General features: G+C 41.6%; 47 protein-coding genes and 2 pseudogenes (1 of these 49 running past the window's edge). 19 read left to right on the top strand and 30 right to left on the bottom strand.

Features of this window, described 5'->3' with window-relative positions; all coding sequences use genetic code 11:
• The 4 genes in view from hemG to pepQ are tightly spaced (at most 37 nt apart) and all read right to left on the bottom strand, a layout consistent with a single transcriptional unit that may run on beyond the window.
• Positions 1-255: the start of a menaquinone-dependent protoporphyrinogen IX dehydrogenase gene (gene hemG, locus AACQ38_RS18820; protein ID WP_058588506.1), read on the bottom strand. Its footprint begins 282 nt before the window's first position; 255 of the gene's 537 nt are visible here — the first part of the coding sequence; the start codon lies at positions 253-255; its stop codon lies off the left edge, out of view.
• Positions 256-278: 23 nt separating this feature from the next.
• Positions 279-1730 carry a Trk system potassium transporter TrkH gene (gene trkH / locus AACQ38_RS18815; RefSeq protein ID WP_011148489.1) on the bottom strand — a complete coding sequence of 484 codons (1452 nt, stop codon included), beginning with the start codon at positions 1728-1730 and terminating at the stop codon, positions 279-281.
• Positions 1731-1767: 37 nt separating this feature from the next.
• Positions 1768-2379 (bottom strand): IMPACT family protein, encoded by a 612-nt coding sequence (locus tag AACQ38_RS18810; RefSeq protein WP_011148490.1) that lies wholly within the window; start codon positions 2377-2379, stop codon positions 1768-1770.
• Positions 2379-3713 (bottom strand): Xaa-Pro dipeptidase, encoded by a 1335-nt coding sequence (gene pepQ / locus AACQ38_RS18805; protein ID WP_165578804.1) that lies wholly within the window; start codon positions 3711-3713, stop codon positions 2379-2381. Before pepQ ends, AACQ38_RS18810 begins: the two co-directional genes overlap by 1 nt.
• 273 nt (positions 3714-3986) lie before the next feature.
• On the opposite strand from pepQ, the gene fadB reads away from it, so the two are divergent.
• Both fadB and fadA read left to right on the top strand, forming a co-directional pair.
• The gene (gene fadB, locus AACQ38_RS18800; RefSeq protein WP_165578803.1) at positions 3987-6173 is read left to right on the top strand and encodes a fatty acid oxidation complex subunit alpha FadB; all 2187 of its coding nucleotides are present in this window, start codon (positions 3987-3989) and stop codon (positions 6171-6173) included.
• A gap of 11 nt (positions 6174-6184) precedes the next feature.
• Positions 6185-7351 (top strand): acetyl-CoA C-acyltransferase FadA, encoded by a 1167-nt coding sequence (gene fadA / locus AACQ38_RS18795; protein ID WP_011148493.1) that lies wholly within the window; start codon positions 6185-6187, stop codon positions 7349-7351.
• A gap of 83 nt (positions 7352-7434) precedes the next feature.
• Here the strand turns inward: fadA and fre are convergent, their stop codons facing one another.
• The 3 genes from fre to AACQ38_RS18780 form a co-directional block, all read right to left on the bottom strand.
• The gene (gene fre, locus AACQ38_RS18790) at positions 7435-8136 is read right to left on the bottom strand and encodes an NAD(P)H-flavin reductase (RefSeq protein ID WP_011148494.1); all 702 of its coding nucleotides are present in this window, start codon (positions 8134-8136) and stop codon (positions 7435-7437) included.
• Between the two features lie 10 nt (positions 8137-8146).
• Positions 8147-9619 (bottom strand): 4-hydroxy-3-polyprenylbenzoate decarboxylase, encoded by a 1473-nt coding sequence (ubiD, locus tag AACQ38_RS18785; protein WP_165578802.1) that lies wholly within the window; start codon positions 9617-9619, stop codon positions 8147-8149.
• Positions 9620-9827: 208 nt separating this feature from the next.
• Positions 9828-9962, bottom strand: coding sequence for a hypothetical protein (locus tag AACQ38_RS18780; protein ID WP_274383014.1), 135 nt, complete (start codon positions 9960-9962; stop codon positions 9828-9830).
• A gap of 408 nt (positions 9963-10370) precedes the next feature.
• Between AACQ38_RS18780 and rfaH the strand changes: the two genes are divergently transcribed.
• On the top strand, positions 10371-10859 hold the full coding sequence (gene rfaH / locus AACQ38_RS18775) for a transcription/translation regulatory transformer protein RfaH (protein ID WP_011148496.1): 489 nt from the start codon (positions 10371-10373) through the stop codon (positions 10857-10859).
• 49 nt (positions 10860-10908) lie between these two features.
• Here the strand turns inward: rfaH and hemB are convergent, their stop codons facing one another.
• The 11 genes from hemB to udp form a co-directional block, all read right to left on the bottom strand.
• Positions 10909-11922 carry a porphobilinogen synthase gene (gene hemB / locus AACQ38_RS18770; RefSeq protein WP_011148497.1) on the bottom strand — a complete coding sequence of 338 codons (1014 nt, stop codon included), beginning with the start codon at positions 11920-11922 and terminating at the stop codon, positions 10909-10911.
• A 109-nt stretch (positions 11923-12031) separates the two neighbouring features.
• Positions 12032-12814, bottom strand: a complete 783-nt coding sequence (tatC, locus tag AACQ38_RS18765) for a Sec-independent protein translocase subunit TatC (protein WP_011148498.1) — start codon at positions 12812-12814, stop codon at positions 12032-12034.
• 21 nt (positions 12815-12835) lie between these two features.
• On the bottom strand, positions 12836-13279 hold the full coding sequence (gene tatB, locus AACQ38_RS18760) for a Sec-independent protein translocase protein TatB (RefSeq protein ID WP_011148499.1): 444 nt from the start codon (positions 13277-13279) through the stop codon (positions 12836-12838).
• 3 nt (positions 13280-13282) lie between these two features.
• Complete coding sequence (gene tatA, locus AACQ38_RS18755) at positions 13283-13543, bottom strand: Sec-independent protein translocase subunit TatA (RefSeq protein WP_011148500.1); 261 nt, start codon at positions 13541-13543, stop codon at positions 13283-13285.
• Positions 13544-13644: 101 nt separating this feature from the next.
• Positions 13645-15282, bottom strand: a complete 1638-nt coding sequence (ubiB, locus tag AACQ38_RS18750) for a ubiquinone biosynthesis regulatory protein kinase UbiB (RefSeq protein WP_165578801.1) — start codon at positions 15280-15282, stop codon at positions 13645-13647.
• Positions 15269-15919, bottom strand: coding sequence for a ubiquinone biosynthesis protein UbiJ (gene ubiJ / locus AACQ38_RS18745; protein WP_041380407.1), 651 nt, complete (start codon positions 15917-15919; stop codon positions 15269-15271). The genes ubiB and ubiJ overlap by 14 nt, the downstream gene beginning before the upstream one ends.
• A gap of 1 nt (position 15920) precedes the next feature.
• Positions 15921-16676 (bottom strand): bifunctional demethylmenaquinone methyltransferase/2-methoxy-6-polyprenyl-1,4-benzoquinol methylase UbiE, encoded by a 756-nt coding sequence (gene ubiE / locus AACQ38_RS18740; protein ID WP_011148503.1) that lies wholly within the window; start codon positions 16674-16676, stop codon positions 15921-15923.
• Positions 16677-16748: 72 nt separating this feature from the next.
• Complete coding sequence (gene rmuC / locus AACQ38_RS18735; RefSeq protein WP_242685626.1) at positions 16749-18080, bottom strand: DNA recombination protein RmuC; 1332 nt, start codon at positions 18078-18080, stop codon at positions 16749-16751.
• 129 nt (positions 18081-18209) lie between these two features.
• The gene (locus tag AACQ38_RS18730) at positions 18210-18746 is read right to left on the bottom strand and encodes a DedA family protein (protein ID WP_109791876.1); all 537 of its coding nucleotides are present in this window, start codon (positions 18744-18746) and stop codon (positions 18210-18212) included.
• A gap of 192 nt (positions 18747-18938) precedes the next feature.
• The gene (locus tag AACQ38_RS18725) at positions 18939-19721 is read right to left on the bottom strand and encodes a tyrosine-protein phosphatase (RefSeq protein ID WP_011148506.1); all 783 of its coding nucleotides are present in this window, start codon (positions 19719-19721) and stop codon (positions 18939-18941) included.
• A gap of 94 nt (positions 19722-19815) precedes the next feature.
• The gene (udp, locus tag AACQ38_RS18720; protein ID WP_165578799.1) at positions 19816-20571 is read right to left on the bottom strand and encodes a uridine phosphorylase; all 756 of its coding nucleotides are present in this window, start codon (positions 20569-20571) and stop codon (positions 19816-19818) included.
• Positions 20572-21412: 841 nt separating this feature from the next.
• Here udp and pcp point away from each other — a divergent pair.
• Positions 21413-22069 (top strand): pyroglutamyl-peptidase I, encoded by a 657-nt coding sequence (gene pcp / locus AACQ38_RS18715; protein ID WP_165578806.1) that lies wholly within the window; start codon positions 21413-21415, stop codon positions 22067-22069.
• A gap of 244 nt (positions 22070-22313) precedes the next feature.
• Here pcp and AACQ38_RS18710 read toward each other — a convergent pair whose 3' ends face one another.
• Both AACQ38_RS18710 and metE read right to left on the bottom strand, forming a co-directional pair.
• Positions 22314-23147 carry a dioxygenase family protein gene (locus tag AACQ38_RS18710; protein WP_058589767.1) on the bottom strand — a complete coding sequence of 278 codons (834 nt, stop codon included), beginning with the start codon at positions 23145-23147 and terminating at the stop codon, positions 22314-22316.
• Between the two features lie 242 nt (positions 23148-23389).
• Positions 23390-25666: a 5-methyltetrahydropteroyltriglutamate--homocysteine S-methyltransferase gene (metE, locus tag AACQ38_RS18705; protein WP_058589766.1), complete on the bottom strand. Its 2277-nt coding sequence runs from the start codon at positions 25664-25666 to the stop codon at positions 23390-23392.
• Positions 25667-25774: 108 nt separating this feature from the next.
• On the opposite strand from metE, the gene metR reads away from it, so the two are divergent.
• Together metR and AACQ38_RS18695 are read left to right on the top strand one after the other, a co-directional pair.
• Positions 25775-26710 carry an HTH-type transcriptional regulator MetR gene (metR, locus tag AACQ38_RS18700; protein WP_011148511.1) on the top strand — a complete coding sequence of 312 codons (936 nt, stop codon included), beginning with the start codon at positions 25775-25777 and terminating at the stop codon, positions 26708-26710.
• A 14-nt stretch (positions 26711-26724) separates the two neighbouring features.
• Positions 26725-26997 (top strand): hypothetical protein, encoded by a 273-nt coding sequence (locus AACQ38_RS18695; RefSeq protein WP_165578798.1) that lies wholly within the window; start codon positions 26725-26727, stop codon positions 26995-26997.
• On the opposite strand, the gene AACQ38_RS18690 is transcribed toward AACQ38_RS18695, so the two are convergent.
• From AACQ38_RS18690 to AACQ38_RS18680, 3 genes are all read right to left on the bottom strand, one after another.
• Entirely contained in the window at positions 26937-28586 is a 1650-nt protein-coding gene (locus tag AACQ38_RS18690; RefSeq protein WP_165578797.1) for a Na+/H+ antiporter, read from the bottom strand. The two genes, AACQ38_RS18695 and AACQ38_RS18690, sit on opposite strands and share 61 nt — an antisense overlap.
• A 272-nt stretch (positions 28587-28858) precedes the next feature.
• On the bottom strand, positions 28859-30205 hold the full coding sequence (locus AACQ38_RS18685) for an NCS2 family permease (protein WP_109791877.1): 1347 nt from the start codon (positions 30203-30205) through the stop codon (positions 28859-28861).
• Between the two features lie 381 nt (positions 30206-30586).
• Positions 30587-31783: an MFS transporter gene (locus AACQ38_RS18680; protein ID WP_165578796.1), complete on the bottom strand. Its 1197-nt coding sequence runs from the start codon at positions 31781-31783 to the stop codon at positions 30587-30589.
• Positions 31784-31860: 77 nt separating this feature from the next.
• Between AACQ38_RS18680 and AACQ38_RS18675 the strand changes: the two genes are divergently transcribed.
• Positions 31861-32052, top strand: coding sequence for a hypothetical protein (locus AACQ38_RS18675; protein ID WP_165578795.1), 192 nt, complete (start codon positions 31861-31863; stop codon positions 32050-32052).
• Here the strand turns inward: AACQ38_RS18675 and AACQ38_RS18670 are convergent.
• Positions 32017-32769, bottom strand: a complete 753-nt coding sequence (locus AACQ38_RS18670) for a sulfite exporter TauE/SafE family protein (protein WP_113049794.1) — start codon at positions 32767-32769, stop codon at positions 32017-32019. The two genes, AACQ38_RS18675 and AACQ38_RS18670, sit on opposite strands and share 36 nt — an antisense overlap.
• Before the next feature lie 127 nt (positions 32770-32896).
• On the opposite strand from AACQ38_RS18670, the gene AACQ38_RS18665 reads away from it, so the two are divergent.
• The 11 genes from AACQ38_RS18665 (at position 32897) to AACQ38_RS18615 (ending at position 48550) form a co-directional block, all read left to right on the top strand.
• Entirely contained in the window at positions 32897-33046 is a 150-nt protein-coding gene (locus tag AACQ38_RS18665) for a hypothetical protein (protein WP_165578794.1), read from the top strand.
• Between the two features lie 2516 nt (positions 33047-35562).
• Positions 35563-36084, top strand: a complete 522-nt coding sequence (gene fecI, locus AACQ38_RS18660; protein ID WP_011148527.1) for a ferric citrate uptake sigma factor FecI — start codon at positions 35563-35565, stop codon at positions 36082-36084.
• A 1-nt stretch (position 36085) separates the two neighbouring features.
• The gene (gene fecR / locus AACQ38_RS18655) at positions 36086-37051 is read left to right on the top strand and encodes a ferric citrate uptake sigma factor regulator FecR (protein WP_165578793.1); all 966 of its coding nucleotides are present in this window, start codon (positions 36086-36088) and stop codon (positions 37049-37051) included.
• A gap of 84 nt (positions 37052-37135) precedes the next feature.
• The gene (gene fecA / locus AACQ38_RS18650; protein WP_165578792.1) at positions 37136-39496 is read left to right on the top strand and encodes a TonB-dependent Fe(3+) dicitrate receptor FecA; all 2361 of its coding nucleotides are present in this window, start codon (positions 37136-37138) and stop codon (positions 39494-39496) included.
• A gap of 59 nt (positions 39497-39555) precedes the next feature.
• Complete coding sequence (locus AACQ38_RS18645) at positions 39556-40464, top strand: Fe(3+) dicitrate ABC transporter substrate-binding protein FecB (protein ID WP_011148530.1); 909 nt, start codon at positions 39556-39558, stop codon at positions 40462-40464.
• A complete protein-coding gene (gene fecC, locus AACQ38_RS18640; RefSeq protein ID WP_011148531.1) occupies positions 40461-41459 on the top strand; it encodes an iron-dicitrate ABC transporter permease FecC in 999 nt (332 codons plus the stop codon). The genes AACQ38_RS18645 and fecC overlap by 4 nt, the downstream gene beginning before the upstream one ends.
• Entirely contained in the window at positions 41456-42412 is a 957-nt protein-coding gene (gene fecD / locus AACQ38_RS18635) for a Fe(3+) dicitrate ABC transporter permease subunit FecD (RefSeq protein WP_011148532.1), read from the top strand. The genes fecC and fecD overlap by 4 nt, the downstream gene beginning before the upstream one ends.
• Positions 42413-43180, top strand: a complete 768-nt coding sequence (gene fecE, locus AACQ38_RS18630; RefSeq protein ID WP_011148533.1) for a Fe(3+) dicitrate ABC transporter ATP-binding protein FecE — start codon at positions 42413-42415, stop codon at positions 43178-43180.
• Between the two features lie 1086 nt (positions 43181-44266).
• Complete coding sequence (locus AACQ38_RS18625) at positions 44267-45412, top strand: SIR2 family protein (RefSeq protein ID WP_165578791.1); 1146 nt, start codon at positions 44267-44269, stop codon at positions 45410-45412.
• Positions 45413-45426: 14 nt separating this feature from the next.
• Positions 45427-47211, top strand: a complete 1785-nt coding sequence (locus AACQ38_RS18620) for an ATP-binding protein (RefSeq protein WP_165578790.1) — start codon at positions 45427-45429, stop codon at positions 47209-47211.
• 145 nt (positions 47212-47356) lie between these two features.
• Positions 47357-48550, top strand: coding sequence for a hypothetical protein (locus AACQ38_RS18615; protein WP_165578789.1), 1194 nt, complete (start codon positions 47357-47359; stop codon positions 48548-48550).
• Between the two features lie 215 nt (positions 48551-48765).
• On the opposite strand, the gene ptuB is transcribed toward AACQ38_RS18615, so the two are convergent.
• From ptuB to AACQ38_RS18595, 4 genes and pseudogenes are all read right to left on the bottom strand, one after another.
• On the bottom strand, positions 48766-49416 hold the full coding sequence (gene ptuB / locus AACQ38_RS18610; protein ID WP_065824840.1) for a retron Ec78 anti-phage system effector HNH endonuclease PtuB: 651 nt from the start codon (positions 49414-49416) through the stop codon (positions 48766-48768).
• Positions 49413-51074, bottom strand: coding sequence for a retron Ec78 anti-phage system effector ATPase PtuA (gene ptuA, locus AACQ38_RS18605; RefSeq protein WP_165578788.1), 1662 nt, complete (start codon positions 51072-51074; stop codon positions 49413-49415). The genes ptuB and ptuA overlap by 4 nt, the downstream gene beginning before the upstream one ends.
• Positions 51071-52123 (bottom strand): retron St85 family RNA-directed DNA polymerase, encoded by a 1053-nt coding sequence (locus tag AACQ38_RS18600; RefSeq protein ID WP_339367070.1) that lies wholly within the window; start codon positions 52121-52123, stop codon positions 51071-51073. Before AACQ38_RS18600 ends, ptuA begins: the two co-directional genes overlap by 4 nt.
• Positions 52124-52349: 226 nt before the next feature.
• Positions 52350-53313: pseudogene (locus AACQ38_RS18595) on the bottom strand (tyrosine-type recombinase/integrase); the annotation flags it as partial.
• Positions 53314-53835: 522 nt separating this feature from the next.
• On the opposite strand from AACQ38_RS18595, the gene AACQ38_RS18590 reads away from it, so the two are divergent.
• On the top strand, positions 53836-55281 hold the full coding sequence (locus AACQ38_RS18590; protein WP_165578787.1) for a hypothetical protein: 1446 nt from the start codon (positions 53836-53838) through the stop codon (positions 55279-55281).
• A gap of 438 nt (positions 55282-55719) precedes the next feature.
• On the opposite strand, the gene AACQ38_RS18585 is transcribed toward AACQ38_RS18590, so the two are convergent.
• Both AACQ38_RS18585 and AACQ38_RS18580 read right to left on the bottom strand, forming a co-directional pair.
• On the bottom strand, positions 55720-57126 hold the full coding sequence (locus tag AACQ38_RS18585; RefSeq protein ID WP_165578786.1) for a hypothetical protein: 1407 nt from the start codon (positions 57124-57126) through the stop codon (positions 55720-55722).
• Between the two features lie 395 nt (positions 57127-57521).
• A pseudogene (locus AACQ38_RS18580) lies at positions 57522-57671 on the bottom strand (IS630 family transposase); the annotation flags it as partial.

The following is a 57671-nucleotide window of genomic DNA, read 5'->3' as shown; positions in this document are numbered from 1 at the left end:
AAAAAATGCGGTTGGCATTTTATTAAGTTGCTGTTGATGACAGATTGCAAACTTTTTCAGTGCCGAATTGAAATGACCATATCTGATCGAAGCTCCAATCATAATCTTGTCATAAGATTCCAAATTGATCGTTTTTACTGTTGCTAAATCTCTGAGCTCACATAACTCCCCTGATCTGCGTAGATTTTCAGCAATGCGGGTGATAATTTTCTTAGTCTGTCCATCCCGACTGGAATAAAGTAATAAACAATTCATAGCTATATCCCTCTCCCAGTAGACTATTCACGCCAGAAGGTTGGTGTAAATAAAACTAATAAAGTGAATACTTCCAAGCGACCAAACAACATTGTTATAACTAATATCCATTTGGCTGCTGGATTCATTGCAGTGAAGTTATCCGCAACAACACCCAATCCTGGCCCTAGATTATTTAGTGTAGCGGCTATTGCCGAAAACGCAGAAAGTTCATCTACACCAGTTGCGATAAGTAATAATAAACTAATGATAAATACCAAAGCATAAGCAGAGAAGAATCCCCAAACAGCTTCAATAATCCTTTCAGGTAATGCTCTTCGCCCTAACTTGAGGGTATAAACCGCATTTGGATGAACCAATCTCTTCAATTCACGGGACCCTTGCAGGAATAGCAGTAAGATACGAATCACCTTCAGTCCTCCTCCCGTCGAGCCTGCACAGCCCCCAATAAAAGCGGAACACAACAGCAATATTGGCAAAAATGATGGCCAACGAGCAAAACTATCTGTGCTAAACCCTGCCGTTGTCGCCATTGAAACAACCTGGAAAAAAGCTTGGTTTAGTGTCTCTATCCCCGACTTATAAACAGCGTGATGCCATAAGATCAGAGTGCAAATAATAACAAGCACCAATTGAATGGAGATAAACATACGGAATTCAGGGTCCCGCCAATATACTGTCAGGCTACGTCCCGTTAATACCGCGAAGTGCAAACCAAAGTTACAACCAGAAATCAGCAGAAAAATCGCAATAATGGTATTTATCGCGGGGCTATTGAAATAACCAATACTCGCGTCATGTGTAGAAAATCCACCAATTGCGATAGTTGAAAAACTGTGAGAAATGGCATCAAAAACTGACATACCCGCAGCCCATAACGCTAAAGCGCAGGCGATTGTTAGTAACACATAAATCAACCATAAAGTTTTTGCCGTTTCAGCAATTCGCGGGCGCATTTTATTGTCTTTCAAGGGACCAGGCATTTCAGCCCGATAGAGCTGCATTCCCCCAACCCCAAGTAGAGGCAGTATTGCAACAGCCAGCACTATAATCCCCATACCACCTAACCATTGCAGCATCTGCCGGTAGAAAAGAATCGCTTTAGGCAAGGAATCAAGCCCAATTAGTGTCGTAGCACCCGTTGTTGTTAAACCGGAGAAAGATTCAAAAAATGCATCTGTAATAGAAAGATTTGGCTGTTCAGAAAAAATGAAAGGCAAAGCCCCAACACTGCCAAGGACTGTCCAAAACAAAGCAACGATAAGAAACCCTTCCCGAGGCTTTAGCTCGTGTTTTTGCTCCCGATTTGGTATCCAAAGCATTAAACCGATAATTAAGGCAAAAATAAATGTCTGACTAAATGCACGCCCAGCACCATCACGATAGATAAGTGCTACCAATCCTGGAATTATCATGGTGACAGAGAAAAGAATGACAAGCAGCCCGACAATACGGGTTATGGCACGAAAATGCATTTAGCTGGTTCCTTAGAAATCCAGTTACAGAGAATATTTACAGATCAGGTGTTAAATACAGTACACCGCGACTTAGATCACGTAATTTATCACCGACTTCCCCCACTAAGGTAGCTGGAAGTGAAATTCGCAAAGTAACATTCTCTGCATACTCACTGGAAATAATTTGCCCTGATGATTTCTGTAATAACTGTTCAATCATAGAGATATGGGCATATTCACACTGCAAGGAACAGAGTTTCTGTGGAACCTTATATTTTGTCTCCAGCAATTTCAGCGCCTGTTGGGCACCACTTCCATATGCCCTTACCAACCCACCGGTCCCTAATTTTATTCCACCAAAATAGCGGACAACAACCACAGTTATTTCACCGATATTATTTCCCATAAGTTGGGACAGTATCGGCTTACCTGCGGTTCCTGAAGGTTCCCCATCATCTGAAAAACCCAACTGTTGTGAATCATCCGGTGCACCAGCAACAAATGCCCAGCAGTGATGGCGGGCATCAGGGTACTGAGCTTTGATTTGCTGGATAAACGCTTTAGCCTCATCCACCCCGTCAGTATGCTCCAGCAAGGTAATAAAGCGACTTTTTTTAATCTCTTCAGTAAAACTCACTGAAGCTGCGGGTATCAAATAAGGCTTCATTATGACAATTGAAGATCCCGAGTCATGTTTTCCACTTTATTTTCATGGATCACAATATTGTCTTCAATACGAATACCACCGAAAAGTTTAAGCGTCCCAATTTTATTCCAGTCAAAATGTTTGCTGAACTCACTTTCACGCCAAGGTGCAAGCAGCGATTCGATGAAATAAAGACCTGGCTCGATAGTCAGCACCATGCGAGGTTCTAGAATACGGGTACAACGCAGATAAGGATACATATCCGGAGCGGCTAAATGTGTACCTGTATCATCCTGCATAAACCCTGCCACATCATGGACCTGTAATCCAAGAGGGTGACCAATGCCATGTGGAAAGAATGGCGTTGTCAGCCCTTCTTCAACCATGACTTCTTCACTGACATCTTTCACGATACCATATTTTTTCAACAACTTAGCAATCCGATGATGCATCTGAATATGATATTCGGTATAGCGAGTTCCCACTTTAATTGTACTAATTAACGCTTTTTGTTCAGCATCCATATCTTTAATTAAAGAAGCAAATTCATTATTACTTTTTGCTGAATAAGTGCGGGTGATATCTGCTGCATAGCCATTATATTCAGCACCAGCATCAATCAGGAAACTACGAATATCCGAAGGTGCATTGTGCTGCAATGCAGTGTAATGCAAAACAGCCGCATTCTCATTCATAGCAATAATATTGTTATAAGGCACATCTGTATCACGATGACCTGTTGCCATAAGATAAGAGATATTAATATCAAATTCACTCATCCCAGCCTGAAATGCTTCATAAGCTGCCAAATGCCCGACAATAGCCGTTTTTTGTGCTTCACGCATACAGACTAGTTCATAATCTGTTTTGTATGAACGATGGAAATGCAAATAATCAAGAACAGACTTTGGATTAATATTGCGTTCAGAGAAACCAATCTCTTTTGCTCTTTGCGGTGAACAACCGATGTAAGCAACATTCTGTTTTACATAAGTGCTTAACGCTGAATTAATATCTCCTGCATTTGCCAGATGAATCATTTCAACTTCTTTAGTCCAGTAGCTAGTCGGCAGCGGTTCTACGCTGTGCCAATAATCTACCGGCGAGTAAAACCATAATTTAGGTTTATTAATACCATCTACCCACAACCAGCAATTAGGCACTTTAGTTACTGGTACCCAAGCTTTGAAGCAAGCATTAACTTTGAAAGGGTAATCTCTATCATCAAGAAAAATATGCTGTAACTCACCAGAGTGAATAAGCAAAGCATCAAATTGATTACGGGCCAATGCTTCACAGGTACGTTGCTGCAATGTAGAGATATGTTCGTGGTACAGAGATGCCAACTTTTCCATTTCAATTGACCTTTTTTATTTTATGACTAAACCATTAGCTTATCACAGCCGTTGATATTTGCAGGTATCACGCAAAAACTCACTCAATTTATCCGTTCCCGCTAACACCTTATTTATCAAGATATAAAAACAATCATTGTCAGTGAGATACAAATCTCACTTGTGATCACCCTTGCAAAAAACTAATCACTCATTTGCATTTGCTTAACATAATAACCACAATCAAACCCATCTGGTCATACCAGATGGTATGCGCTCATTTAGGAGAACGACATGCTCTATCAAAGTGAAACAATTCAAGTAAGCTGGCTGAAAGATGGCATTGCTGAACTGGTTTTCAATGCCCCAGCCGCGATTAATAAACTAGATACCAAAACCGTTGCATCTCTCGACAAGGCTATTGCCAGCCTAGAGCAACAAACTGGATTGAAAGGCGTTTTATTACGTTCTGAAAAAACCGCATTTATTGTTGGTGCAGATATTACTGAATTCCTCTCTTTATTCGATTCACCTGTAGAAAAACTGCAAGAATGGCTTAACTTTTCAAATAGCATTTTTAACCGGATAGAAGATTTACCTGTACCAACCATTTCAGCAATAAACGGTTATGCTCTTGGTGGTGGTTGTGAATGCGTTCTATCTACAGATTTCCGTGTGGCCTCCCCGGATATACGCATTGGGTTACCAGAAACCAAACTTGGTATTATGCCTGGTTTCGGTGGCTCAGTTCGCCTTCCACGCCTGATCGGGACTGATAATGCATTGGATATCATTGCCGCAGGTAAAGACATTGGTGCAGAAGAAGCATTGAAAAACGGTTTGATTGATGCTGTTGTTCCCAAAGAAAAACTGGTTGATTCCGCAGTATCAATGCTGGAACAAGCAATTGCAGGGAACCTCGACTGGAAAGCCGCACGCCAGCCAAAATTAGAGCCTTTGAAACTCAATGAAACTGAACGAGGCATGAGTTTTAGTGTGGCAAAAGGTATGGTGATGAAAGTCGCCGGCCCTCATTATCCAGCTCCTATCACCGCAGTTAAATCTATAGAAAAAGCCGCTACATTTGGTCGCGATGAAGCATTGAAACAAGAAACCGCCAGCTTCATTCCTTTAGCACAGACAAATGTTGCCCGTGCCTTAGTGGGTATTTTTCTTAATGACCAGTACGTAAAAGGACTGGCAAAAAAACATCTGAAAGAAGTCACAACACCTGAATATGCCGCAGTTCTAGGTGCTGGAATTATGGGTGGTGGTATAGCCTATCAATCCGCCCGCAAAGGGATTCCTGTCATGATGAAAGACATCAGCCAGCAATCCCTTGAATTAGGTATGAATGAAGCCGCGAAACTTCTAAACAAGCAATTTGAACGTGGCCGTCTAGATGCTATAAAAATGGCGAGAACCCTCTCTTCTATTCAACCTACCTTAAATTATGCCGGTATCGAACAGGCCCAAATCGTGGTTGAAGCTGTAGTAGAGAATCCTAAGATCAAAGCGGCTGTACTATCAGAAACTGAAACTCTGGTTAATGAAGATTGTGTCCTAGCTTCCAACACATCAACAATTCCAATTTCAGAATTAGCTAAGTCCCTAAAACGCCCGGAAAACTTCTGTGGTATGCATTTCTTCAACCCGGTACACCGCATGCCGTTGGTTGAAGTCATTCGCGGTGAAAAAACGTCTGAAAAGACAATTTCAACCGTAGTCGCCTATGCCAGCAAAATGGGTAAAACTCCGATCGTCGTTAACGACTGTCCAGGGTTCTTTGTAAACCGAGTACTGCTTCCTTATCTCCTTGGCTTCGGTCTGCTATTGCGTGATGGTGGTGATTTCCGCCAAATAGACAAAATCATGGAGAAAGAATTTGGTTGGCCAATGGGCCCTGCTTACCTTATCGATGTTATTGGTCTTGATACTGCACATCATTCTCAATCCGTCATGGCCCAAGGGTTCCCAGATCGTATGCATCGTGATTATAAAGATGCCATTCATGTTTTATATGACAATCAACGTTATGGGCAGAAAAACGGCCTTGGCTTCTATAAATATACGCAAGATAAGAAAGGTAAACCTAAGAAAGAGCAAGACGAGCAAACAGACCAATTGCTGGCAACTATCTGCCAACAGAAGAGTAATTTCTCCGGTGAAGAGATCATTGCTCGTACTATGATCCCGATGATCAACGAAGTTGTCCGTTGTCTGGAAGAAGGTGTCATTGCCAGCCCAGCAGAAGCAGATATGGCTCTGGTTTATGGCCTTGGCTTCCCTCCATTCCACGGTGGTGTTTTCCGTTATCTGGAAACAATGGGAACTGCGGCTTACGTAAAAATGGCTGAAAATTATGCTCACCTAGGTGCTCTTTATCAGGTACCGCCTGGTCTGAAAGCCAAAGCTGAACGTAATGAAAGTTACTACTCTACAGCAGCAACGATTGCTGTCAGCACCGGAAAAACAGCGTGAGGTCTGGAAACATGGAAAATGTAGTCATTATTGATGGCATCCGCACCCCAATGGGGCGCTCAAAAGGTGGTGCATTCCGTCAGGTCCGGGCTGAAGATCTCTCCGCTCACCTGATGAAAAAGCTATTTAAACGTAATCCGGCAATACAGCAACACGAAATCGATGATATCTATTGGGGCTGTGTCCAACAAACTCTAGAACAAGGTTTCAACATTGCCCGTAATGCAGCTTTACTGGCTGATATTCCTCACTCTGTACCAGCCGTGACGGTTAACCGGCTGTGCGGTTCATCAATGCAAGCGCTGCATGATGGCGCTCGTATGATCATGACCGGAGAAGCCAATGTCACACTGATTGGTGGTGTAGAGCACATGGGTCATGTTCCAATGACACATGGCGTGGATTTCCATCCTAAAATGAGTCTGAGTGTTGCCAAAGCCGCAGGAGTCATGGGCTTAACCGCTGAAATGTTGGCAAAGATTCACCATATCAGCCGTGAAATGCAAGATGAATTTGCGCTTCGTTCGCACCAACGTGCAACACAAGCAACGCAATCAGGTGCATTCGCCAATGAGATATCACCAATTTATGGTCACGATGCCGATGGCATATTGAAACGGTTTGATTACGATGAGGTAATCCGTTCAGATGCTAATCTGAAAGATCTAGCCGCCCTGCGCCCCGTATTCGATCCGGTAACAGGCTCAGTCACAGCAGGCAGCTCTTCTGCTTTATCCGATGGTGCGTCTGCAATGTTGATAACCAGTGAAAGTTATGCCAAGAATCTGGGGCTGAAACCTCGTGCCCGTATCCGTTCTATGGCAGCGGTTGGTTGCGATCCTTCCATTATGGGATATGGCCCGGTCCCTGCTACACAAATGGCGCTCAAAAAAGCAGGTTTAGTACTAGGTGATATTGGCGTGATTGAATTAAACGAAGCATTTGCCGCTCAATCACTTGCCTGCCTGAAGGGCCTAAATTTGTTGGACAGTATGGATGACAAAGTTAACCTGAATGGTGGTGCAATTGCTCTCGGTCACCCACTAGGCTGCTCAGGTGCTCGCATCACAACAACATTGTTGAACCTAATGGAACGCCGCGATGTTCAGTTTGGCCTGGCAACCATGTGTATCGGTTTAGGCCAAGGTATCGCCACCATTATAGAAAGAATGGATTAAGAACTTATCTGTAAGAATTATTATAACTGAGTCGTTGTTGCCGTAATTCCCGCCTGTCAGGGGCGGGTTTTTTTATTATTATTTTAAATGAATTCGAAAGCATCACCATACATGTTGTCAGTAGAAGCATCACGCTCACCACAAAAGCGCTCGCGAGCAATTTTTGCCATTTCAAATCGCCCCGCAATGTAGATATCATAATTGGCCAAACTACCAAAATCCTCTAGTACCGCTTTAAGCACTGTTCCTGTACGTCCACACCAACCATTCTCTGACTGTTCAACAACCGGAACAACCGTCAAATTAGGGTAGCGCTCTGTAAGTAACTGTAATTCAGCAAGATCATATAAATGTTGTGGTTCTCTGCCCCCCCAATACATAGAGATCTGGCGTTCAGGTTGTTCTTCCAACGCTGTCAGTAATATAGAACGGGTATAAGAAAACCCCGTACCGCCTGCAATTAATAACAGCGGATTAATGCTGCTTTGACGAAACCAGGCTTTACCATGAGGGATATCAATATCGATCACTTTCTGATCCAGAATTCTATCCATCACAGCCATTGCATATAAATTCAGTTCAGAAGCACCAATATGTAATTCAATAAACGCCTTTTCTGAAGGCGTTGATGCCATTGAAAATGGACGTTTATCTCTCTCACCCATTACCACCATCAGATACTGACCGGCGCGGAATGAGAACGGAGAATCGGGAAGTAACCGTACCCGATAAACCGTATCAGTAATAGCCTCTACAGAGGTTACTTTACAGCTCAGTGTTGTCATGCGTTCCCTCTTATGGTCCTAAAATATCTAATTCATCCCAGATTTTGTCGACGCGGGTACGCACTTCTTCACTCATCACAATAGGACGTCCCCATTCCCTCTGCGTCTCTCCCAGCCATTTGTTCGTTGCATCCATTCCCATTTTCGAACCCAATCCTGAAACGGGTGATGCAAAATCGAGATAATCTATCGGAGTATTCTCCATTAATACGGTATCTCTTACCGGGTCCATTCGCGTAGTGATTGCCCAAATGACATCGTTCCAGTCTCTGGCATTGATATCATCATCACAAACGATAACAAACTTCGTATACATAAATTGCCGTAGATATGACCAAACCCCCATCATGACCCGCTTGGCATGACCCGGATATTGTTTCTTCATCGTCACGACGGCAAGGCGATAGGAACAACCTTCAGGAGGCAGATAAAAATCGACAATTTCAGGAAACTGTTTTTGTAAAATCGGTACCAGCACCTCATTCAATGCAACCCCCAACACAGCAGGTTCATCCGGCGGGCGGCCAGTATAAGTCGAGTGATAAATAGCATCATGGCGCTGAGTAATATGTGTCACAGTGAACACCGGGAACATATCGATTTCATTATAATAGCCCGTATGGTCACCATATGGCCCTTCTGGAGCTAACTCGCTAGGCTCAATATACCCCTCCAATACGATCTCAGCACTTGCTGGTACCTCCAAGTTATTTGAAAGACATTTCACAACTTCTGTTTTATATCCTCTTAATAACCCGGCAAATGCATATTCCGATAATGTATCAGGAATTGGCGTCACAGCCCCCAATATTGTCGCTGGATCAGCCCCCAAGGCAACAGCCACTGGGAAACGTTCTCCTGGATGTGCCTGACACCATTCCTGAAAATCAAGCGCACCGCCACGATGAGATAGCCAGCGCATAATGAGCTTATTTTTACCTAATACTTGCTGGCGATAAATACCGAGATTCTGCCGCTCTTTATTCGGGCCACGAGTTACTGTCAGTCCCCAAGTAATCAATGGCGCAGCATCCTCTGGCCAACAGTGCATGATAGGAATACGGGTTAAATCTACATCGTCACCAACCGAAACATGTTCCTGACAAGGCGCAGTATTAAGCCGTTTAGTTGGCATATTAAGGACTTGCTTAAATTTCGGTAGCTTATCCAGTAAATCACGAAAACCTTTCGGAGGATCGGGTTCTTTCAAAAAAGCTAGCAGCTTACCTACATCATGCAAAGCTTTAACATCTTTCTGCCCCATCCCCATAGCAACACGTTCAGCAGTACCAAACAAATTACACAATACAGGCATCGAATAACCTTTGGGATTTTCAAACAACAAGGCAGGCCCACCAGCGCGAAGGGTACGATCTGCAATCTCAGTCATCTCCAAATAAGGATCAACTTCAAAACTGATGCGTTTCAACTCACCTTTATGCTCCAATAAGGTTAGAAAATCTCTTAAGTCACGGTATTTCATACTATTCATTTATGCCGGTTTTTAAGGGGGAAAACATTATAAGCCATCCCACTCAGCTTTTTTGTGTTTTTTTCAGAAGACTACAAAGTAAACCAATAAGTTACTAAAAAGCAATGGGGTTAATTCAACCTTGCGACCTTAAAGTCAAATACAACGAAATGGAAGCTAATGAGTTAATATTTGAGCATTAAATTACCCAGCAAGATGTTTAGTTGGAACATATTGCATTGGAACATATTGCATTGGAACATCTCGATACCTTTACTCTTACCACAGAAATAATGCTATACCCGTCATCTTTCAAGTTGCTTCTTTGTTGGCTGCACTCGCTCACCCCGGTCACATAGTTATCTATGCTCCCGGGGATTCTCTCCCTTGCCGCCGCGATGCATCTTGAAATCCATAGGGTATATCACTATCTCCTCTGGGTTCACTGCACAAGATGCAGCCAATTGATCACCACGGATTTCCCATATGCCTGCTCAATGACTATCAAATTTTGCAATTACTCAACAGAAATACTGATATTTTTCTTTTATTAATATTTTCTGCACAAATAACAGCCAAATTTATATTAATTATCTTATCTGTTACTTACCAAAATATTACCCATCGCTTTTTTACTGAAAAACATAAGACCCACTCATAACAATAAATATGCATCATTAAACAATTATCACTAAGATAATGCCTGTAATGCCCTTTTCTATTTTGCTATGCTTAATAGTCATTGGATTAAGGTTAAATAAAGATGGAAAACTGGTACCTCATTTACTGTAAACGTGGGCAAATTTCACGAGCAATAGAAAATCTTGAACGACAGGATGTTGCTTGCCTGACTCCTACCGCGAGAATTGAAAAAATAACCCGTGGTAAACGTACTGTGAATATAGAACCACTTTTTCCTCATTATCTGTTTGTTCAGTTTGACCCTGAAATTATTCATACTACCACTATCCATTCAACACGCGGTGTTAGCCATTTTGTCCGTTTTGGTGTACACCCTGCCATCGTACCGGAAACGCTGATTAAAGAGATCGTATCAGCCACTGAGCAAGAATATGTATCACCAGATACACCTGTGGCTGGTGATACCGTATTAATCACCGCAGGAATTTTTGAAGGATTGCAAGCTATCTACAATGAGCCAGATGGAGAAACCCGTTCTATTCTGTTACTTAATATTCTGAATAAACAATTACCTAAGGCACTTGATAATAAGCAGTTTGTAAAAATTTAACCAAACAAAAAACGGGCAGAATTTGCATTCGCCCGTTTTTAATCAAATATTAACGTTTCTGTTCATATAACTGTTGAGCAACCTGTTTCGCAAAATAGGTCAGTACACCATCGGCTCCTGCACGCTTGAAGCATAACAGAGACTCCACAATTACCTGTTCCTGTAACCAACCATTCTGAATAGCAGCCATGTGCATGGCATATTCGCCAGAGACTTGATAAGCAAAGGTTGGTACACCAAATGTATCTTTTACCCTGCGAATAACATCCAGGTAGGGCATACCTGGTTTTACCATTACAGTGTCAGCGCCTTCCTGCAAATCCTGTGCAATCTCCTGCAATGCTTCATCACTATTCGCAGGGTCCATCTGATAGGTTTTTTTATTGCCCCCTTTCAGATTACGATTTGAACCGATTGCATCACGGAATGGGCCGTAATACCCAGAAGCATACTTAGCGGAGTAAGCCATAATTTGAGTATTTACATGTCCTTCCGTTTCAAATAGTTCACGGATTGCACCAATACGCCCATCCATCATGTCGCTCGGTGCCACAATCTCAGCACCAGCTTCTGCATGTGACAATGCCTGTTTGACCAAGATCTCTTTGGTTATATCATTCATCACATAACCATCTTGATCGATGATCCCATCCTGACCATGTGTAGTGAATGGATCTAATGCCACATCAGTCAGCAATCCTAGCTCAGGAATGGCATCTTTCAACGCACGAACCGTACGCTGAACCAACCCATCAGGGTTATAAGCTTCTTCCGCATCCAGAGATTTTTTATCTGCTTCAATAACGGGGAACAGAGACAATACAGGAATCCCCAGCCGGGCAATCTCTTCAGCTTCTTTCAGCAACAGATCCATCGTCAGACGATACACTCCTGGCATAGAGGGCACTTCTTGACGACGATTAATGCCCTCCATCACAAATACAGGATAGATTAAATCATTAACAGTTAATTGGTTTTCAGCAACCAGACGGCGGGAAAAATCATGGCAGCGCAACCGGCGCATACGTCGACCAGGGAAAGTTCCTGGAAATGCATAGCTCATATAGCTCTCCTAACGCAAACCCAGCGCACTCGCGCTGGGTTAATTAATATGCTATCGCTTCGTGCTAATTATCTTAGCACTACAGAACAGCATGTTAAGATTACTATTATCACTTTTCCGTATTCACTTCTGGCGCTTCCTGCTCATCTTCCTCTGAACGATCCCCCAATTTCCGCTGCCCGGTATAAAAACGGGAGAGCAAAATCCCCAGTTCAAACAGCAAATACATAGGAATCGCCAGCAAGGTTTGCGAGAAAACATCCGGCGGCGTTAACAACATGCCAACAACAAAGGCCCCGACCAAAATATACGGACGCTTTTTCTTCAAAGATTCGGGTGTAACTACCCCACTCCAACATAATAAAATAATGGCAACGGGTACTTCAAAAGAGACACCAAAGGCCATAAACAGTGCCATGACAAAGCTTAAGTAGTTACTGATATCCGTTGCAATCAGCACTCCTTCAGGTGCCGTTTTAGCAAAGAATCCAAAAGCTATCGGAAATACAACAAAATAAGCAAACGCCATCCCCAAATAAAATAGCAGGCTACTGGAAACAAGCAGAGGGATCATCAAGCGGCGTTCATGCTTATATAACGCAGGTGCAATAAATGCCCACACTTGATAGAGAACCATAGGTGCAGATACGAATATTGACACCATAATGGTCAGTTTTATTGGCGTAAAAAAGGGGGAAGCAACATCTGTCGCTATCATACTGGCACCTTGAGGCAACTGCTTAATCAAAGGTGCAGAAATCATCTGATAGATGTCGTTAGAAAAATAAACCAACGCTAAAAAAACCACTAATACAGTAAGTAAACTGTTTAGAATTCGCTTACGCAGTTCAATAAGGTGACTGATAAGTGGTTGAGTATCATCAACAGCCATGTTTTAGTGTTCACCATTAACTTAATCGGAAGTTTTTTTCTTCGTTGCAGAAGCCGCTTGATCATCCACTAGAGCAGAAGGTCCAGATGAAGCCACAACCTGAGACGCTGCCGGCTTTTGTGCCACCTCATTTATTTCTGATGCTTTCATGCTCCCTGCATCAGGTTCATTTTGGTATGCTTTTTTCAAAGACTCAGCAGCTTCTTTTAGTTCATCCATCGAAGCTTTTAGTTCCGGGGATAAATTCTGCAACCCCGCTTCTTCTTGAACTTTTTTCAGGCTTTCCTGGAGCTCCTGCAATTTCAGCTCTTGGACCAACTCATTTTGGACGTTAGCAGCTAAAGAGCGCAGTGCCCTGATCCAACCAGCAACCGTTTTTACAGCCACCGGTAGCCGCTCTGGCCCCAAAACCACCAAGCCAATGACCATAACCAGCAGCAACTCACCAAAACCAATGTCAAACACGGTTTATACCTGCTCTTTGTTTTTGCTCTCAGATGTTTCAGATTGAGCTACAGATTGTTTTTCAGTAATGTTTTTAGTCTCAAAATCGGCATCACTACTGGTTTTTTGAGCCTGTTGAGGCTGATTATCATCCCCTATCGCCTTTTTAAAACCTTTAATAGATGCCCCAAGATCAGAACCTAAAGTACGGAGTTTATTCGTGCCGAACAACAGCACCACAATGACCGCAATGATGAGTAACTGCCAAATGCTTATACCGCCCATTCTGATTTACCTCTATTTAACAGGAATTATTTTTTTAGGGTATATATACACGACGAACTATAACCGACCTTCAAAGAAAATGTACCCTAAGACAAATTTTACTAAATTTTACGCAGCCGACACCAGCCAAACAACCATGAAACGGTACCCGCGCCTATAAACAACCAGGGAATATTTGCTAAGCCAGATAGCAAAAACAAGCTGCCACAGAGAAACAATGTCGCACCAACACCAAGTAAATACTGTGACTGCCGCTGTTTTATCTGTTGCCCTCTCAAATGACCTGATAACTTCTCAATACTCACCTGCAAATGTTTATGCTGCTGAAGACTGTCATACACTAATTCAGGTAGCTCTGGCAACTTTTCTGCCCAATAAGGCACCTTTTCTTTCAACGCCCGGATAACAGCGGGCAATCCAACCTGGCTATGCAACCACTCCTCCAGAAACGGTTTTGCTGTTTTCCACAAATCAAGCTGTGGATAAAGTTGCCGTCCTAAGCCTTCTACATACAAAAGTGTCTTTTGTAGAAGAACTAACTGAGGCTGCACTGCCATATTAAAACGGCGTGCAGTATTAAATAGATTCAGAAGTACATGACCAAATGAAATTTCAGCAAGTGGTTTCTCAAATATTGGCTCACAAACCGTACGGATTGCAAATTCAAAATCTTCAACATTGGTATCACTAGGCACCCAGCCTGAATCCACATGAAGCTCAGCAACTTTCCGGTAATCACGATTAAAGAAAGCAATAAAATTCTCAGCCAGATAACGTTTATCATCTTTATTAAGAGAACCAACAATACCGTAATCAATACCAATATAAAACGGATCTTCAGGATGTTCATAGCTGACAAAAATATTTCCCGGATGCATATCCGCATGGAAGAAGCTATCGCGAAAAACCTGTGTAAAAAAGACCTGCACGCCCCGTTCAGCCAGCAATCTCATATTGGTATTCTGCGCTTCCAATGCTTCAATATCAGAAACAGGGATACCATAAACCCGCTCCATTACTAGAACATTTTCACGGCAATAATCAGAATAAATTTCCGGTACATAAAGCGTTGAGCTATTTTCGAAATTACGGCGTAGTTGAATTGCATTAGCCGCTTCACGCAGCAAATTCAGTTCATCAATTAATGTCTTTTCGTATTCCCGCACGACTTCACGAGGACGTAAACGGCGTCCATCGGGTAATAACATTGGTACCCAATTAGCCAGACGGTACATTAACCGGATATCCGCTTTGATAATCGGCAAAATATCAGGGCGGATGACTTTGATAACAATTTCCTGTCCATTCTCTTTTAACCGAGCAGTATGGACCTGAGCAATTGAAGCAGAGGCCAGAGCAATAGGTTCAAAATCATCAAACCAAGTTTCCAATGCCCCTCCTAAAGCGGTTTCAATATATTGACGCGCCAGAGCACCATCAAAAGAGGCAACTCGGTCTTGCAACAATGCCAGTTGATCCGCTATTGCTGGAGGAAACAGATCACGCCGCGTTGAAAGCATCTGTCCAAATTTAATCCAAACAGGCCCTAATTCCTGTAAGGCAAGCCGTAGTCTCTCCCCAAGTGATTTATCTTTATGTCTATTTGGGATCCAGAACAATAAATAACGACCAAAACGAAGAGGCCAGGTTAAGCGAATCCGAGGAATTAGCTCATCTAATCCGTAAGAAAGAAAAACCCGTATGATCAAATAAAGACGCCTTAATTCACCTGGAGTCATATTTTCCCTCTAATACTGCCAATCGTTGTTCTATTTGCTCGATATCTTTGGCCAACATGCTAACTTCTTCACTGAAATAAGCCACTTCAAGCTGATTTGGGGCCAGTTTCCATTCTTCCGTTAACGCTTCCGCCAGATAATTTTTCTGGCATTCCATTGAACTGGAAACACACTGAAATCCTTTTTTAAGGACTTGACTAATACTTTCGGCAGCGATATCCCCGAAATAAGGAGAAAGATAATGGGCCAAATCCCACTCAACCATATCTAACAAAGCAGACCATTGCTGAACAACCTGCATATCCCCTTCAATAACCATTTCACCGCTATTGAGCAATTTGGAAATTTGTTGGCGATCCCGTAATTTAAGCAAAGCAGAAAAGTGAGTTTTAACCGTACAATCGGCAGATCCGCTCCATTGGCTTAATACGTCCACCTGTTTTTCACTGAATACCAACGTGAGTGGTGTATTCATTTCTTTTAATTCGATCGACAAAACTTTGTCCACCAGCCGCATACGGGCTGGCCTTAACACAGGTTCACGGTACAACAGGTAATTCAACGATGTTTCCATCACTGCGGTTAAAACCGGCGTAAGTGTGGAATTAATAACTGTACTCAGTGATGGTCTTTCCATCTCAAAATTTAAAACCTCTGTGTAGTGCAACAATGCCGCCAGTCATATTGGTATAAGTCACCTGTTCAAAGCCAGCCTCTTCCATCATCGTTTTAAGCGTATCCTGATCAGGATGCATACGGATGGATTCCGCCAAATAACGATAACTGCCAGCATCCTGCACAAAAACCTGACCAATTTTTGGCAGCACATGGAAAGAATAAGCATCATACGCTTTGCTTAATGGCGCGAACAAAGGTTTAGAAAATTCAAGTACCAATAAACGCCCACCCGGCTTCAACACCCGAAACATAGAACGCAGGGCTTTTTCTTTTTCAGTAACATTACGCAAACCAAAAGAGATAGTGATGCAATTAAAATAGTTATCAGGGAAAGGCAACGCTTCCGCATTAGCCTGCACATAGCTAACATTACCAACAATACCAACATCACGTAATTTCTCACGCCCAACCTTCAGCATAGATTCATTGATATCAGCAAGAACAACTTCGCCTTTTTCACCAACTATACGAGAAAATTTGGCGGTCAAATCTCCGGTACCACCAGCTAAATCAAGTATCCTCTGACCTCGGCGCACCCCACTGGCATCAATAGCCACACGTTTCCATATACGATGGATACCAAACGACATTAAATCATTCATTAAATCGTATTTCGCTGCAACAGAATGAAACACTTCGGCCACCATGCCTGCTTTTTCATCCTTTGCTACAGTACGGAAACCAAAATGTGTGGTTTGTTTCGTTTGGTCTACCATGTTATTTGCCCATTTTTTATTCAAAGCATTATAAAAGTGTATCAGCCTTTCAGATAAAACCCTATCCTAGTATTAATCATTAGCACAGAATGGTTGGCTGGCCTTATCAACCAATTCGGGATCAATCGGACGTTTCACCTCAACACCTAAATTACGAAAACTCTCTGCCTGACTTATCAGGTTGCCACGCCCCTCAGTCAGCTTTTTCATTGCCAGTCGATAACTAAGTTGAGCTTTATCCAGACCTTGCCCCAAACCTTGCATGTCATCGACAAACAAGCGCATTTTATCGTACATGCGAGCAGCTTTATCGGCGATTAAGCGCGTATTTTGACTTTGATACTCATAGCGCCACAAGTTATTAATAGTACGCACAGCAACCAACAATGTTGATGGACTAACTAGCATAATATTGTGTTTAAGTGCTTCATCAAGCAGCTCAGGTGCCTTGTTCAGCGCAACCAGATAAGCGGGTTCAACCGGAATAAACATCAATACATAGTCCAACGATTTCAGCCCAGGCAACTGTTGGTAATCTTTGCGGCTCAAACCACGAATATGGCCTTTAATTGAATCGATATGTTCTTGAAGGGCTAACTCCTGCTGATGCCGATCGCCACTGTTAAAATAACGCTCATAAGCGACCAGCGACATTTTGGCATCAATGACCACATCCTTCCCTTGTGGCAAATGAACAATAACATCGGGTTGGAAACGGCGGTTACCCTCTACCTTGATACTTACCTGAGTACAAAACTCATGCCCTTCTCGTAAACCAGAGGCTTCCAGAATACGGGATAATACAACTTCTCCCCAATCTCCCTGAATTTTATTATTACCTTTAAGGGCATTTGTCAGATTAATCGCTTCCTGCGCCATCTGGGCATTCAGTTGCTGTAAGTTACGGATTTCATGTGCAAGAGTATGACGTTCACGGGCTTCCTGACCAAAACTCTCCTGTACCTGCCGATGAAGACCATCAAGCTGTTCACGAAATGGCGCTAAAAGCGTATTGAGACTCTGCTGATTTTGTTCACCAGTACGGCGACCCGTTTGTTCAAAAATACGATTAGCCAAATTCTCAAATTGCGTATTCAAACGTAGTTCACTGTTGATCAGCAACCGCTGTTTCTCTTCAGCCGCAAGGCGACTCTCTTCCAAGCGTGTCGTCACTTCACGCAGTTCGGATTCTTGTACGCTATTGACTTCTCTCTGAGCCCGCAACTCTTGGTTTAACTGTTCGCATTCAACCCGCCAATAAGCGGATTGTTCAATTTTCTCATTAGCAACGGCAAGCTGGCTGTCCAATTTCCGTAATTCCAGCTCTTGCTGTTGAATACGTTGATGAACGGAGAACCAAACGAGAATACCACCGCCCAATAGGCCACCAAGAGCACCTATCAACGCATATAACAACTGGATACCCACCGGTATTTCCTCTATCTCATGCTTTGACCAGATAAACTAAATTGCTACTGTATAGATGTCCAGAATGATTTATACAGATGGCTCAGTCTGCGAAGCCGCTCCCAATTAGCTCACCCATTTCACTAACCATTGCAAACCAAACGCGCCTGGAGCTAATACGCCAAAAGACCAGATAAGTGCGGAACAGATATTCGCTATCTGAAAATAACGCAATGGCATAGTACAAATACCCGCGACTAATGGCACAATTGCACGGAATGGCCCAAAGAATCGACCAAAGAAAATACTCCAAATACCCCAACGCTCAAAGAAATGGTGCACTCGTGTCAGTAGTTGTGGTTTACGGGAAATCGGCCAAATTTTACCAACATCACCTTTAAAATAAGCACCTACAATATAAGATACCCAATCGCCCAAAAAAGCCCCTGCTGCGGCCGCCAACCAAATCGGCCAGAAATTAAGACCACTTTCACCTATTAATGCCCCCAATCCAAGCAATATGATTGTTGCCGGTAATAACAAGGAGAAAAAAGCCAGAGATTCACCAAAAGCAAGCAAGAAAACAATCGGCATGATCCAGGTATCATGAGCTTTAACAAAAGCGATTACCAGATCAACTATTTCATGAAGACTCAAATTCATATTCCTATATTGATCAATATCCCCTATGGATTTCAAGATGCATCGCGACGGCAAGGGCGCGAATCCTCGGGAGCATAGTTAACTATGTCACCGGGGGTGAGCGAGTGCAGCCAACAAAGAGGCAACTGAAAGATAACGGGTATACACATTCAATTTAACCACCGCTGTATTAACCAGAATTAAACCAACTTTTTATTCAAGGAAATAATCTTGTAATTTCTTACGAGCAGTAAAATCAAGACCAAGATCTTTCTCCAGCCATATATCTACACTGCCATAATGCTGGTTAATACTGTTTAATGCCGTCATTAAAAACTCTTCTCTCACGGAATAAACATAAGCGAATTTATCAACCACATCGTCACTCATAGTTTTCGCATGCTCATTTAACAAATATTCACGATAAGGAGCCAGAGTGCAATTAGTCACTAAATAATCTTCCATTACCGTATCCAAATCAGCCCCCAATGCAAATAATACCAGCGCAGAACCTACACCGGTTCTGTCTTTACCTACCGCACAATGCTGGACTATCCCACCTTTTTCCGGTTGTTGCAGTAAGTTAACTAATGTCTTATAGGCTGAATTTTTTAGCGGCAATAATTCATAAAGACGAAACATAAATGCCTGAGGATTAAATTGCTCCAACATCTCTGACGCCAATTTTTCCAGATTTGCATTCACTTCATCAGATAAGGGATTGGCCGGAGCATGATGATAATTAGCACCATTCCATACCAAATCGGGTTTATCCTCTATTTCACTGGTATCACGATAATCTATAATTTGAAAGAGATTTTTATTTGCCAGGAAAGATTGGTCTTTTTCTGTTAAGCGATCCAGAGAACCAGAACGGAAAAGTAAACCTGATTTGATTTTTCCACCACTCGCGACTTTTTTACCGCCTAAATCACGAAAATTAATCCCTCCATTGAGAGGAAGCACTGATGGATGCAATAAAGATGTTGTGATCATGATGACTCTTAATCAATTGTGAGGTGTTAAGACATTAACAGATTTCTATTTAAAATAAGAGTGAGCCGGAATACTCCGGCCCAAAAAGTATGATTTACAGCAAACGGCGAGCAGCTTCTACGACAATCCCCAATGCATTACTTTCTGTTTTCTCAAGTAATTTAACATTAGGAATCTCCTGCTGAGTACGGTTAACAATAACACCGGCAACCATACCCGCACGTAGACCTTGGCTTGCACACATCGTTAATAAAGTTGCCGATTCCATTTCATAATTCATGACCCCCATTGCCTGCCATTCAGCCATTGAGCCCTTGAAACGGCTCACAACACGGCCAGAATAGGTATCGTAACGCTCCTGACCGGGATAAAAAGTATCGGAAGAGGCCGTTACCCCCACATGTACTGTTGCACCTAAATCTTTTGCTGCTTCGTACAGAGCCGTCGTACACTCAAAATCGGCAACCGCCGGGAATTCCATCGGAGCAAAATGCAGGCTGGCACCATCCAAACGAACAGCCGCGGTAGTCACCAACACATCACCAACATTGATATTTTCCTGAATTGCGCCTGTTGTGCCGATACGTAAAAAAGTACGTACCCCCAATTGCGCTAATTCTTCAACCGCGATAGAGGTTGACGGGCCACCAATACCCGTAGAGCATACAATGACTGCTGTACCATCAATTTCTGCCCGCCATGACGTAAATTCACGTAAAGAAGCGAGATGAACTGGGTTATCCATCAATCTTGCGATTTTTTCCACACGTTTCGGATCACCCGGAACAATAGCTAAAGTTGCGCCTTGCAGATCGTTTTTGGTCAGACCTAAGTGAAATACATCAGACATATCAGACTCCTCAGCAAGAAGAATTTATAATGAAATTAGTTGAGATCTACTGTATTAGGCATTTATACCCGTTATCCTTCAAGTTGCCTCTTTGTTGGCTGCACTCTCTCACCCCGGTCACATCGTTATCTATGCTCCCGGGGATTCGCTCCCTTGCCGTCGCGAAGCATCTTGAAATCCATAGGGTATAGACATCTTTTAGTGATAAATGTCACTTCAAAGTAATATAAAAAAGAAAAACATACATTATTTTGAGACATAAATCACAAAATAACCATGAAACAGGTAAAAAAACAGGGCGTTTTCTTCCGTCCATAAACTAACTTGAATGAGTTCATATTATGGAAAAACAATCCATTGTTTAGCTATATTTATGTTTCATAACGTATCGAGAAAAATATATCACAGATTATCTCATCGAAATATTTTCTCCTTGAGAGTTAATAGAGGTTAATATCCATCCCATCACAAAGAAAAAATTATCATTTCATAACCCGGTCATAAAACAAAATATTTCCAATAAACTATCAACTTAATCAAATATAAATCACCGTCGTTATTAAAATACTCTCATAACATTTATAAATCAACAACGCAATAAACTGGACTATTTTTAAAATAACTTTTTCTTATGATGAACATATTAAAAAATTAACTGTATTTTACTTCTATAGCTAATAAATAATTTTTCTTGCTTATTTACCAACATATTACAATTATATTTTCAACAAAAATAAAACAATTACCAAATATAAATATCACAGTTGTCTTTTTATAGGATGCATATTGTTTAGATATTAGACTCTTTCCACCATATAAGGGCACTATTACTATGACTACTATGACGACACAAAAAACAGTTTTAATTACAGGTTTCGAACCTTTCGGTAAAGAAACGATTAATCCATCCTGGGAAGCTGCTAAGCAATTACAGGGGCGAGAATTATGCGGGGCCCGCGTTGAAGCGCGTCAGCTTCCATGTGTGTTCGACGTCTCTCTGGCTTGTCTGTATGCTGCTATTGATGATGTACAACCTGATCTGGTCATTGCCGTGGGACAGGCAGGCGGCAGACCAAATATTACTGTGGAACGCGTGGCAATTAATATCAATGATGCTAGCATCCCTGATAATCAAGGTAATCAGCCTATCAATACCCCCGTCGTCGCAACAGGCCCTGCCGCCTACTTCGCCACGTTACCGATCAATGCTATAGTCAAGGGTTTGCGTGATGCAGGAGTGCCAGCCTCCATTTCACAAACCGCAGGCACTTTCGTCTGTAACCACGTCATGTATGGCCTGTTGCATCATTTGGCATGCATCTATCCTGAAATACGCGGTGGAGTTCTCCATATCCCTTATCTGCCTGAGCAAGCAGCTCGGTATTCAGGAACGCCAAGTATGGCCCTAGAAACAGTTATAACAGCGCTGGAAATTGCTATCGATAAAGCATTAAAAAACAGTGAAGATATCGCCAATAATGGAGACACAGCTCATTAATTTGACATTCTGCTTGCGGGACTGAAAGCTTTCCTCTGAGAAAATGACAGGCACAGACAGTATGCTCTACTGATAGTATCAATCAAACAGTAAAGATAATTCTCTCTATGCCTGCATAATATCCGTATATAAATATCAAATGTCTGATACTTTATTAAATTATTAATCAGCACATTATTTACATAGGTTATTTTATAATTTCAACTGTTATTACATTGAAATTTAGTTTATTCAACAAAACTGCTTATACCGTATGGGAATATAAGTCATCTTTAGTTATGAAATTAGATATATTTTCCAAGTCTATTGATAGAACTATTTCACCTAGTATCCCACGGTTAATATCATATTCATCTATTTTTGTTACTTTTATTTCTGAAAGATGACCATTCATATTTTTAAAATATTCATCCTCATTATTTTTAGTTCTGATTACCCTCCGCTTTGAATACAGATCATATTTATAAACCTCTGTATTGATTCCTTCTGGAAAATACATTTGACCAACAAAAGCAAAGTGCTCTTTGTCATCCACATTTGTGCTTAATTTTCTGATTGCAATATGAATATGAGTCGCTCTACCCGCATAAAACCCAGGATAAATAGTCGTAAAATTAACTATCCCATTTTTATCCGATGGTTGAGCTCCTCTTAGAAAATTTTTATCATCAGTTCTATTGATAGAAGCTACTCCAGCAACGTTAGGGACTACATCGGGGCTAATATAACTCCAACCAGAATATTTCCCCCGACTATTACAATGCCAAATATCAACAAATAAATTATCAACGGGTTTACATGTTTTTTCATCTATGACAGTAATCTTCAATAAAAAAGGTATTCCTAATTCTGAATCAGTAATATCCCTTCTTACAATTTTGTCATTTCGGAAATATGGCCCTGATATCTGCTCTGGCGCAAGCGTACATACGCCTATTCCATGTTGTGGGGATAACTTTTCTTCCGCACGAGCTAAATTCATCGGAGCAAGTGCAGCTGTCGCCGTAATAACAGCACTACTTTTTAAAAAATTTCTTCGAGAGCTACTTTTCTTACCTTGCAACTTATTAACATCCATATAATCCTCTCTTTAATTATTAAGTTTCTATTACAATGCTTCCATCTTGTTACTACCCGGGTTATTTTGTTAATAAAATGTATTTTTTCAAATACCAATATGGCATATATAAGTTACTAAAAGTTTGGTAATAGAAAAGATCCCAGCCAAACCGCACCGTTACATGCTATTGCAAAAAGAAAGATTATTTTATGAAAAATGCCCATCACCAGTTAAAGATGACAGGCAAATTATTGGATGAGTTATTTCACTGATTCACGGAGGCGTTTCGCCGCTTGTACCATGTTTGCCAGTGACTGGCGAGTTTCAGTCCAACCACGGGTTTTCAGACCACAATCCGGGTTAACCCACAAACGTTCGACCGGAATACGATCAGCCGCTTTACGTAACAGTGCTTCAATCCATTCAACACTCGGTACGTTAGGTGAATGAATGTCATAAACACCCGGCCCAATCTCATTCGGATAAGAGAAGTTTTCAAATGAATCCAGCAGCTCCATATCTGAACGGGAAGTTTCAATGGTAATCACGTCCGCATCTAATGCTGCAATGGAAGGCATGATGTCATTGAACTCGCAATAACACATATGAGTGTGAATCTGTGTGTCATCTTTGGCAATTGCAGCATTCAATTTAAATGCTTCTACCGCCCAATCAAGATAGGATTGCCACTCTTCCCGGCGCAGTGGTAAACCTTCCCGCAATGCTGGCTCATCAATCTGGATGATACCAATACCCGCTTCTTGCAAATCGTCCACTTCATCACGCAATGCCAATGCAATCTGTTTAGCAATCGTCTCACGGCTGACATCTTCCCTTGGGAATGACCAACAGAGAATTGTCACCGGCCCAGTTAACATCCCTTTGACAGGTTTCTCCGTCAACGATTGAGCATATTTAGCCCATTCTACCGTGATAGCTTCAGGACGGCTGACGTCACCAATAATCACTGGTGGCTTAACGCAACGGGAACCATAGCTCTGAACCCAACCATTCTGCGTAAAGACAAAACCGTCGAGGTGTTCACCGAAGTACTCCACCATGTCGTTACGTTCAGCTTCGCCATGAACCAATACATCTAATCCTAAACGTTCTTGTTCGTTAATTGCCTGCTTAATATGTTCACAGATATTGGTACGATAACTGGCGCCATCTACCCGACCTTTTTTGAAATCCAAACGCAAGCCACGAATTTCCGTCGTTTGCGGGAATGATCCAATGGTTGTTGTCGGCCACAATGGCAAGTTATAGCGCTGACGCTGTATTTCCGCCCGCTGTAGGTATGGCTGATTACGCTCACTGTCCTGTGGATTAATTGCCGCAAGGCGCTCAGTAACAGCCTGATTATTCACCCGTTTAGATTCACGACGAGCACGGATTGGCGCACTGTAAGCATCCAATTCTGCTTGTTTACTGCCATCTGGCTGATTCAATGCCGCAGTCAGCAAAGCTAACTCCTCACATTTCTGCAATGCGAACGCAAACCAGCTTTTCACCTCTGCATCAAGCGCAGTCTCATCACTCAGATCAATAGGGCTATGCAGAAGAGAACAGGAAGAACCGATCCACAGTGTGCGGCTACCTACCAATGGCTTAATTAGCTGATGCTTAGCGGTTAAATCAGCACGCCATACATTACGACCATTAATCACACCAAGGGAAAGCACCCACTCTTTCGGCAATGATTCATGCAGTTGCGCGATATCATCCTGACCAGCAACCAGATCCACATGTAGCCCTTGTACCGGCAAGGATTTAATCGTTTCTAGATTGTGACCAATGCTATCGAAATAGGTAGTCAGCAATAATTTAACCTGTCCTTGAAGTGCCTGATAAGCAATCGGATAAGCTGCCAACCACTCTGCTGGCAGTTCCAGTACCAGCGCAGGTTCATCAATCTGAACCCATTCGATACCACGTTTAGCTAACTCAGCTAATACTTGCTGATAAACAGGAAGAATATCTTGCAATAAAGAGAGGCGATCAAATACCTGACCTTTCACTTTACCCAACCACAGATAAGTTATCGGCCCCAGTAAAACGGGTTTCACTTGATGGCCCAGAGATAAGGCTTCATCCACTTCTTCTAGTAACTGAGTCCAACTCAGCTTAAATTCCTGCCCTTGCTGAAATTCCGGCACGATATAATGGTAGTTAGTATTAAACCATTTAGTCATTTCGGCAGCAGCAGCAGGTTCACCCGTTGGCGCACGACCGCGAGCAATACGGAACAGTGTATCTAGATCAATCGTGCCATCTGGATTCTGGTGACGCGGTGGCACATTACCGAGTAGTAAACTGGTGGTTAGAACATGATCATACCAAGCGAAATCACCAACCGGCACTAAATCAACACCAGCCTGCTTTTGTTGTTCCCAGTGACGGGCACGTAACTCACGGCCAGTTTCCAATAATTCTTGCTGAGAAATTTTCCCTGCCCAATAATTTTCCTGAGCCTTTTTGAGTTCTCTTTTCAAACCGATACGTGGAAAGCCAAGTGTGTGATTAATAGTCGTCATTTCATTATCCCGTCATTTTTAGCCGTCTAGATGTTTACACATCCATAATCAACAGGTAAGGTATAAACCACAAGCGCAATTTATTCATTATCATCCTGAAGGTTTCTCATGATCGAAATAAAACATCTAAAAACATTACAATCATTGAGTCATTGTGGTTCATTAGCGGCAGCAGCCAATCATCTGCATCAAACACAATCCGCGTTGTCTCATCAGTTCAGCGATCTTGAACATCGCCTTGGCTTCCGGTTGTTCATTCGTAAAAGTCAACCGCTTCGTTTCACGCCACAGGGTGAAGTTTTATTACGACTAGCAGAACAAGTGCTCCCTCTGGTTCAAAATGCACTGCGCGAATGTAAAGAGCCGGGCCAAACAAATCTGCGTATCGCTATTGAATGTCATAGTTGTATTCAATGGCTGACACCTGCACTCAAGCATTTCCGAGAAACCTGGCCACAAGTCAATGTGGATTTCAAATCCGGCGTCACTTTTGATCCACAACCTGCATTACTGCAACGAGAATTGGATGTCGTTTTGACATCAGATATTCTCCCTGAGAGTCATTTACACTACACACCGCTATTTGATTATGAGGTCAAACTGGTTGTTGCTCCGGATCATCCTCTGGCCAATAAACTGCACATACAGCCAAAAGATTTAATTGATGAGACATTGATGATCTATCCCGTTCAACGTCAGAGATTCGATATCTGGCGACGTTTCTTGCAGCCGGCGGGGGTTGTCCCTACATTGAAAAATGTGGATAACACCCTGTTACTGATCCAAATGGTCGCTGCCCGCATGGGAATCGCGGCCCTGCCACATTGGGTTGTTGAGACATTTGAAAGGCAAGAGTTAGTGGTCACTAAGACACTGGGAGAAGGTTTATGGAGCAGGCTGTACGCTGCCGTCCGTCAAGGCGAACAGCACCAGCCTGAGACTGACGCATTTATCCATTCCGCACGTCAACACGCGATGGATAATCTGCCATTCGTAAAAGGAATTTCAAAAATAAGCGTCGATGACCTCATAACAACACAGTAACCAAACGCCTTTCAATGGTAAATTTATCAGCCATTCCACCGGAACCAACATATTATTCATCATTGCCAAGAGGTTCCGGTATCTACGGCGGGAAAGCCAATACCACCAGCCAGATACGAGTAAACACTATAGAATCAGCTATCAACCTGACAGGTGAAACATCCACCGATCAGGCTGAACAAGGCGACTCACAAGATGATCGTGATAACCAACAAATTACAGGATATCAATGCTCTTTCTGTACCAGTAGCGCTTCCAGTAAATCCAAATCATGCAGCAAGGTTTGAAGTGTCTCATTACTAATTTTTCTAGTTGCACGCAGATGATACAACTCACCACGCTCTGCCCTTAATGCCGTCAGACGAAAACGACGTTCCAAATCTTCCACTAGCAGATTATGTTCTATCTCATCCTGCCCCACAGTACGGCGACGCAAATAGCCAATGACCCTGGAAGCAACCTCAGTAATCACCTCAGCATCCAACTGCTCTTCGGGGCTAGCAGAAAGACGCTCTTCCATCTTATTCATACTGACAATCGCTACTTCCGCCATAGCGGCCCGCGCCATTCGTACCTCACTGATATCTGCCTCCTTATCGCAAGTTTGCATTCCCCGTAACAGGAATGGCAAAGAGAGGACACCAATTAACAACGAGAACAGGATGACCCCTGCGGCAATAAAGATAAGCTGATAACGAGCCGGGAATGGCGTACCATCCGCCAAAAACAGAGGAACAGACAGTGCACCAGCAAGAGTGATTGCACCACGAACTCCGGCAAAAGATGCCAGCCACAATTCACGGGTGGTATAAGTCGCAAAATTCAGTGGATTTTTTCTCATAAAAACTTTGCTGATATTCTTCATCAGCCATAACCAGCAGAAACGCAGTAATAAAAGGGCGCCATAAATCACTGCCACCGCGGCGAACAGCATCCAGGTTTCAACGGTTGGATCAATTTCTGCCTGTATAACGGAAGTTTGCCAGATCCCCGGCAATTGCAGGCCCAACATGATAAACACCAGGCCGTTAAACACGAACGCCAGCATTGACCAGACACTATCAGCACGCAAACGCATTGCCAACGGAGCATTACGGATGACCCCAGATTTACTGATCGTCATACCTGCGGCAACCGAGGCAAGGATACCGGAAACGCCAATATGTTCTGCAATCAGATAAGAAGCAAACGGCAACAGCAACATGAAAACAATTTGGGTTGCCGGATCGCCACCGCTCCAACGATTCATTAAGCGCAGGGATTTACTGTACAACCAGGTTACTGCAATACCGGATAACAAACCGCCAATAGCAACTTTGAAGAATTCTATGGTCATGCCAGTAACAGAAAATGCCATCGTTCCCATTGCTATCGCGACAGCGAACTTTAAGGCTACCAGGCCGGAAGCATCGTTCATTAACGCTTCCCCTTCCATCACATTCATCATGCGCTTAGGCATACGCCTTTTTCCAACAATGGATGATAAAGCCACCGCATCTGTTGGCGATAACACAGCAGCAAGGGCAAAAGCAGCAATTAACGGAATACCTGGCATCAGCCAGTAAATCAGATAACCAATACCGACAACAGTAACCAGCACCAATACCAGCATCAGTATAAAAATTTCCCGTCCATACTGGAAAAACTCTCTGGTTGGCATTTTCCAGCCATCAACGAATAACAAAGGAGGAATTAGCAGAACGAGAAATAACTCAGGATTAAAAGTAACATGTAAGCCAAAGTGTGGCCAAGCTAGCAATGCTCCCATTGCAATCTGCATTAACGGCAGAGGTATGCGGAACGGAATCACTTTAGTCAGAACACCAGAAACTGAAACCACCAAAATCAAGATCAGAATAGTAAAGAATATTTCCATGTTGCCCTTACAATTTGCCTAAGAACCGTTGGTATACAGATTGAAACTCTTTTTCTTCCCGTTAACACAAAAACAGTGAGAACAAATCTTAATACTAAAGTAACTGAATCAATCGAAAAAGGTAGATACACACGGAGCCGTATCCGAAAGAATTGCAGGAATATTGTAAACTAACCAGATAAATAGAGGGGAAATAATTGAGAATTTAAAAGTAATCGCAAGAAATGACAAAATGCGCAAGGGTGAACAGACCTTACGCACTTTTTAATCAATCAAATAGCCCAATCACCAGCATAAAATGCTACTAAAGCGATCGTAATTACTACTGTACCGATATTCAATTTGCGCCATTCACCGGAACAGATACGACCAACAACTAGGGAACTGAAACCCAACATAATACCGGTTACAATATTGCAGGTCAGCACAATAAAGACCGCACACAGCATACCGGACATCGCCCCAACAAAATCATCGAAATCCAGCTTTCTAACATTACTCAGCATCAGCAGACCAACATACATCAGCGCTGGCGCAGTAGCATAGGCTGGTACAAGATAGGAAAGTGGAGAAAAGAACAAAATTAACAAGAACAGAATACCGACAACTGTTGCGGTTAAACCTGTTTTGCCACCTGCGGCGGTACCCGCAGCTGATTCGATATATACCGCAGCCGGAGAAGCACCGATAGCACCGGCAAAAATACTACTGACAGAATCGGCAGTCAGCGCTTTACCGCCGTTAATAATCTGTCCACCTTTATCCAACAGGTTCCCTTGCCCTGCTACCGCACGGATGGTACCGGTCGCATCAAACACCGCAGTCATGACTAACGCCAACACGCTGGGTAACACAATTGGCTGCAAAGCCCCCATAATATCCATACTAAAAATCAAGGACAGGCCATCATCTCCCAGACTTGGTATCTTAAAGAACCCTTGATATTTCACCGCCGGATCAAAAATCAGCCCAATAACTGAAATCACCACGATCACCAACAGCACCCCACCGGGAACTTTCAATTTTTCCAAGCCAAAAATAACAGCCAACCCAAGCAGAGTCATCATAACCGGAAAAGAGGTGAACGAACCCAAAGCAACAGGCAAACCTTCCAGCGGGTTCTTAATGACCAGACCAACACCATTTGACGCAATCAGTAACAAAAACAGCCCAATACCAATCCCTGCACCATGCGCAATGCCCATTGGTATATTGCGTAAAATCCAAGAACGAATACCGGTAACAGAAATCACCGTAAACAAGCATCCCATCAAAAATACCGCACCGAGTGCAACCGGAATAGTAATTTGCTGTCCTAAAACCAAACTAAAAGCGGTAAATGCAGTCAACGAAATTGCACAACCAATTGCCATTGGCAAGTTAACCCACAGCCCCATTAACAAAGAACCAAAACCGGCAACCAAACAAGTCGCAATAAAGACAGCAGTATGGGGAAACCCCGCCTGCCCTAACATTCCCGGTACAACGATGACTGAATAAACCATCGCCAAGAAAGTTGTGATCCCTGCCAGAATTTCACGGCGTACCGTTGTGCCACGTTCAGTCAATTTAAAATACTTGTCCAGTTTGCATTTAACTGGTGCCTGAGTGCCAAACATGTCGTTCCCCTGCATTATGTTCATGGTACTTCTTCCACTTCCTCATCAAACGAAAACGATCACCTTGCTTAATAACACAACAATTTAATGAACATTGCACCAATCGGTTCAACAAATCATAAAAGCAATCGTTTGGCTTTTAGAATAGAAAACAGTGAGAGAATTTGAGGCGAAAGATTATCCAGTGATCATAGTGTCTAAATCAATAGCTAACAGTATTATTTCGCCAAGCATTAGCAGAATAATTTCCAGAGATTAAACTTTTCGCAATAATTAATCGCAATGTTTCAATCTTAAGATTCGACTCACCAGCCCTTTGAAAAAACATAAAATTTACTCATTGCTGACTGCCATTCACAGCCAGCGTTTACACCTGTACAACTATCGACTGAACACTTCACTTTTATCACTTTTATTACTTTGTGGATTAAACCGATCCATTGTTGAAATCAGAAATAGCGCTGCAATGACGACAAGTAGAATAGGTAAACCTGATGGCGTCACTGAACTCGCTATACCGGCAAGCAGTGGCCCAAACAAACTCCCAATACCCCACAACATAGCCGCCGCGGCATTAGCCACTATCAGATCATTTCCTGAAAAATACTGACCAATTTGGACTAATGCAATGGTGTAGATAGCCCCGGCAGTTGCCCCTAAAACAATCAACAAAGGCCAGATAAGATACTGATATGTCATAACAAACGGTAATAATGCACTTGCTCCGAGCGTTGCTACACCACAAATCTGGTATAGGCGCATACGATTCATATGATCCGCCAACCAACCAAACGGGAGCTGCATCACTGCATCACCAGCAAGAACGACACTTATCATCAATGCAGCTACCGCTTCGGTATACCCACAACTCATCCCGTAGATGGGAAACATAGAAAGAATAGTCCCGTCGAAAAAGGAAAAAAATAGCACACCACCACAGATCGCCGGTGCAATCTTCACAAATTGAACAATAGAGAAATTGGATTTCTTACCGTATTGCGGTAACTCATCGCCTTTCTTCTGATCTACCATGACAAAGAGCACCAGTGAAAAGATATGAATCAGAGTACAAATCAGTATCGGCGTTTTATCTGCGATACCATAAAAAGCAATAATAGAAGGGCCAAGCAACTGACTAATAGTAAAAACCGTCGTATAAACAGCCAGTACCCTGCCTCGTTTATTCTCTTCAGAGAGTTCATTAATCCAGGTTTCACCTAGACAGATCATTAACCCGCTAGCAGCACCAGTAACTAGCCGCAGAGGAAAAAGCAACTCCATCGGCAACGAGCCCAAAAGTGGGAGCAAACTGCCAGCAGAAACCCCTGTTGCAATCATCATGACGTGTTTCTTACCTACCAGAGCTACAATTTTCTGGACGACCGGAGCACTCAAAAGAACCCCCAATGCCGGAGCCGCAGAAATTAAACCAATGTACAACTCATCAATACCTTGGCTATTCAAGCGTAACGCTATCATTGGGATAGTCAAACCAATGACAATGCCAATAACAGCGACACTTGAGGTAATAGTAAAAATGGCAAAAAAATTATTATTTCTATAATCACGACTGTTCATTTTATTTATATCTATCCAGCAAAAATAGAGAGAATAAATATGAAATGAACTGAAAACAACAAATTAACGATATTATATTGAATGTATTAATTATTATTGGTTACTATACCCTATGGATTTCAAGATGGATCGCGGCGGCAAGGGAGCGAATCCCCGGGAGCATAGATAACTATGTGACCGGGGTGAGAGAGTGCAGCCAACAAAGAAGCAACTTGAAAGATGACGGGTATATTTCAGAAAGTAAATATATAGCGATATATCAGCATTAAGCCCGAAACTAGCACAATAATATTGATAAACTTCAAGAATGTTTCTCTGGAGATTTTCAGTGTCACTTGGCGGCCAAAATAGATTCCCAACAACATGGCTGGAATAAATACCAATATCAATAACAAAAATGAGGTATCCAGATAAATACCCATGACAACAAAAATAATCACTCTCGTCAGGGTACTGAAACCAATTAAAGTCGTCTGGGTGATCCTGAAAATTTGCTTATCTGATATCCGCCCGGTTAGATAAATGGCATAAAGAAAACCCCCACTACCAAATAACGCACTGAAAATACCTCCACTCAGACCAAATGGAATAGCGGCTTTAGCGGGGAATTGACGGTAGGTTTTACTGAAAAATAGTGAATAAAGTGAATAGAAAACAACAAATACCCCCAACACCAGAACTAAAACATCAGGTCGGGCCATCAATAGAATGGCAGCACCAATCAAGCTACCGACAACCATTAATGGAATAATTAACTTGATCTCACTAAACTCTGATTTTTTACCCTCTCTAGTAATATTAATCACTGCGGCGGTTAAATCTACCAACGCGAGCACAGGAACAATTTTCGCTACAGGAATATAAAATGCCAGAACTGGACTAGCAATAAGAGCAGAACCAAACCCGGCCATACCAAAAACCAGATAAGCAAAGAAAACGACAAAAATGCAAATAAACAGATCAGGCCATGCAAGTACATGTAACATTTATATTTCCCTGAAAATAGTTTTCAAACTAAAGTGATCGTTTTCCCAATACTAATAGCTTTTACTATCATTTGTCAGGTCAGTCTGCAAAAAATGGGACACCAGTTAAAGATGTACTTACGCACACATGACGATGGTATGGCTTTGGTGGAAAGATAAAAGCGATACCACCAACAAACCAAGAGACGACCTTAAAAAGAATGGTATTTCACTGGATTGGATTAATATTGTCATTAATACCATTCATACAACGATGGTGAAAGCGCCAACGAATTAACAGGTATTTAAGCGTTGACCAATCAATAAAATAATTTTAAAAACAATGAGATAAGCTGATTTTAGCCTGTTAAAAACATAAAAAGAGAAAATGGTTTAAATCAAATCATAGCAAAAATATGCTATTCAACGGGTTAAAACAAGGTAAAGCAAGTTTAAACTGACGTATTTACAGGGCTCCTATTTGTATTCTGTTAAATCAGTTATCTGGGGATTTTATCATGCCGTTTTTTTATCATCGATTATTTAACTGATTTATAAAAGCTTTACTCTCCGATTGAAAACGTTATTAAAGCGCTTCATTTTAAAAAATAGATTAATAGATTAATAGATTAATAGATTAATAGATTAACGGATTAACGGATTAACGGATTAACGGATTAACGGATTAACGGATTAACGGATTAACGGATTAACGGATTAACGGATTAACGGATTAACGGATTAACGGATTAACGGACTCATATTATCATTTATCTTTTCCCTCGGAAACATAAACATAACCAAACCAGTTTTTATTTCTCTGCTTCCATTAATGGTTTTATAATTGGCAGGTTTTAAACCATTATTAAAAGTCATTTTTTTAACCGATGATTTTAATTAGCATAAAACTTTAACCGTTGTTTTTACCACTTATAACACTTGCTTTTTCACTAAGTTTAATCATTATGAGATATCGTACTTTACGTTTACCTAACGTAGGTTACCCCGGCTTTTTATCTTTATTAACACTATGTTATAGATAATTTTAAGCAGTTTTTATAGGCCACCACCATTTGTTTTTTACATGAATTAGCCAATAAATAATCTGATGATATAAAGATACCCCTTTATTTTTTCGGATAATCACCTCTTTTTCAGGGCTTAAATCCGGCCAAATTAACCGTTTTATCCCTTTTTTATTACATTGTTTTTTACAGTTTGCTTCACAAAATAACAGTGAGAAAATACTTTCATATCATCCTGTTAGGATAATAACATTTTACGTACTAGTTTGTTTTCAACTCTCTATTAATAGACTTATACCCGTCATCTTTCAAGTTGCCTCTTTGTTGGCGGCACTCGTTCACCCCGGTCACATAGTTATCTATGCTCCCGGGGATTCACTCCCTTGCCGTCGCGATGCATCTTGAAATCCATAGGGTATAGATTAAATACAATCAACCATTATTATGAATGAAAGTTTATTTATAAAAAATCAATCACTTAAACAAAAACCCCCGACATTTTCGTTTTTAAATAGCCATAACAGGTTAGTAAAATACAAAATAACCGAAGAATAACATTGCCGATAAATGCATTAAACATGGTAGTCAATAGGCCGTTTTTAGTCCCCCTTCACCTTTTAAAAACCTCGCATTAATGGAGCACCTGTTTTTTTAACTCTTAGCTGATTAATCACCGATAAAAATGATCGTGTGATCACCAAAAAATTAATATGCAGGTAAAAAGAAATGGTTAACCATGTTAATAGAGATGATAAACCTATAAAGCAACTCCCGTTACAAGGTTTTTCATCTTTTCAATTAAAAATTCATTTAGAAAATAGTTTTTATTGAGTAGTTTACTGCCTATCTCAATAGGGCTATTTTATTTGCCATTTTGAACCTGGGCAGTGCTCAAACTGCCTGCAACAATTACGTCTATTGAGATAGGCTCTTAATGTAAATATAATAGTTTTTTCATCGCCTAACCCGGTTTAAAACCAGAAAGGGTAAAAGGTATGTTAATGGTATTAAAATCAACGCCCATTTCTTTAATAAATTTTAATCCCGTTAATCCCGTTAATCCCGTTAATCCCGTTAATCCCGTTAATCCCGTTAATCCCGTTAATCCCGTTAATCCCGTTAATCCCGTTAATCCCGTTAATCCCGTTAAATGTTTTGATATAACATCGTATTATTAGGTTAACACTGTTATTTTATCACTTTGGTTAATCAATTTAAAACCCGTTTCCTCCGATGTTTTCTCTTTTAATATCAATATAACGTCAAGTTTTTTACCCGCTTTAAAAAATCCTTAATCACTTCTTTTTACCTTTGATGATTTAAGTTTTTACCTGTTTACTCATAGTACACTTGCCTCTTTATCACGTTCAGGATAAAGCATATTTACTTCTACTTGAATGAGAGAAAGTTTCTGTAACCCTTTGCTTTCAGATAACACGAAAAACGATAAACCACATAGTCTAGCCTGAGTAAATCAGGATCTGCGAAGTAAGTAAAAAGCGTTCTTTAGGTTAATTGGCACAGTGTATAAATCTACTTTCTGGGTTGGTCGTGCCGATTTTCACCTTTCTCTACCGCTCTTTTATGACTGATTTCAAGTTTTTTCCGGCCATAACTCAGTCTTTATTGACCGCTTTCGCCAATATCTTAAAGAAACAAAGATAGGTCTCCCGGCTATGCCGACTTGAGTTACGTCAACATAAAATAAAAAACCTTCGTAGTGATTGTAATGATAACTATTCTCACATTAAGATGATGCCGTGATTATTGACTTTTGATGTTATAGGGTATGTCTGACCGCATTGTTGTTTCCGCTGAGCTAACGTTTGAATCGCTTTACGGCGCGCATCATGGCTGGCTGAAAAACTGGCTCACACGCAAATTGCAATCGTCTTTTGACGCCGATGACGTAGCGCAGGATACCTTCCTGCGTGTGATGGCCGGCGACTCGCTACAAGCCATTCGCGACCAAAAATCCTTCCTCTGTACGATCGCCAAAAGGGTAATGATTGATCTGTTTCGCCGCAACGCGCTGGAAAAAGCCTATCTGGAACTGCTGGCGCAACGGCCCGAGGCGTTTATGCCCTCACCGGAAATCCGTCAGTGTCAACTTGAAACACTCCAGCAAATCGACCAGATGATCGATGGCCTGAGCAACAAAACGCGCCAAGCGTTTTTACTGTGCCAGCTTGAAAATCTGACCTACAGCGACATTGCTTCACGCCTCAATGTGTCTGTCAGTTCCGTGAAAAAATATATGGCCAAAGCCACCGAGCACTGCCTGCTGTTTCGCCTGGAACATGGACTCTGATATGAACACCATGTTAACCCACTCTCGCCGCCAGGCATTAAAATCAGCATCACACTGGTATGCAATACTGAGTAGCGATCAGGTCAGTCCGCTGCAAACTGAAAAATGGCAGCGCTGGTACGAACAGCATCAGGATCATCAGTGGGCATGGCAGCAAGTGGAAAATCTGCGCAACCAGATGCTGGTCGTGCCCGGCAATGTGGCAAGCCATGCACTTCAGGAAACTCACCTGTCACGACGCAGAGTGATGAAAGGCATACTGTTGCTGCTAGGAGCTGGCGGTGGCTGGCAACTGTGGTGCTCGGAAGTGGGTGAGGGCCTGCGGGCCGATTATCATACAACTAAGGGGGATATTCAGCATCATCGACTGAGCGATGGCACACTGCTTACACTCAATACCGACAGTGCCGTCGATGTCCATTTTACTCCTCAACAACGTCTGGTACATCTCCGGTACGGCGAAATTGCCATCACTACCGGGCATGATACCGAAGCAAAACTATTGCGTGTACAAACCCGTCATGCGCAACTAACCGCGCTAGGTACCAAATTTACGGTTCGTCAGGAAGCCAACACCACACTACTTAGCGTGCAGCAACATGCCGTAGAGGTGATACTGACCAGCGCTGACCGCAAATGTATTGTGCGTCAAGGTGAAAGCCTAAGATTCAGCGCCACCGATTTTGGTGAACTGACCTCAGCAACCGACGAAGACAACGTATGGACGCAAGGCATACTATGCTTCAGCGATCAGCCTCTGAGTGAAGTAATAGCAACCCTCGCTCGCTATCGAAGCGGTATATTACGCTGCGACCCGGCCGTTTCCTCATTACGGTTAAGCGGTACTTTCCCGATAAAAAATACCGATACGATATTAACCGTCATAGAGAAAACACTTCCCGTTAAGATTCAGTATATTACCCGTTATTGGGTGAATGTTCTGCCCGCAGAAAAATCGTTAACGTAAAAAATTATCATTTTCAATTGTCCTTTTTGTTTCCTCGTTCGACTTCATAAGTGAATACAGCAACAAAATGATTATGGAGACGTTATGATGCCTTTACGTGCACAGCCACTGCGCGCGCTTCACAAAGCAACACCGCTGGTAATGGCGATTCGTTTGAGCCTGTTACCGGTGGCTTGCCTAACCTCAGGGATAACGTATGCTGCGGTAGAGCCAGCTAGCACACACTATGACATTAATGCGGGCGAATTGGATAAAGTTCTTAATCAGTACTCCACCCACGCCGGTATTACCCTTTCAGTAGATGCCAGCTTAACCCGCGGCAAACAGAGTCGCGGTCTACACGGCAATTACTCCATCACCGATGGACTGAACACCTTGCTGATCGGCACTGATTTGCAGGTGAAGACATTGGGTGATAACACGTTCACACTCAAACCCGCCCCTGTTGCGCAGAAAGATGTGCTGACCGTGGTAGGCGACTGGCTAGGTAGTGCGCGTGAAGCTGACGTGTTTGAACATGCAGGCGCACGTGATGTTATCCGCCGGGAAGATTTTGCCAAAACAGGCGCAACCACTATGCGTGAAGTGCTGAACCGCATTCCCGGCGTCAACGCACCAGAAAACAATGGTACCGGCAGCCACGATCTGGCGATGAACTTTGGCATCCGTGGCCTGAACCCTCGTCTCGCCAGCCGTTCTACGGTTTTGATGGACGGCGTTCCGGTACCCTTCGCGCCTTATGGACAGCCACAGCTATCGTTAGCGCCAGTATCTCTCGGCAACATGGACGCAGTAGATGTGGTACGCGGCGGCGGCGCTGTGCGCTACGGGCCACAAAGCGTCGGTGGTGTGGTGAATTTCGTGACCCGCGCTATCCCGCAGGATTTTGGTATTGACGCAAGTGTGGAAGGACAACTTAGCCCCACATCTTCACAAAATAATCCAAAAGAAACCCATAATTTCATGATTGGCGGTACAGCAGATAACGGTTTCGGCACGGCGCTTCTCTACTCCGGCACACGCGGCAGCGACTGGCGCGAACATAGCGCCACACACATTGACGATGTGATGCTCAAAAGCCGCTATGCTCCCAATGAAGTGCACACCTTCAATAGCCTACTGCAATATTACGATGGCCGTGCGGATATGCCCGGGGGCCTTTCACGCGCCGATTACGATGCCAATCGCTGGCAATCCACTCGCCCATATGACCGCTTCTGGGGCCGCCGTCAGCTCGCAAGTCTCAGCTATCAGTATCAACCCGACCAGCAGCACAAATTCAATATTCAGGGCTTATATACTCATACCTTGCGCAGCGGTTATCTTGAGCAGGGCAAGCGCATTACTCTTTCCCCACGAGAATATTGGGTGCGTAGCATCGAACCACGCTATAGCCAGCTCTTCAATTTAGGGCCTTCGGCCCACGAAGTAGGGATCGGCTACCGTTATGTGAATGAATCCAGTCACGAAATGCGTTACTACACCGCCACCAGCAGCGGCGAATTACCCAGCACGTCAAGCCCTTATGACCGTAATACCCGCTCCGGCACCGAGGCACATGCTTGGTATATTGATGACCGCATTGATATCGGCAACTGGACCATCACGCCGGGGATACGATTCGAACATATCAAATCCTTCCAAAACAACAATGTAAAAGGCACCCGCCAAGAAGTCAGTTATGATGCGCCGTTGCCCGCACTCAATGTGCTTTATCACCTTACTGATAGCTGGAATCTTTACGCCAATACGGAAGGCTCGTTCGGTACCGTACAGTACAGCCAAATTGGCAAAGCGGTGAAAAGCGGCAATGTAGAACCTGAAAAGGCGCGAACCTGGGAAGTCGGAACTCGCTACGACGACGGCGCATTGGCAGCGGAAATGGGGCTGTTCCTGATTAATTTCAACAATCAATACGACTCCAACCAGACTAATGATACGGTTACGGCACGTGGAAAAACCCGACACACTGGGCTGGAAACTCAGGCACGTTACGATCTTTCCGAACTTACTCCCAAACTGAATAACGTTTCGGTTTACGCCAGCTACATATATGTCAACGCGGAAATTCGTGAAGAGGGCAACACCTACGGGAATCAAGTGCCGTTCTCACCGAAACATAAAGGTGCATTTGGCATAGATTACAAACCGGGTAACTGGACCTTCAACCTCAATAGCGCATCCCAATCCAGCCAATTTGCGGATAACGCGAATACCGTGCAGGAAAGCGCCAATGGCAGCACCGGCCGCATTCCGGGCTTTATGCTGTGGGATACGCGCGTGGCGTATGACTTCGGTCCACAAATGGCTAATCTGAGTGTGGCCTTTGGGGTGAAAAACATCTTTGACCACGAGTATTACACCCGTTCCTATGATGATAATAACAAAGGCATCTACGCCGGGCAGCCACGTACGTTCTATATGCAGGGTTCGCTAAAGTTCTGATGTTACATTAATCCGTTCGCCGGGCCATTGCCCGGCTTTGCTACTTCTGGAGTTAAGTTATGTCTGCACTGATTCGCGTTACGTTTATCGCTTTGCTCTTCTTCACCAGCCTGCCCCATGCCATTGCGGTCACGGTACAGGATGAGCAGGGCAGTTTTACCCTCAATACCGTTCCCCAGCGCGTAGTCGTGCTGGAATTGTCATTTGCTGATGCATTGGCCGCCATCAATATCAGCCCGGTGGGTATTGCCGATGATAACGATCCGCAGCGCATCCTCACCGATGTTCGCCAGCGTATTAAGCCCTGGCAATCAACCGGCACTCGCGCCCAACCAAGCCTTGAAGCCATCAGCGCGCTGAAACCTGATCTCATCATTGCAGACAGTCAACGCCACGCGGGGATTTATCGGGCACTCAAGGGCATCGCTCCTGTCCTGCTGCTAAAATCCCGCAACGAAACCTACGAAGAGAACCTGCAATCTGCCGCGATCATCGGCAAAGTCATGGGGAAAGAGAGTGAGATGCAGAAACGGCTGGCAGAGCACCGTGAACGCATGAAAGGCTATGCCAGCCAGTTGCCACAAGGCGTCAGTGTGGTTTTTGGCACCTCGCGCGAACAGCAATTTAACCTGCACTCCAGCGATACCTATACCGGCAGCGTCTTAACAGCATTAGGGCTAAAAGTTCCCGCATCAGTTAATCATGCGGCAATGGTTTCTCTCAACCTGGAACAGTTACTGGCACTCAATCCTGACTGGCTTATCGTGGCCCACTATCGTCAGGAAAGCATCGTGAAACGCTGGCAGCAGGATACTCTGTGGCAGATGATGACAGCACAGCACAAGCATCAGATAGCAGCGGTAGACAGCAACACCTGGGCTCGTATGCGCGGGATATTTGCCGCTGAACGCATTGGCAGCGATGCGGTAAAAATCTTCCACCATCAACCGGTTAATGAAACACCATGAGACGCCGCCATCATCCGGTCTGGCTTTGGGGATTGCCGTTGGTTGCACTGCTTAGTGCATTCTGGCTAAGCCTGTTTTGCTATTCCGCTATTCCCATTCCCGCCATCAGCGCACTCAAGGCACTGGTGCCAGGTCATACACCGACATTGCCTGAAGCACTGGTTATCAATCTGCGGCTACCACGCAGTCTGGTTGCTATTCTGCTTGGCGCGGCTCTGGCATTGGCCGGTGCACTCCTCCAGACGCTCACTCATAATCCGCTGGCCTCACCCTCCTTACTGGGCATTAACAGTGGTGCAGCACTGGCTATGGCGTTGGTCAGCGCTTTCAGCCCGGCACCGCTAGCCGGATATTCCATTTCTTTGGTGGCGGCCTGTGGCGGTGGAATTAGCTGGATGATGGTGATGGCCGCAAGCGGTAGCTGGCAACAAAAATACGATCGCAACCAGCTAATTCTGGCGGGCATTGCCTTATCTGCCTTATGTATGGCACTAACACGTATTACGCTACTGCTTGCCGAAGATCATGCTTACGGCATTTTTTACTGGCTGGCGGGGGGAGTCTCCCATGTCCGCTGGCCTGAATTCTGGCAACTATTCCCTTTCGTGGTGGTCACTGTACCTGTAGTTTTGTTGCTGGCGAAATCACTTAATCTGCTCAACGCTGGCGATGTCAGTGCCCATACGCTTGGCGTGAACCTGACGCGACTGCGCATCTTCGTCAGTCTGGCAGTACTGATTCTGGTAGGGGCCTGCGTCAGTGTAGCGGGACCAATCGTGTTTATTGGTCTGCTAATGCCCCATCTGGCGCGGTTCTGGGTTGGCTACGATCTGCGCCGCACACTGCCAATGTGCATGTTGCTGGGAGCGGTATTTATGCTACTTGCGGATTTACTGGCCCGTGCGCTGGCCTGGCCCGGAGAACTCCCGGCAGGTGCGGTACTGGCGCTGATTGGCGCTCCTTGCTTTGTCTGGCTAGCAAGGAAGCGAACATGAATCGTCAGGTTATCTTACTTTTAGTCGTGTTGCTGGCAGTTACGCTGGTGCTAGCGCTACGCATGGGCACGCAACCACTTCCCTGGGACGCTTTAATAAGCGGCTGGCAACCCGGTGACAAACACCACTTTGTGCTAACGCAGTACCGCTTGCCGCGTATTTTACTCGCCATCGCTGTAGGCGCTGCGCTGGCGCTTTCCGGCGTCTTGGTCCAAGGGATTGTTCGTAATCCTTTAGCCTCCCCCGATGTACTGGGGGTCAATCATGCAGCAAGCCTGGCGTCGGTAAGTGCGCTGATCCTTTTCCCTTCTCTGTCAGTGCAGTGGCTTCCGCTACTCGCTTTTGGCGGTGGAATGGCTGCGCTAATCCTGCTACGAGCGATCGCCGGCCCCTCTTCTCCACTGCGCCTTGCATTAGTTGGCGTGGCACTTTCAGCTACCTGGACAAGCATCACCGATTACCTAATGCTCTCACGCCCACAAGATATCAACAACGCGCTTTTGTGGCTGACAGGCAGTCTGTGGGGGCGCGACTGGCAGTTTGTAGCTATAGCCCTACCGGTATTGATGATACTGATACCACTCAGCCTACGCTTTTGTCGCGATTTAGATTTGCTGGCACTCGGTGATGACAGCGCCAGCACACTGGGCGTTTCGCTCCCACACGTACAATCCTGGGGATTAATGTTGGCAGTAGCGCTCGCCGCAACAGGCGTCGCCGTTTGTGGTCCGATTGGCTTTATCAGCCTCGTAGTACCCCATCTCGTTCGCAGACTTGTGGGAGGACGGCATCGCTGGCTTATACCCGCATCCATGCTTATGGGTGCACAAGTTCTGCTGCTAGCCGATTTGCTGGCAAGGACCATAGCGCCACCGATAGAGCTGCCTGCTGGCGTGCTGACCGCCATCATTGGTGCCCCTTATTTCTTCTGGCTTTTAGTGAGGACACGTTAAATGCAACTGGCTACGGAAAAGTTATCTGCAGGCTATGGGGAGAAACGCATTCTGAATGACCTGTCGCTCACCCTCCCGACAGGGAAAATCACGGCGCTGCTCGGCCCCAATGGCTGCGGTAAATCGACATTACTGAAATGCTTTTCGAGACTATTAACACCATTATCCGGAAAGATAACAATAGATAGTGAACCTTTAACGCACTTTTCCTCACGCAAGCTCGCCAAACATCTGGCGCTTTTACCACAACATCCTCTCACACCAGAGGGGATCGCCGTCCATGAACTGGTTGCATACGGACGTAGCCCTTGGCTTACATTTTGGGGGCGTTTAGCACCTCATGATCGTCATCTTATACAACAAGCAATGGAAAAAACGCAGATTAGCCATCTTGCCGATAAATGCGTTACCGATCTTTCAGGCGGGCAGCGCCAACGCGCTTTTCTGGCAATGGTTCTGGCCCAAGATACGCCGGTGGTACTGCTCGACGAACCCACTACATATCTTGACATCAACCATCAGGTGGAATTGATGAAGCTACTGCGTGAACTGAACAACGAAGGAAAAACGGTCGTGACCGTACTTCATGACCTCAATCAGGCTAGCCGGTACTGTGACCACCTGGTGCTGCTTTCCCAAGGGCAGGTTGTCGCCCAAGGCTCACCCGAGGAAGTTATGACACCGAAATTATTACAGCGGGTATTCAGCATCGAAGCGGAAATTCACCCCGAACCCGTTTCAGGTAAACCAATGTGTGTGGTGTGTTAAGCGGGAATCTAATGTAACGTGTTGGTTCTCTTTTCCAGTGCGGCTTAATATGTTCGGCTTTTTGTTAAAGGTTGTTTCGGGATTAATTGTTTATACCTTCCAACCCAAAAAGCCGAGCTTGAATTTATGTGATGCTAATAATTGCTGTTCTTAGGTAAAGTTAACGTTATTTAGGCTTTGCGGTCTCGATTTGACGAACATTAGGCTTCATTTTGGGGCTCATTTTTATCGAAGTGAAGATGCTCTCGCATCCGCAACATCAGGGAATAATTTTGTTAAATCATCCATTTAATTTGCTGTTCCCTTACGGCCAGATGATTTACGTCCCATGACCAAACTCATAATAACCCCAGTAATCCATATTATGCTTCATTAATGAATACGCAACCTAGGCAATTTTAATTGCAACCACTACTCTGGCTTTTCTTTTAAGATCAGAATCTTCTGGCGCTTACCTGATATAACGTTCATATTTGTAACGAAAACTGTTTTCTTGCTGGCTAATTGCATAATCAGCTACTAACAATAAGCGTATCTTAACCGGTCACTCCCTCTTTTAAAAATCTGATAAAAAAAGATGCGCGCGCTATTCAAGATGTTTTCGTTGAAGCGTTAACTCAAGGTAACGCGTTAATTGTAGTGTAAACGTTTCTACTGCTATACTTCTTGCTTCAATGAATTACTTCGACCAATACCTTGTTTTTTTCATTCAATGGACAAAACATTAATCCATTTTGGGATCTATTCTATGGTCTGGAGACCTTACATCAACGTGAGGTCCAAATCTGTCTAATGGCTTGGATTGCCAATTTGGATCTGCTAAACGACCGTGAATTTTTGCATGAACATGTAGAATTATTAGGTGAAGATGAGCTCAGAATCATTCAAATTTTTTTGAATTACAAGATATTATGTTAGGTCCGGGTGTTCACATTGATGACGAGCCTTGTTCAGATTTTGCTGATTTATCAAAGATTGCTCAAAAAAATCATCCACGATAGATTACGTTTAACAGCAAAATCCCGAACGAAATTATTACGTTGATAACACTATAAATCTTAATATATTAAGTCACGAGGCGTTTAAATGGCTGAGTTAGTAGATAGCATTGAGATAGAAGACATATATGAACAAGAAATCAGTTTTCTGATTGGTTCTGGTGCATCATCCGGAATTTTTCCAACTTTAGCTACTGCAATGAAAATCAACAAAAATCAATGGGAAACAATTGAAACATTGGGACAATATTTTGATGAGATGGAAAAAAAAGAGTTAAAAACCTTATTGTTTATGCATTACTATAAACAATGTATTAAACCCGTTATGACCTTTAACTGGGAAGATGAAAAAAAATGCGACTCTTTAATCAATGAAAGTAAAACCCAAGTAATAGATAATTATAAGAAACTCATATGCACACTTTATGACCTCCTTCAAGTACGCAAAGAACATGGTAAAATTATTAATATATTTACGACTAACTATGACTCTTGTGTTGTAGATGCTTATGAAGAGCTACTCAGGGAGGAGAAAATATCACTTAATTTGAATGATGGCGCAAAAGGTTTTAAGACGAAATTTTTAGAAGCCAGACATTTTGATTCAATCGAGGTCCAAAAAGGAGTCTTTGACAATAGTGAGTATAAAATACCACAATTGAATATTATCCATTTGCATGGCTCTGTATATTGGATAAAAAATGGCGAATCAATTCAAGTTAAATATCATGGTAACAATCAAAATCGATTCATTGACATTGCTACTCCTGAGTTGGAACATTTTAAATCAGTTATTGAATGCCCAAATTCCAAGCGTACAGATTTCGAAGATATCAAATTTGCTGATAATTTCCATAAATTATCTTCTGAATTTTGGGAAAAATATAGCGCCCTTCCCATTGTAAACCCAACAAAATGGAAATTTCACGAGACAGTCTTTGAAGAGCATTATTATCAAATGCTTCGCTATATGAGCTACATTTTAGAGAAGAAAAACTCTATTTTGGTTGTGTTCGGCTTCTCATTTGCAGATGAACATATCAGAAATTTAATAAAAAGATCTCTAGGAAACAGAACCCTTACCATGTTTATCTGTTGCTATGACGAACAAAGTTATCAGGCTATTTACCCTTGGTTCAAAGAATATAAAAATGTAAAGTTTGTCAAAATAGATAAAACCATGGACTTCTCTATTTTTAACTCGGATATATTTTCCATGTCTTCACATAAATAAAAAAGAGGTAATAAATGTCTATTTTAGTTGGTGAAGTTATTGCTATTCATGGGATCAAAATTACGCTTAAGGTCTATGAAGAATCAAATAAAGACACATTATTTTATGATGGAAAGAAATATAAAGGAATTTCCATTAAAGAATACATCAAGATAAAAAGAGGATTCAGGGATATCATCTGCCTCGTAGAAGGAGAATTTTTAGATGAACATAGGTATATAGAAGAAAATGAGAAAAAATATTATGTCAGGAAAGTGGAATTAAGACCAATCGGCTATTTTGAAAAAGGTAATTTTAATGAAGGTGTTAAATACCTTCCATTAATTAAAGATCAGGCCTATCTTTTAGAAGAGGAAAAGCTTGAGGTTATCTATGGAAAAGATAATCATGGAGAATTTATTATTGGTAAACTTATGAAAGAAGACCTCCCTATATCATTACCTTGGTATAACCTATTTAATGCTCACATGGGGATTTTTGGCAATACAGGCAGTGGGAAGTCCAACACATTAACAAAGTTATATACAACGCTTTTTGATCAAAAAATCCAAAAAATTAAAGAAAAAAGTCAATTTGTTGTCATTGATTTTAATGGCGAGTACACTTCAAATCAGTTGGTCAGTAATGAATTTAAATGTGTCTATAGGTTAAATACCCGCACAGAGGAAGATAAATTTCCACTTTCCGCCAGTGAGTTCTGGGATACAGAAACTCTCAGCATACTCTTTCAAGCTACACAAAACACACAAAAACCATTCATCAATCGTATTATCACTGGTCGGGAACGTTTTTCTAATAATCCTGATAATTTACTGAACTACATTAAGAAAACTTATGAACTTATATTTACTTGTGCTCAGCCCAAACCCGATTCACTTGACTTAATTAGAGAAGTCACCGAGCTAATGGGACTTAATGATTTATATCATCGACTTAAGAAAGTGGCATGGCATACAAAACATAATTGCTTTTATATAAATACTACTAAGACTAATAATGAGTCTAAGAATTACTATTTTAATGCTGAAGGTAACGGCTACCAATCTGTTTTCAGTTCAGTGATTAATAGTATAACATTACCTGAGATTGATGCTTTTGAAGAATTTAAAATTCGGTGCAATATTCAGTTAATATGTGATTTAATATATGGTTATGTTCAATATGAGTTCATACAACCTTTATTGAAACGCACCGAATCATCATTAAACGCTTTACGTAAGGTTATTACTATTACTGAGAATCAAATAATTACGAAACCAGTAACGGTAATTTCCCTGAGAAAATGCAATCCGGAAATCAAGAAAACCCTGCCACTTCTAGTTGCCAAACATTACTATCATCCTCATAAAGATAAAGTTGCTAACCCTCCAGACACAACAATTCATCTAATTATTGATGAGGCCCATAACATCCTTTCTCAGCAATCAAGTCGCGAAAGTGAAAGCTGGAAAGATTATCGCCTTGAGATGTTTGAGGAAATCATTAAGGAAGGTCGTAAATTCGGAGTATTTTTGACTTTATCCAGTCAGCGGCCAGCAGATATTTCACCAACAATTGTATCACAGATACATAATTTCTTTATTCATCGACTGGTCAACGATCGTGACCTCCTTCTGATTGATAATACAATTAGCACACTTGATAATATGTCAAAGAGCATGATCCCTAACTTGGCTAAAGGTTGCTGTGTCGCAACTGGTACATCGTTTAACCTGCCAATAGTGTTGCAAGTTGACGTCTTAGAAAGCTCAAAGCAACCGGATAGTAAAGATGTAGATTTGGAAAATATATGGAAGTAATAAACTTTCTTCGGTGTTACTCGTGCCGTAGGAAAATTGAGAGTCTAATCATATTTTACACATCTATTTCTCTCAACTATAACCATGTGGTAGCTGAGTGACCACCATAAAACTTACTATTTATTTAACTAGAAGGATATGCAAGATGGACAACAACGACATAGGTAATGAAGTAATAGATTTAGTCAAACGAGTTATTAGACCTACAGCCATCATGGAGTTCATGGGGTTCATGGGGTTCATTGCGTTGTTTGTTATTTGGTTTTATCTTAACCGGTTAGGCCGATTAGATATATTTATTAGCTCCGTAACATTTAAAGATCTTTTCATCGTCATTGCATCAACTTTTTTATTCAGCATAGTACTTACTTCGATTTTTATGTTTATACCATCAATTTTACTCATCTCTATTATTAAGAAAGAAAGTAATCAATTTCATAACTATAAAAAAATAAGAGGAAATTTCGTTACAATTGCATTTATCATATCTTTACTTGCGGTTGGTATTTTCCTTTTCTCAGCATGGCTGGCCGATAAATTTGAATACATGGAAGCAACTATTATTATAATTTCAGTGTTCTTTGTTTTGAGTTCCAGCATGCTAGTTTCTTATTTAATTAATAGAAACCTAATTTCAGACGTACTGCAATATAAAAACAAACGCACAAGAATTAAACTTTCATGTTTATTTCACATTATTATACCTGCTTCCATTTTTCTTATGACCCTCTTCTACTTATATCCATTATCTCTTATTATAAATAAAATACCTAATAAAGGAGAAGTAAGCGATAATGTGCTGATGTTATACGTTGTAGCAACATCTCTAATCACTGTTATTTTTTCTCTTATACCTGGCTCCGTTTATCTAAGTCGCGATAAATCCGAAGGAATTGTAAAAAATGTATACATAACAGGATATGCAGTTATTTTTTCTTTATTTTCATTGTCATGGATAATAACCTCCATTCCCGTTTTCATTGTAAATGCAACCATGAAAATTTCCGGCATTAGTGATTATAACGAACATTCATATCTCATTAATAAAGACAATTACCCATTAGAAGTTTTTAATAATAAACAATGGAACGTAAGGGCCCTAGAGAAAAATGGCTTCTTCCTGATTGATGGAGTAACTTTGTACGCATTCGGTGATATAAAATTAGTATGCCCAGTTGATGTATTGGAAGCTTATAAAAATAGCCTGCGATTCATCCCTGCTGATAGAAGTTATGATGAGAAACTAAATTTAGAGCTGAGAAAAAAAGCAAAAATTTGTCATCCGTTCCTAAAAAAAGAGTTGAAAGAATTTAATATCATACCGTCTAAAATATCTTAATGTAATTATTTGCGAGGATTTTAAATCCTCGCCATTGACAAAAAATACAATTTAAATCAGCTCGTCAAGCGAGAGCGTTTCTAGTGGGAAAGTTTGGGGAGGCGATGTTCTTAACATGGCGGCAAGCTCTGTTTGATGAACGGAACTTAATTAAAACAAAGTGCCGGATAAAAAATCAGCATTTTGTCAATAATCTGTAACGGGTATACCCATTTTCATACATATTTTTTGTGGTATTGCCAAGCATGTTTCAAAGCAGTACTGAACTCTTCTCCTTCGATATTCTCTAATTCCATATCGAGCATTTTGGTCCAATCATCCTCGCTGAGTTCATCATATGCTTCATAAAGCGCCTCAACTTCTAATATGACATTTTTCAATGCTGTCTTTCTGCTACCGACCAATCTTGAGTCACCGTTCAAATTAAAAACACGAATGGTTTCTTCAGCCTTTTTCAGTTCTGAACCGGTGAGTCCGTCAACGGGAACGACCCTGCCTGAGGTCAGGAATCGCAAAAAGTGGTCAGGGTTATCTTCATCAGGTTTGATAAGATCATTCGCATTATACGACCCTGCACCATTATCTTTGTATATCCCACACCGTTTCCAACCACCTGATTTTGAGTTGTCGCCACAGGAACCAAACAGGTTACGCCAATCAAAAGCTTGGGCTGGAAATTTACCCCGGGGTCTGAAATGTTCGATATGCTTACGAATCAACCGACACTCACAGTATGCACAAAATCCACCTTGCATTTCCTCCAATCGAGGCCAAATCGCCCCTTGATCTACATCCATCCAAGCATCTTGGCCCGCAATGTAATGTTGCAAAATTTCCGGCATTTCCGGACGAGTTAATTCTTTCATCCTTGTTTGCCCTTCTCCGATTTTATCTTATTGATTCTGTTCTTCATTTTGTGAATACGGATGAGACTGTCAGCTTTCTTTAATTCCGGGCTGCTTGGACCAAAATGCCCTTTGATTTTTTCGTATAGATCATGAGATTGCTCACTGAGCTCCTCACCCTTGTCAACCAGTGATCTTTCGAAGTCACTCACCCAATGAGACTCTTTAATATTTGGCGGCGTTGAAAAGACTTTCATCACTTGTTCAAGAATTTCAGCATTTTCACTGCCTTTAGTTTGCATCAGCGGGGGCTGTAAGAATTGCACACTACTATCATCATTATTCTCTGCAAATTCACGAATGCATCGCTTTTCAGTAGTCGAGAGCACGATAGGACTATGCGTGGTAATGATAAATTGGATGTTCGGGAACACGTTACGCAAGTTTGTTATTACATCTTGCTGCCACTTTGGATGAAGATGGAGTTCAATTTCATCAATTAATACAATGCCCCGTCCTTCAAGCGGATTTCTCAAAAGAGGGTTGAGCATCACCATGCGCCGCGCAAGGTCAGCAACTAACCCTAAAAACACACGTTGCCCGTCTGAAAGTTGCTCAATTGTCACATCCTGGCTGTCATTAGTGACCTTTATAACATCAACGCCGGTTGCCGTTTCAACCCAAATCCGACTGATACTGGGAACTACAGTGGTAATCGCTTGCTCGACAATTTTCCTTTGAGCTGATTCTGGCAGCATCTGATTTTCTATGGATGCATTATGCTTTGATATCGTCGCGACAAGTTTATCCTTCATATCCTCAAGCAGCGGTTTTACCGAAACCATCCCATTATCAACGGACTTCTGTAGATCACGCACTTGTTGTTCCAGCATTTCAATAGACGATGAAACCTCTGAAACCGTTCTTTTATGCAGATAGACAAACCATTCGATAAAATGGTCGAAACGGCCTGCGCCTGTGAGAGCATGATTATACGCATCAAACCGCTCTTCCCTTCTTTCCCCACTGTCTTTTTGAGATTTATTAAAGGGGTGCGACCTCTCTACAGAGTAAAACGCGAATGCAGGTAAATTTATCGTCTTATTCTCATTAATCACACGCCATACATCAGATAGCTCTTTAGCAGGCTTGATAATGCTATCCCTTCGCTCCGCAGTGCCAGAGGCTGATCTGGATAGCCTAAGTGATAAACTTTTAAGGCCCCTTCCAAAGTAAAAATTACTACTGACATCGGCATATTTATTCTCAGAATCATTCTTGATATCAGTCAGTTCACTCAACCTCTGGCCACTGCCATCTTCTTTGAGAATATTTGCACTAAACCAACTTAACGTTTTGGCAATAGCAGAAAGAATGCTGGTTTTTCCCTTGCCATTGTTTCCTATGATAATCGTGAGGTCTTCTTCGAAGTTCACTTCCAGATGTGAAAATCGACGAAAATCTCTTAATGACAAGCTGCGAAGATATAATGCGTTATCAGGATGAAATCTATCTGATTCATCGGTGTAACCATTTTGAAGATACTTCCAGCAAAGCTCAAACCATTCGTCTGTATTTTTATTATCCTCGGGGAGATCGCTGCTTACGTTGCGCTGATAAATTTCGAATGCTGACAGTAAACTCCCACCTTTTGCTTTTCGTTCTAGTTGTTTGGTCATCTCTGTCTCCTAATACGTTCAATTAATTCATTAGAATACTTTTCGTTCATTCGGGTAATGAACTCAGGCTCAATATGACTCGCAAATGCCAATAATCCGATCAGGTAAGCCTTATCTTCGTCATCTAGTAATCCATACTTATACTGATTAATCAGGTGCTTAATAAATCTTTTCCTCTCACGCCCTAAAGAGAGTTTCCCTTCGTTGTTGAGCGTGATACCCGTCACATGACGGTTATGAGCCTTTGAAGAAAAAACTGTTTTACCGTGGTTCATCCTCAACGCATTTTTAAATAATTTATTTAACAACGCTTCAATAATTGCCGGAACCGTTTTCAATAAATCTTGTGTGTTGCATGAAAATGTCAAATCATCGGCATAACGCGTGTACGTTATACCCAAATTTTGGCATCCCTCGTTCATCTGACGATCAAATTCATAAAGACAGAAGTTTGATATTGCTGGCGATGACGGTGCGCCTACACTCAACATCAACCTGTTCTTGCTACGCTTTACAGGTTGCCAGAAAAGAATGCGCTCAACATAGGGCTTATCTTGGGTTGAGAATCGAGGGGCCTGTTCTGAAGACATTTCAATGCACCGCCAAAAAATCGCTGGGGTGATTGAATTAAAAAAATCTTCAAGATCAGTTTTTAAAAGGTACTGGTTGTTCGCGTGCGCGGAAGCATTATCACGTATGCTCTTTCCTTTCCTGTATGCTATAGATGATTCATGCACAGGGAAGAGATAAAGTTGCATAAATGCACGCTGAAACTCTTTCAGCCCCTTGGCTGGTTGCGCGATTATCCTGAACCCAGTGGTACGCTTGGGAATTCTGTAAACTTTGTACTTTCTCGGAGCATTTTCCAGAAACAACCTTACATCCGATTCACTCTGGTGTAATAACGTAGCTAATCCACTAATAACCGACATAACTTTACCTGTAAAAAGCCCGGCGAGTGGGTTCTGCCAGGCTCGGCTCTTTACTGGAGGAAGCGAAAGTGTCGCAACCTGAAGGAGGAACGAGGGAACGAGTTCAGGTTGCGACACTTTCGCAACCCTTAATGCGTTCAATAAGTTAGAGTCTGGCTAATCACCCGACTAGACGTAAGACGTCCAACGCTAAAGAGTTTTTCAAGCTTATCTCACTCAGCCGCACTTAACAACTTTGTCTTAATCATGCGATTCAACGTGTTAACTGTATGTTGTCGCTGCATTTACACCGACAATAACACCGAACTTGAGTATTTCAGAAGGATGAAGAGAGAGTTGCTCTCATCTGTCGCTCAACTGCATCTTTTGACCATAATCCTGATTCAACCAAAGCACTACAAGCCATCGCTCTAAAACCATGTCCACAAACTTCCGTTTTAGTGTCATAACCTATCGTCCTTAAAGCAGCATTTATTGTGTTCTCACTCATTGGCTTATTTGGATTATGATCGCCCGGAAAGATTAACTCATTATCTCCAGATAATTTTTTTATCTGTTTCAGTAATTCAAGAGCTTGGTGAGATAAAGGTACAAGATGTACCGTTCGCATCTTCGAACCTCTATGAGAATGTTTAACACCATCAATAGGCTCTCTTTCTGCTGGAATTGTCCACAGTGCTTTATCCAGATCAACTTCTCTCCAACGTGCAAAGCGGAGTTCACTGGAACGAATAAATATATATAGAGTCAGTCGGACAGCTAAAATAGTTAAGTAGCGTCCTTTATAGTGCTCAAGACGAGTCAGAAAATCGGGTAATCTTTCAAGAGGAAGAGCAGGACGATGAGTTGATTTACGTGTCGCCAACGCACCTTTGAGATCTTGAGCAGGGTTACGAGCGATCAAGCCATTTTGTAGCGCATAATAGCAGTAATCCTTTGTTGTTGTCTGGAAGCGAGTTCCAATCGACCACTGCTTATTACTACTGTGCCAATCTCTAGCCACTTTTTCAAACGTTAAGGTTTCGGCAATCGCTTCTTGTTTTTCTACTTCTCTTTTTTTACTGTGACTGATGCCATTGCGGATAATTATCTTAATACTATCGCGTTGCTCTCTAGCTTTCCCTAGTGTTACTTGAGGATATGCCCCTAAAGCAATCCGGTTTTCTTTACCCGCAAACCGATATTTCAGATACCAGCGTTTTGAGCCACTGGGTTTAATGAGCAGATACAAACCTTGTACATCAGTAAAGTTTGTATTCTTTTTCACAGGGCTTTGCCACACGAGCTTCCATGTCTGTTAAAGGCATAATTTGGGGGTCAACTCATTATCGAAAAGAACTGCCCCCCAAATATCATGGATGTCAACGGATACAAATGGACAATTATAGACTCAAAAACTAAGTAATTTTTTTTCAGGTAGTTACGGAAGTTTGTGGACGCGAAGGCTGGACTCGCTAAAAAATTGTAATTCATTGTATTTAAATTATTTAAAATAAAAACAGACCACCAATTTGACCACTTTCTATCTACGTATAACTATAATAATTCTAATGACTGGACTCACAAGTAAATAACGTTTCGTAATTATGCTACACATAGCCTTCTTCAACCCATTGTTATACATATAATTATGAGTGGTATAAGATGTAGCACTATTTTGAAATCTTATTTACATTGATATATCGTTGTAATATCCATTAACAACTGATAAATGTTACACTAACACACAGAGTTAGAATAGGTTTAAATGGTGACTCTATTATTATATAATAATTAATTGCATTTTTAATTATTATGCTTTGCAATTAAATGTGTCCAATGAGGGCGATATGGCAAAGATTAATTCCTTAGTAAGCTTATCAAGTTTATCCGGTATTGATCCTGATCTTCTAGACGAACTTGGGGTAGTAGATGTATTACTAAATGCTGACACTTCTTTATTTATTGACCCATTATTACTTGATAATAGCATTCATTATGAAATTAATAAGAAAGCTGTAATTAGTTACGAGGATAAATTTAAAAAAATAATGAAGTTCTTAAATGCCTCACAACAGGAAAATGATCCACCTTGGAAGGCTGCATTAAAAGAGTTTAATTTCTCAGAGGTGAGCTATACATGCCTTGGTTATAGCAGCTCTATAAATGGTTCTGGATGGGGCGTTAAGTTAATAAAGTCCACAATAAAAGTTGCTAAACAAATCATAGATTTAGGTGTTGAAGATAAAGATTTCTTCATGGGGTTAGCTTTATTTGAAGAAGGAATTGGTCCTGATAGAATCAGTGACATGACGACTAACATTATATTACATGACCTTTTAGAGTTTACATTCAGAGTCAATCAACATTTAAAAATACCATCGAAAAAATTCAAGATAAAGAATAGTAAAACTGAAATTGAAGCACTGATAAACCCAGTTACCGATGGCCCACTAATATTGGTTCCAAGTGATATAGTCAGGGCTCTTCCAATTGTAACTGATTGGAGTGAGATAGGAGGAGCTGCAAGACATAATGATGAATTAAGAGAAAAGCTTAACAGCAAAATTGGTGGTTTGTGGACATCAATGACAAGAATTGAAAAAGATATAGCAAAGGCTAGTGCTTTAAGAAGTAAAAGTGCATTTGAAGAAGTTTTGGAGTTAATTAGGTACATTGACAAATTACCCTACGATAGTAAGCTAGACAAAAATGGAGAATTTTTCTGGCGAGATATAGTTAAATCCATACAAAAAGATCACCCATTAGACTTGAGCGAGTTTAAAAAAGATAATATCACTGAAGAAGATTTTATTAAGCTAGTTAATACTATTATAAATGAGTTTAAGAATCTAATCGAAGAAAAAGGAATATGGAAAGAACTTTGGAGTGCAGATGGTAAACCTCGTAAAGAGAAAGCAGCTCAGCGCCTTCTTTTCACTGTCGCTTATTCATATTGCAAAGCGAATGATCTTGATCTCTCACCAGAAAGTGATTCAGGGAATGGGCCGGTAGACTTCAAAATATCCAAAGGATTTAAGAAAAAAATAGTTGTTGAAGTAAAACTTTCACCGAATCCTTCGTTGGTGCATGGTTACGAAAAACAATTAGAAATATATAAAAGCGCTGATGATACGAACATAGGGATATATGTAATAATTGATATTGGAAAACTCGGTAAGAAATTTGAAAAAGTTATGCAAGTTAGAAATAACTTTCTTAAAACCAATAAAAAAGCATCTGCTATAATAATTATTGATGGTAATAAAAAAGCATCAGCCAGTATTAGAGATTAGGATATACCTATTGAGATTGCAGTAATCTCCCAAAAAATAGGATAAAAGAATAAAGACTTGCTCATAATTACACTATGCGCAAGTCTTGAAAATGGCCATTTAAAATTAACATTTTTTAGTTAAATAATTATATTTCATACGGAAATTATTAACATTTTTCACTCATAAAAATGCATCATAAACTCTTAGCAACTTTGCTGACTAAATAAGTCTACTCTCACCTAAACGATATTACTTTATTTATTGTATGAAGTAGCATCCCTACAGGCCTTTGTCGCTTAGGATTCTAGTTCAGAAGCATATGCTCTATCCATTCCCCCACAGTTTGATACAGGATAATCCAAAAAGGCTATTTTCGAGAGGCGGTAATCAAAAATTCCATTGTAATAATCCGAGCAGAATCACCGCCTCAACAAATATTTGACTTAGAATTAAAAATCAACTAGTTATATCTCTAAATATACTTCTGATAGACTCGAATGATTGATCTCCACCTTTTAAATATTCATCAACTAAATTATCAAAACCGTTATCATCTATAATTAGGATGTAATTTTTCTCCAAGACAGACAAATCCTTCAGCCTTTTATTTACTTTACCATCTGCTCCTCTACAGAAAATAATGCCAAGCTGAACTTTATTTATATCTAAATCCTTAATCATAGTATCAATAACATTATCATTAGAAATATCATTATAAAAATAAAATATCACCCTTTCACTTTCAATTCCAAAAACAGACAGCTCGAAGAAAAAACCTTGTCTAGACTCATTTAAATAAGATAGCCTAAAAATTTCGTTGTTACTACCGAGCACAATCGGATATATTAATGAAGGGTAAAAAATAAAAGGAAGTATTTTTTTTAATGAACTAAAATATTTATTGCCATCAACACCTTTAACATAACTTAAAAGTTCTTTTGTCAGTTCAGATAATTTAAATGGCTCAATTTTATTTATCTCTTGAAAATCTCTATGTTTTAACGGTGGAGGTGGATTTAAAGTCATTTCCTCTCTATATTCGTTCAATGATGATGTAAATTTTGCTATCTGAGACTCTATAAATGGCTTTGAAGCTCCATATTCATCCAATAACCTTTTTCGGGTCACACGTCTTTTACCTGATTTTAAGGTTTCCACAAGAGCTGAATTTAGACTCAAATGTTCATTTCTGAGAGATGGCATTATATATCGGTTATAGAAAGTCTTATGTGAATAAGCAATTCCATACCGAGCTAATATTTTAGGAATGAGAATTACTGAACCATCTACGCCACGAGGCAATAGGAATTTCTTACTAATCCATTTATTTTTCTCATCATCCCAAACTTTAATTTTCTCACTTTCCTCTAATTTAATCCCATAGAATTTTGATATATGCTGGGTATACTCGATAAAAAATAATTTCAATATATTACATACAGAATCAGAAATCCTGTCACTAGCGACACCATCTATTGTCAATGCTGTATCTTCTAGATCTTTTAATAGACCACTTTTAGCCGCATTGCTAGATTTCAAAGAAATTAATATATCATCTGCTGATTTATCTCCTAAAGCTTTTCCACCAGATTTTCCTTTTGAATAACCCAAATGAAAAGAGTTAGATTCTCTTAATGAAGACAGAAGATAAAAGGCTGTTTCATCGTCCCCCTCTTTTATTTTTTCTAATATTTTTGAAAAATAGTCCTGAAGGCATTCAATTAAATCTTGTCCCCATTCTGATTTCAACCCCCTAATTGCTGTAGGATCTATAAACAAGCAAAGATCTGTGTCCAGGGGTATATCAACAAAATCTAAAGAAAGTTGATTATTATCTAAATTAAAATAATCAGAAAAAATCATAATAGCCACCTTATTATTAAACGCCAACTGAAGACTTACTTATAATAATCTCTGGTAAAAAAACAATGAAAGCTATCTTATAGTTATTTTAAATAAATATTTGTGAAATATATTTACTCAAATCTTTACTATCAATTCAATACAATACAATACAAAAAAGACAATGAATTATCATACACACATGATACATGGTTATTGCTTTTAATCACAAATTTGAAAATACGATATTAATCTTCATAAAAAACAATTATTTAATATTTAAAATTGATAAATACATTTTTGGCAGTGAGGTATACTTTCCATAATTTTAGCACAAGCACAGTTTTCACCTCCTATAAAGCCACATTGCTCATTGTGTTAAATAACTTTTCATAATTATAATACACTCACTCTTTTTATTCTCTGCTATTCCTGTAGGGACATGAATTTAAAAACGTTTTCACTTTCTCAAGCAATTGCCACATATACTGACAGCCATGATTTCGTGTCACCGTTTCATGTAAGGATTGCCACAGACGCTCAATTTTATTCAGCCAGGGTGAATA

Origin of the sequence: Photorhabdus sp. RW14-46, assembly GCF_963887965.1 — a bacterium.
GTDB lineage: Bacteria > Pseudomonadota > Gammaproteobacteria > Enterobacterales > Enterobacteriaceae > Photorhabdus > Photorhabdus laumondii.
Note: the sequence above shows the minus strand (reverse complement) of the source record. Positions and strands in the feature narration are given on the sequence as shown.

Coding starts and splice junctions, on each gene's coding strand:
- trkH (WP_011148489.1), bottom strand. CDS start 1,730: ATGCATTTTCGTGCCATAACCCGTATTGTCGGGCTGCTTGTCATTCTT.
- AACQ38_RS18810 (WP_011148490.1), bottom strand. CDS start 2,379: ATGAAGCCTTATTTGATACCCGCAGCTTCAGTGAGTTTTACTGAAGAG.
- pepQ (WP_165578804.1), bottom strand. CDS start 3,713: ATGGAAAAGTTGGCATCTCTGTACCACGAACATATCTCTACATTGCAG.
- fadB (WP_165578803.1), top strand. CDS start 3,987: ATGCTCTATCAAAGTGAAACAATTCAAGTAAGCTGGCTGAAAGATGGC.
- fadA (WP_011148493.1), top strand. CDS start 6,185: ATGGAAAATGTAGTCATTATTGATGGCATCCGCACCCCAATGGGGCGC.
- fre (WP_011148494.1), bottom strand. CDS start 8,136: ATGACAACACTGAGCTGTAAAGTAACCTCTGTAGAGGCTATTACTGAT.
- ubiD (WP_165578802.1), bottom strand. CDS start 9,619: ATGAAATACCGTGACTTAAGAGATTTTCTAACCTTATTGGAGCATAAA.
- rfaH (WP_011148496.1), top strand. CDS start 10,371: ATGGAAAACTGGTACCTCATTTACTGTAAACGTGGGCAAATTTCACGA.
- hemB (WP_011148497.1), bottom strand. CDS start 11,922: ATGAGCTATGCATTTCCAGGAACTTTCCCTGGTCGACGTATGCGCCGG.
- tatC (WP_011148498.1), bottom strand. CDS start 12,814: ATGGCTGTTGATGATACTCAACCACTTATCAGTCACCTTATTGAACTG.
- tatA (WP_011148500.1), bottom strand. CDS start 13,543: ATGGGCGGTATAAGCATTTGGCAGTTACTCATCATTGCGGTCATTGTG.
- ubiB (WP_165578801.1), bottom strand. CDS start 15,282: ATGACTCCAGGTGAATTAAGGCGTCTTTATTTGATCATACGGGTTTTT.
- ubiJ (WP_041380407.1), bottom strand. CDS start 15,919: ATGGAAAGACCATCACTGAGTACAGTTATTAATTCCACACTTACGCCG.
- ubiE (WP_011148503.1), bottom strand. CDS start 16,676: ATGGTAGACCAAACGAAACAAACCACACATTTTGGTTTCCGTACTGTA.
- AACQ38_RS18730 (WP_109791876.1), bottom strand. CDS start 18,746: ATGAATTTGAGTCTTCATGAAATAGTTGATCTGGTAATCGCTTTTGTT.
- AACQ38_RS18725 (WP_011148506.1), bottom strand. CDS start 19,721: ATGATCACAACATCTTTATTGCATCCATCAGTGCTTCCTCTCAATGGA.
- udp (WP_165578799.1), bottom strand. CDS start 20,571: ATGTCTGATGTATTTCACTTAGGTCTGACCAAAAACGATCTGCAAGGC.
- pcp (WP_165578806.1), top strand. CDS start 21,413: ATGACGACACAAAAAACAGTTTTAATTACAGGTTTCGAACCTTTCGGT.
- AACQ38_RS18710 (WP_058589767.1), bottom strand. CDS start 23,147: ATGGATGTTAATAAGTTGCAAGGTAAGAAAAGTAGCTCTCGAAGAAAT.
- metE (WP_058589766.1), bottom strand. CDS start 25,666: ATGACGACTATTAATCACACACTTGGCTTTCCACGTATCGGTTTGAAA.
- metR (WP_011148511.1), top strand. CDS start 25,775: ATGATCGAAATAAAACATCTAAAAACATTACAATCATTGAGTCATTGT.
- AACQ38_RS18695 (WP_165578798.1), top strand. CDS start 26,725: ATGGTAAATTTATCAGCCATTCCACCGGAACCAACATATTATTCATCA.
- AACQ38_RS18690 (WP_165578797.1), bottom strand. CDS start 28,586: ATGGAAATATTCTTTACTATTCTGATCTTGATTTTGGTGGTTTCAGTT.
- AACQ38_RS18685 (WP_109791877.1), bottom strand. CDS start 30,205: ATGTTTGGCACTCAGGCACCAGTTAAATGCAAACTGGACAAGTATTTT.
- AACQ38_RS18680 (WP_165578796.1), bottom strand. CDS start 31,783: ATGAACAGTCGTGATTATAGAAATAATAATTTTTTTGCCATTTTTACT.
- AACQ38_RS18670 (WP_113049794.1), bottom strand. CDS start 32,769: ATGTTACATGTACTTGCATGGCCTGATCTGTTTATTTGCATTTTTGTC.
- AACQ38_RS18665 (WP_165578794.1), top strand. CDS start 32,897: ATGACGATGGTATGGCTTTGGTGGAAAGATAAAAGCGATACCACCAAC.
- fecI (WP_011148527.1), top strand. CDS start 35,563: ATGTCTGACCGCATTGTTGTTTCCGCTGAGCTAACGTTTGAATCGCTT.
- fecR (WP_165578793.1), top strand. CDS start 36,086: ATGAACACCATGTTAACCCACTCTCGCCGCCAGGCATTAAAATCAGCA.
- fecA (WP_165578792.1), top strand. CDS start 37,136: ATGATGCCTTTACGTGCACAGCCACTGCGCGCGCTTCACAAAGCAACA.
- AACQ38_RS18645 (WP_011148530.1), top strand. CDS start 39,556: ATGTCTGCACTGATTCGCGTTACGTTTATCGCTTTGCTCTTCTTCACC.
- fecC (WP_011148531.1), top strand. CDS start 40,461: ATGAGACGCCGCCATCATCCGGTCTGGCTTTGGGGATTGCCGTTGGTT.
- fecD (WP_011148532.1), top strand. CDS start 41,456: ATGAATCGTCAGGTTATCTTACTTTTAGTCGTGTTGCTGGCAGTTACG.
- fecE (WP_011148533.1), top strand. CDS start 42,413: ATGCAACTGGCTACGGAAAAGTTATCTGCAGGCTATGGGGAGAAACGC.
- AACQ38_RS18625 (WP_165578791.1), top strand. CDS start 44,267: ATGGCTGAGTTAGTAGATAGCATTGAGATAGAAGACATATATGAACAA.
- AACQ38_RS18620 (WP_165578790.1), top strand. CDS start 45,427: ATGTCTATTTTAGTTGGTGAAGTTATTGCTATTCATGGGATCAAAATT.
- AACQ38_RS18615 (WP_165578789.1), top strand. CDS start 47,357: ATGGACAACAACGACATAGGTAATGAAGTAATAGATTTAGTCAAACGA.
- ptuB (WP_065824840.1), bottom strand. CDS start 49,416: ATGAAAGAATTAACTCGTCCGGAAATGCCGGAAATTTTGCAACATTAC.
- ptuA (WP_165578788.1), bottom strand. CDS start 51,074: ATGACCAAACAACTAGAACGAAAAGCAAAAGGTGGGAGTTTACTGTCA.
- AACQ38_RS18590 (WP_165578787.1), top strand. CDS start 53,836: ATGGCAAAGATTAATTCCTTAGTAAGCTTATCAAGTTTATCCGGTATT.
- AACQ38_RS18585 (WP_165578786.1), bottom strand. CDS start 57,126: ATGATTTTTTCTGATTATTTTAATTTAGATAATAATCAACTTTCTTTA.